This is a genomic window from Mesorhizobium sp. CA6 (assembly GCF_020165035.1).
GTDB lineage: Bacteria > Pseudomonadota > Alphaproteobacteria > Rhizobiales > Rhizobiaceae > Mesorhizobium.
Map to the genome: position 1 here is coordinate 168,177 of NZ_JAIUHI010000012.1, position 49,297 is coordinate 217,473.

General features: G+C 63.0%; 52 protein-coding genes, 1 tRNA gene and 1 pseudogene (1 of these 54 running past the window's edge). 13 read left to right on the plus strand and 41 right to left on the minus strand.

Annotated elements, in window-relative coordinates; all coding sequences use genetic code 11:
• The 4 genes from rpsB to LB526_RS19505 form a co-directional block, all read right to left on the minus strand.
• A protein-coding gene (rpsB, locus tag LB526_RS19490) for a 30S ribosomal protein S2 (RefSeq protein ID WP_095765354.1) crosses the window boundary here: on the minus strand, nucleotides 1-357 show its 5' portion. It extends 423 nt beyond the left edge of the window; the window shows 357 of its 780 coding nt (coding positions 1-357); its start codon is at nucleotides 355-357; its stop codon lies off the left edge, out of view.
• A 175-nt stretch (nucleotides 358-532) separates the two neighbouring features.
• Nucleotides 533-1,144, minus strand: coding sequence for a LysE family translocator (locus tag LB526_RS19495; protein WP_224629296.1), 612 nt, complete (start codon nucleotides 1,142-1,144; stop codon nucleotides 533-535).
• A complete protein-coding gene (locus LB526_RS19500) occupies nucleotides 1,141-1,419 on the minus strand; it encodes a DUF4031 domain-containing protein (RefSeq protein WP_140841277.1) in 279 nt (92 codons plus the stop codon). The genes LB526_RS19495 and LB526_RS19500 overlap by 4 nt, the downstream gene beginning before the upstream one ends.
• Nucleotides 1,420-1,501: 82 nt before the next feature.
• Complete coding sequence (locus tag LB526_RS19505; protein ID WP_224629301.1) at nucleotides 1,502-2,332, minus strand: cell envelope integrity EipB family protein; 831 nt, start codon at nucleotides 2,330-2,332, stop codon at nucleotides 1,502-1,504.
• Nucleotides 2,333-2,471: 139 nt separating this feature from the next.
• On the opposite strand from LB526_RS19505, the gene LB526_RS19510 reads away from it, so the two are divergent.
• The 4 genes from LB526_RS19510 (at nucleotide 2,472) to LB526_RS19525 (ending at nucleotide 5,544) form a co-directional block, all read left to right on the plus strand.
• A complete protein-coding gene (locus tag LB526_RS19510; RefSeq protein ID WP_224629302.1) occupies nucleotides 2,472-2,936 on the plus strand; it encodes a RidA family protein in 465 nt (154 codons plus the stop codon).
• An 8-nt stretch (nucleotides 2,937-2,944) separates the two neighbouring features.
• Nucleotides 2,945-3,673: a glycerophosphodiester phosphodiesterase gene (locus LB526_RS19515; RefSeq protein WP_224629304.1), complete on the plus strand. Its 729-nt coding sequence runs from the start codon at nucleotides 2,945-2,947 to the stop codon at nucleotides 3,671-3,673.
• 55 nt (nucleotides 3,674-3,728) lie between these two features.
• Nucleotides 3,729-4,943, plus strand: a complete 1,215-nt coding sequence (locus tag LB526_RS19520; RefSeq protein ID WP_224629306.1) for a GNAT family N-acetyltransferase — start codon at nucleotides 3,729-3,731, stop codon at nucleotides 4,941-4,943.
• Between the two features lie 172 nt (nucleotides 4,944-5,115).
• Nucleotides 5,116-5,544 (plus strand): HIT family protein, encoded by a 429-nt coding sequence (locus tag LB526_RS19525; protein WP_095765348.1) that lies wholly within the window; start codon nucleotides 5,116-5,118, stop codon nucleotides 5,542-5,544.
• 90 nt (nucleotides 5,545-5,634) lie between these two features.
• Here LB526_RS19525 and clpA read toward each other — a convergent pair whose 3' ends face one another.
• From clpA to LB526_RS19540, 3 genes are all read right to left on the minus strand, one after another.
• Entirely contained in the window at nucleotides 5,635-8,100 is a 2,466-nt protein-coding gene (clpA, locus tag LB526_RS19530) for an ATP-dependent Clp protease ATP-binding subunit ClpA (protein WP_140841263.1), read from the minus strand.
• Between the two features lie 6 nt (nucleotides 8,101-8,106).
• Nucleotides 8,107-8,433, minus strand: a complete 327-nt coding sequence (gene clpS, locus LB526_RS19535) for an ATP-dependent Clp protease adapter ClpS (protein WP_036258315.1) — start codon at nucleotides 8,431-8,433, stop codon at nucleotides 8,107-8,109.
• Between the two features lie 277 nt (nucleotides 8,434-8,710).
• Nucleotides 8,711-9,040 carry a phasin family protein gene (locus tag LB526_RS19540; RefSeq protein WP_095765346.1) on the minus strand — a complete coding sequence of 110 codons (330 nt, stop codon included), beginning with the start codon at nucleotides 9,038-9,040 and terminating at the stop codon, nucleotides 8,711-8,713.
• Between the two features lie 288 nt (nucleotides 9,041-9,328).
• On the opposite strand from LB526_RS19540, the gene LB526_RS19545 reads away from it, so the two are divergent.
• Nucleotides 9,329-10,753: an SPOR domain-containing protein gene (locus tag LB526_RS19545; protein ID WP_224528810.1), complete on the plus strand. Its 1,425-nt coding sequence runs from the start codon at nucleotides 9,329-9,331 to the stop codon at nucleotides 10,751-10,753.
• Between the two features lie 43 nt (nucleotides 10,754-10,796).
• Here the strand turns inward: LB526_RS19545 and LB526_RS19550 are convergent, their stop codons facing one another.
• The 3 genes from LB526_RS19550 to LB526_RS19560 form a co-directional block, all read right to left on the minus strand.
• The gene (locus tag LB526_RS19550) at nucleotides 10,797-11,495 is read right to left on the minus strand and encodes a molecular chaperone DnaJ (protein WP_095765344.1); all 699 of its coding nucleotides are present in this window, start codon (nucleotides 11,493-11,495) and stop codon (nucleotides 10,797-10,799) included.
• A gap of 123 nt (nucleotides 11,496-11,618) precedes the next feature.
• Nucleotides 11,619-12,056 (minus strand): DUF1489 family protein, encoded by a 438-nt coding sequence (locus LB526_RS19555; RefSeq protein ID WP_095765343.1) that lies wholly within the window; start codon nucleotides 12,054-12,056, stop codon nucleotides 11,619-11,621.
• Between the two features lie 84 nt (nucleotides 12,057-12,140).
• A complete protein-coding gene (locus LB526_RS19560; RefSeq protein WP_224528813.1) occupies nucleotides 12,141-13,544 on the minus strand; it encodes an L-serine ammonia-lyase in 1,404 nt (467 codons plus the stop codon).
• A gap of 168 nt (nucleotides 13,545-13,712) precedes the next feature.
• On the opposite strand from LB526_RS19560, the gene LB526_RS19565 reads away from it, so the two are divergent.
• Complete coding sequence (locus LB526_RS19565; RefSeq protein WP_140841255.1) at nucleotides 13,713-14,432, plus strand: DUF599 domain-containing protein; 720 nt, start codon at nucleotides 13,713-13,715, stop codon at nucleotides 14,430-14,432.
• Here LB526_RS19565 and LB526_RS19570 read toward each other — a convergent pair.
• From LB526_RS19570 to LB526_RS19590, 5 genes and pseudogenes are all read right to left on the minus strand, one after another.
• Nucleotides 14,405-15,201 (minus strand): annotated as a pseudogene (locus LB526_RS19570) (YdcF family protein). The gene LB526_RS19565 and the pseudogene LB526_RS19570 sit on opposite strands and share 28 nt — an antisense overlap.
• Nucleotides 15,202-15,231: 30 nt before the next feature.
• Nucleotides 15,232-16,797, minus strand: coding sequence for an amidase (locus LB526_RS19575; RefSeq protein ID WP_224528842.1), 1,566 nt, complete (start codon nucleotides 16,795-16,797; stop codon nucleotides 15,232-15,234).
• Nucleotides 16,797-17,255: a GNAT family N-acetyltransferase gene (locus LB526_RS19580; protein WP_224528845.1), complete on the minus strand. Its 459-nt coding sequence runs from the start codon at nucleotides 17,253-17,255 to the stop codon at nucleotides 16,797-16,799. The genes LB526_RS19575 and LB526_RS19580 overlap by 1 nt, the downstream gene beginning before the upstream one ends.
• Nucleotides 17,256-17,258: 3 nt before the next feature.
• Nucleotides 17,259-17,546, minus strand: coding sequence for an Asp-tRNA(Asn)/Glu-tRNA(Gln) amidotransferase subunit GatC (gene gatC, locus LB526_RS19585; protein ID WP_095765337.1), 288 nt, complete (start codon nucleotides 17,544-17,546; stop codon nucleotides 17,259-17,261).
• A 216-nt stretch (nucleotides 17,547-17,762) separates the two neighbouring features.
• Entirely contained in the window at nucleotides 17,763-18,470 is a 708-nt protein-coding gene (locus LB526_RS19590) for a metal-dependent hydrolase (RefSeq protein WP_224528848.1), read from the minus strand.
• Between the two features lie 116 nt (nucleotides 18,471-18,586).
• Between LB526_RS19590 and ruvX the strand changes: the two genes are divergently transcribed.
• Nucleotides 18,587-19,069 (plus strand): Holliday junction resolvase RuvX, encoded by a 483-nt coding sequence (gene ruvX / locus LB526_RS19595; RefSeq protein ID WP_224528889.1) that lies wholly within the window; start codon nucleotides 18,587-18,589, stop codon nucleotides 19,067-19,069.
• On the opposite strand, the gene LB526_RS19600 is transcribed toward ruvX, so the two are convergent.
• From LB526_RS19600 to LB526_RS19610, 3 genes are all read right to left on the minus strand, one after another.
• A complete protein-coding gene (locus LB526_RS19600; protein WP_140841241.1) occupies nucleotides 19,011-19,352 on the minus strand; it encodes a DUF6105 family protein in 342 nt (113 codons plus the stop codon). The two genes, ruvX and LB526_RS19600, sit on opposite strands and share 59 nt — an antisense overlap.
• Complete coding sequence (locus LB526_RS19605; RefSeq protein WP_224528986.1) at nucleotides 19,352-19,906, minus strand: hypothetical protein; 555 nt, start codon at nucleotides 19,904-19,906, stop codon at nucleotides 19,352-19,354. The genes LB526_RS19600 and LB526_RS19605 overlap by 1 nt, the downstream gene beginning before the upstream one ends.
• Before the next feature lie 329 nt (nucleotides 19,907-20,235).
• Nucleotides 20,236-21,864: a DNA alkylation response protein gene (locus LB526_RS19610; protein ID WP_224544459.1), complete on the minus strand. Its 1,629-nt coding sequence runs from the start codon at nucleotides 21,862-21,864 to the stop codon at nucleotides 20,236-20,238.
• Nucleotides 21,865-22,064: 200 nt separating this feature from the next.
• Between LB526_RS19610 and LB526_RS19615 the strand changes: the two genes are divergently transcribed.
• The 4 genes from LB526_RS19615 (at nucleotide 22,065) to dprA (ending at nucleotide 26,205) form a co-directional block, all read left to right on the plus strand.
• Nucleotides 22,065-23,030, plus strand: a complete 966-nt coding sequence (locus LB526_RS19615; protein WP_224544458.1) for an aspartate carbamoyltransferase catalytic subunit — start codon at nucleotides 22,065-22,067, stop codon at nucleotides 23,028-23,030.
• On the plus strand, nucleotides 23,027-24,313 hold the full coding sequence (locus LB526_RS19620) for a dihydroorotase (protein WP_224544457.1): 1,287 nt from the start codon (nucleotides 23,027-23,029) through the stop codon (nucleotides 24,311-24,313). Before LB526_RS19615 ends, LB526_RS19620 begins: the two co-directional genes overlap by 4 nt.
• A 186-nt stretch (nucleotides 24,314-24,499) precedes the next feature.
• A complete protein-coding gene (plsY, locus tag LB526_RS19625; RefSeq protein WP_224544456.1) occupies nucleotides 24,500-25,081 on the plus strand; it encodes a glycerol-3-phosphate 1-O-acyltransferase PlsY in 582 nt (193 codons plus the stop codon).
• Nucleotides 25,078-26,205 (plus strand): DNA-processing protein DprA, encoded by a 1,128-nt coding sequence (gene dprA, locus LB526_RS19630; RefSeq protein ID WP_224528899.1) that lies wholly within the window; start codon nucleotides 25,078-25,080, stop codon nucleotides 26,203-26,205. The genes plsY and dprA overlap by 4 nt, the downstream gene beginning before the upstream one ends.
• A gap of 32 nt (nucleotides 26,206-26,237) precedes the next feature.
• On the opposite strand, the gene LB526_RS19635 is transcribed toward dprA, so the two are convergent.
• From LB526_RS19635 to LB526_RS19645, 3 genes are all read right to left on the minus strand, one after another.
• On the minus strand, nucleotides 26,238-27,383 hold the full coding sequence (locus LB526_RS19635) for a hypothetical protein (RefSeq protein WP_224629307.1): 1,146 nt from the start codon (nucleotides 27,381-27,383) through the stop codon (nucleotides 26,238-26,240).
• A 98-nt stretch (nucleotides 27,384-27,481) separates the two neighbouring features.
• Nucleotides 27,482-27,688 carry a hypothetical protein gene (locus LB526_RS19640; RefSeq protein WP_224528907.1) on the minus strand — a complete coding sequence of 69 codons (207 nt, stop codon included), beginning with the start codon at nucleotides 27,686-27,688 and terminating at the stop codon, nucleotides 27,482-27,484.
• A 154-nt stretch (nucleotides 27,689-27,842) separates the two neighbouring features.
• A tRNA-Lys gene (locus LB526_RS19645) sits at nucleotides 27,843-27,918 on the minus strand.
• 292 nt (nucleotides 27,919-28,210) lie between these two features.
• Between LB526_RS19645 and LB526_RS19650 the strand changes: the two genes are divergently transcribed.
• Nucleotides 28,211-28,666 (plus strand): BA14K family protein, encoded by a 456-nt coding sequence (locus LB526_RS19650; protein ID WP_224629308.1) that lies wholly within the window; start codon nucleotides 28,211-28,213, stop codon nucleotides 28,664-28,666.
• A gap of 73 nt (nucleotides 28,667-28,739) precedes the next feature.
• Here LB526_RS19650 and glpK read toward each other — a convergent pair whose 3' ends face one another.
• The 16 genes from glpK to LB526_RS19730 all read right to left on the minus strand — a co-directional run bounded on the left by glpK (nucleotide 28,740) and on the right by LB526_RS19730 (nucleotide 45,234).
• Nucleotides 28,740-30,233 carry a glycerol kinase GlpK gene (glpK, locus tag LB526_RS19655; protein ID WP_224629309.1) on the minus strand — a complete coding sequence of 498 codons (1,494 nt, stop codon included), beginning with the start codon at nucleotides 30,231-30,233 and terminating at the stop codon, nucleotides 28,740-28,742.
• A 92-nt stretch (nucleotides 30,234-30,325) separates the two neighbouring features.
• Nucleotides 30,326-32,056: an ABC transporter substrate-binding protein gene (locus LB526_RS19660; protein WP_095765319.1), complete on the minus strand. Its 1,731-nt coding sequence runs from the start codon at nucleotides 32,054-32,056 to the stop codon at nucleotides 30,326-30,328.
• 75 nt (nucleotides 32,057-32,131) lie between these two features.
• Nucleotides 32,132-32,419, minus strand: a complete 288-nt coding sequence (locus LB526_RS19665; protein ID WP_095765318.1) for a DUF2160 domain-containing protein — start codon at nucleotides 32,417-32,419, stop codon at nucleotides 32,132-32,134.
• Between the two features lie 4 nt (nucleotides 32,420-32,423).
• Nucleotides 32,424-33,332, minus strand: a complete 909-nt coding sequence (locus LB526_RS19670) for a carbohydrate ABC transporter permease (protein ID WP_224629310.1) — start codon at nucleotides 33,330-33,332, stop codon at nucleotides 32,424-32,426.
• A gap of 1 nt (nucleotide 33,333) precedes the next feature.
• Complete coding sequence (locus tag LB526_RS19675; protein WP_224629311.1) at nucleotides 33,334-34,200, minus strand: carbohydrate ABC transporter permease; 867 nt, start codon at nucleotides 34,198-34,200, stop codon at nucleotides 33,334-33,336.
• Nucleotides 34,201-35,268, minus strand: a complete 1,068-nt coding sequence (locus LB526_RS19680; RefSeq protein WP_224629312.1) for an ABC transporter ATP-binding protein — start codon at nucleotides 35,266-35,268, stop codon at nucleotides 34,201-34,203.
• A gap of 10 nt (nucleotides 35,269-35,278) precedes the next feature.
• Nucleotides 35,279-36,358 carry an ABC transporter ATP-binding protein gene (locus tag LB526_RS19685; protein WP_140841217.1) on the minus strand — a complete coding sequence of 360 codons (1,080 nt, stop codon included), beginning with the start codon at nucleotides 36,356-36,358 and terminating at the stop codon, nucleotides 35,279-35,281.
• A gap of 39 nt (nucleotides 36,359-36,397) precedes the next feature.
• On the minus strand, nucleotides 36,398-37,924 hold the full coding sequence (glpD, locus tag LB526_RS19690) for a glycerol-3-phosphate dehydrogenase (protein ID WP_224629313.1): 1,527 nt from the start codon (nucleotides 37,922-37,924) through the stop codon (nucleotides 36,398-36,400).
• Between the two features lie 128 nt (nucleotides 37,925-38,052).
• Nucleotides 38,053-38,820, minus strand: coding sequence for a DeoR/GlpR family DNA-binding transcription regulator (locus tag LB526_RS19695; RefSeq protein WP_140545843.1), 768 nt, complete (start codon nucleotides 38,818-38,820; stop codon nucleotides 38,053-38,055).
• Nucleotides 38,821-38,946: 126 nt separating this feature from the next.
• Nucleotides 38,947-40,359, minus strand: coding sequence for a pyridoxal phosphate-dependent decarboxylase family protein (locus LB526_RS19700; protein WP_224629314.1), 1,413 nt, complete (start codon nucleotides 40,357-40,359; stop codon nucleotides 38,947-38,949).
• A 59-nt stretch (nucleotides 40,360-40,418) separates the two neighbouring features.
• Nucleotides 40,419-41,150, minus strand: a complete 732-nt coding sequence (locus tag LB526_RS19705; RefSeq protein WP_224528935.1) for a peptidase — start codon at nucleotides 41,148-41,150, stop codon at nucleotides 40,419-40,421.
• Between the two features lie 32 nt (nucleotides 41,151-41,182).
• The gene (locus LB526_RS19710; RefSeq protein WP_224629318.1) at nucleotides 41,183-41,977 is read right to left on the minus strand and encodes a transglutaminase domain-containing protein; all 795 of its coding nucleotides are present in this window, start codon (nucleotides 41,975-41,977) and stop codon (nucleotides 41,183-41,185) included.
• 20 nt (nucleotides 41,978-41,997) lie between these two features.
• A complete protein-coding gene (locus tag LB526_RS19715) occupies nucleotides 41,998-42,939 on the minus strand; it encodes an alpha-E domain-containing protein (protein WP_095765309.1) in 942 nt (313 codons plus the stop codon).
• 63 nt (nucleotides 42,940-43,002) lie between these two features.
• Entirely contained in the window at nucleotides 43,003-43,362 is a 360-nt protein-coding gene (locus LB526_RS19720; RefSeq protein WP_224629344.1) for a four helix bundle protein, read from the minus strand.
• Between the two features lie 53 nt (nucleotides 43,363-43,415).
• A complete protein-coding gene (locus LB526_RS19725; RefSeq protein WP_224629319.1) occupies nucleotides 43,416-44,828 on the minus strand; it encodes a circularly permuted type 2 ATP-grasp protein in 1,413 nt (470 codons plus the stop codon).
• 169 nt (nucleotides 44,829-44,997) lie between these two features.
• On the minus strand, nucleotides 44,998-45,234 hold the full coding sequence (locus LB526_RS19730; protein ID WP_040995065.1) for an Lrp/AsnC ligand binding domain-containing protein: 237 nt from the start codon (nucleotides 45,232-45,234) through the stop codon (nucleotides 44,998-45,000).
• A 214-nt stretch (nucleotides 45,235-45,448) separates the two neighbouring features.
• On the opposite strand from LB526_RS19730, the gene LB526_RS19735 reads away from it, so the two are divergent.
• Nucleotides 45,449-45,868: a DUF4864 domain-containing protein gene (locus LB526_RS19735; protein WP_224629320.1), complete on the plus strand. Its 420-nt coding sequence runs from the start codon at nucleotides 45,449-45,451 to the stop codon at nucleotides 45,866-45,868.
• A 19-nt stretch (nucleotides 45,869-45,887) separates the two neighbouring features.
• Here LB526_RS19735 and LB526_RS19740 read toward each other — a convergent pair whose 3' ends face one another.
• The 4 genes from LB526_RS19740 to LB526_RS19755 all read right to left on the minus strand — a co-directional run.
• Nucleotides 45,888-47,345 (minus strand): hypothetical protein, encoded by a 1,458-nt coding sequence (locus tag LB526_RS19740; RefSeq protein WP_224528945.1) that lies wholly within the window; start codon nucleotides 47,343-47,345, stop codon nucleotides 45,888-45,890.
• Between the two features lie 92 nt (nucleotides 47,346-47,437).
• Nucleotides 47,438-48,568 (minus strand): tRNA guanosine(34) transglycosylase Tgt, encoded by a 1,131-nt coding sequence (gene tgt / locus LB526_RS19745; protein ID WP_224528948.1) that lies wholly within the window; start codon nucleotides 48,566-48,568, stop codon nucleotides 47,438-47,440.
• Nucleotides 48,561-48,830 (minus strand): hypothetical protein, encoded by a 270-nt coding sequence (locus LB526_RS19750; protein WP_095765303.1) that lies wholly within the window; start codon nucleotides 48,828-48,830, stop codon nucleotides 48,561-48,563. Before LB526_RS19750 ends, tgt begins: the two co-directional genes overlap by 8 nt.
• Nucleotides 48,820-49,297, minus strand: a 478-nt coding sequence (locus tag LB526_RS19755; protein WP_224629321.1) for an S-adenosylmethionine:tRNA ribosyltransferase-isomerase, incomplete at its 5' end; no start/stop codon positions are given. The genes LB526_RS19755 and LB526_RS19750, both read right to left, overlap by 11 nt.

Genomic DNA, 49,297 nt, shown 5'->3' on the forward strand with positions numbered 1-49,297 from the left:
GAGCTTGCGCAGGCGCTGGATCGAGTTCGAGATCGTCTTCCAGTTGGTGAGCATGCCGCCCAGCCAACGCGAGTTGACATAATACTGGGCCGAACGCTGCGCCGCGTCGGCGACGATGTCGGACGCCTGGCGCTTGGTGCCGACGAACAGCACGCGGCCGCCCTTGGCGACGGTGTCGGACACCTGCTTCAGGGCCTGGTGCAGCAGCGGCACCGTCTGCGACAGGTCGATGATGTGGATGTTGTTGCGGGCGCCATAGATATAAGGCGCCATCTTCGGGTTCCAGCGGTGGGTCTGGTGGCCGAAGTGAACACCAGCTTCCAAAAGCTGGCGCATGCTGAAATCTGGCAGAGCCATTCTTTAGTTCCTTTCCGGTTGGCCTCCACGGACACAGGCATTTCGGACTTATGTCCTGACGCCACCGGAGGTCTCAGCCGGATTTCTCCCGGGCAGACACCAAAGTCCGTGTGTGGAATGAGCGCGCATATAGAGGGGAAGCGTCACAAACGCAAGCTGGGTGTCACTTCGCGCATCAACGTGCGGCAATCAGCGCACTGGTACCGATCATCGCGCCGCCAGCGAGCCTGTTCATGAGGCGCATGCGCTTCGGGGTCTTGAACCATCCGGCTGCCCGCCCCGCCATCGCGGCATAGAGACCCATGGTGACGATATTGACGCTGACCACGACAAGGACCACGAGCAGGCCATCGGCGAAGGTCATGGTGTCAAGGTTGAGGATCAGCGGCATGATGGAGGCGTGGAACAGAATGGCCTTCGGATTGCCGAGCGCAATGGACGCGCCGAGAAAGAAGGACCGCGACAGCCGCGCCTGTGTTTGGCGAGAGTCGTCCGGTTTCTGGGCGACCGCCCGCCACATCCTGATGCCGAGAAAGACCAGGTAAGCGGCGCCGGCGTATTTCAGCAAAAGAAAAATCCACTCGAAGGTCTGGGCCAACGCCACCAAACCGAGCAACGCCAGGGTGACCAGGACGGCGTCGCCCGCGGCGACCCCCATGCCGGCTATGAAAGCGCGCAAGAACCCACGCGACAGCCCATTGGTGATGACCGCGAACATCGCCGGTCCAGGCGTGGCGGCGGCCAACGAGATCGCGACGCAATAAGCCAGGAACGCCGTCACCGTCATCGTCTTACCTTCCCGTTCGGAACCCGCACGCGGCGGAAGATCGCCACGATGTCCTCGCGGCTGCATTCGATCGCCCCAAGCCTGACCGCGCGATCACGCTCGAAGCCGGTGATATCGTAATGCGGCGCCGATGTCTTGGGCGGCCCCTGATAGGACGAACGCTTAAGGCCCAGCTCGGCTGCAAAGCGATGGAGTTCGTCGGTATTGTCGGCGAGCAGATGGCACCAGCGGTGGCCGGCCCATTTCCAGATCGCCGCATCGACATAGACTGCCATCAGGCCCACCGCATTCGGTGAGCCTCACGCATGGTATTCGGAGGCCAAGCCTGCAAGCCGGGCCGGCTGCCGTCAGCAATTGCTATTTCGACGCCGGGCAAGGCTTGGTCTGATCGAACAGCGACAGGTTCACCAGCTTGCCGGTCATCGAGAATTCGCCATAGTCCATGACGAGGTCGCGGGTGATGCCGTTCTCGTGCAGCTTGAAGCTGATCCGGTATTCCGGCACCTCTTCGCCTTTGTTGTCGGTATCGTCGAAATAGGCGATGTCGACCGGCCAGTATTTGTCGGTCGCGAGCTTGGCCAGCGCCGGCGCCTCCGGGTCGGATTTCTGGACATCGGTCTTCTTGCCGACGATTACGGTGGTGGTCATCACCTTGTTGGCGTCCTCGGAGCCGTCGAACAGATTGGTCTGGTAGAAATTCTCGCCCTTTTCGGCCTTGCCGATCAGCTCGACCAGATGCTGGGTCGGGAACTGCGTCGCTGCAAGCTCGAGGCTGTTCTTCTCAGGCTTGTCGATCTCGACTTTGAGGCCCTTCTGCTCCCGGGTCGCGATGCCTTTCACTTCCTTGTCGAGGTTCTGGTCGGTGAAGGATTTCGTCACGAACGAAAAAGTTTTGCCTTCTGCATCCTCGAACGTGGTCGTCTGCTGGTCCGTCAGCTTCGTGCCGTCGGCGGTGGCAATCTGAGTGACGAAGCGGAATTTCACCGTATAGCCTTCGCAGGCGGAACCATTGAACTCATAGACCATGCGGCCGGTGATGCCGGTAATGCCTGAGCGGTCGGAGGCCTTGTTGAGCGTGAGATCGTAGACGGCGCGATGCGCCTGCAGCGCGGGCACCGCAAGGGCCGGCGCCATCGGGAGCATCGCCGAGAAACAGGCGGCGGCGAGGAAAAGGCGCGTTGCGCGCATGCGTTGCTCCGATCGTCGCGGCCGCGAGGCAGACCGCAGGGAAAGATGGTCCAGCTTAAAAAAAGTCGTGGCGGAAGCGAGGCAAAAATAGCAATTTCGGCCCGGCCAACGCGGCGTCTTCCAGCAATAGGGAAAACCAATGAGCGAAACAATCGAAAAGCGGCTAAGCGATCTTGGCGTCACCCTCCCGGCCGCCGCCGCGCCCGCCGCCAACTACGTGCCCTATTGCCGCACCGGCAACACGCTGTTCACCGCCGGCCAGTTGCCGCTGAAGGACGGCAAGCTGCAGGCAAGTGGGTTGCTCGGCCGCGACATCGACACCGCTGCAGGCAAGGAAGGCGCGAGATTCTGCGCCATCAACCTCCTGGCGCAGGCCAAGGCCGCGCTGGGCGATCTCGAAAAGGTCCGGCGCCTGGTCAAGATCACCGTCTTCGTCGCCTCCGCGCCGGATTTCGTCGAGCAGCATCTTGTCGCCAACGGCGCCTCCGACTTCCTGGTCGCCGCACTCGGCGAGCGCGGCAAGCATGCCCGCTCCGCCGTCGGCACCGCCTCGCTGCCGCTCAACGCCGCGGTCGAGATCGAAGCGATCTTCGAAGTCGAGTGAGGCTCAACATGACCGATCTGTCCTGGCTGATTGCGCAGCCCGTCGCGCATCGCGGCTTCCACGACATGAACAAGACGCGCTGGGAAAACACGCTGTCGGCTTTCGCCGCGGCGGCCGAGCGCGGCTACGCCATCGAATGCGACGTGCATGTCTCGTCCGACGGCGTCCCGGTCATCATCCATGACGGCGAGCTGAAACGCCTCACCGGCCGGGATGGCTTCGTCTGGCAACGCACCGCGGCCGAACTGGCGACGCTCAAGATCGGCGGCACCAAGGACCACGTGCCGACGCTCGAGGAGGCGCTCGACCTGATCGACGGCCGTGTGCCGCTGGTGGTCGAGCTGAAAGGCGTTCCCGGCCACGATGCGGGGCTGGTGGCCAGCGTCGGCCGGTTGCTCAAGCGCTACAACGGCAAGGTGGCGATCATGTCGTTCGATCACTGGCTGATCCGCGACTTCGCCAAGGACGCCCCGGGCATCCCCGGCGGGCTGACCGCCTATGGCAGGGACAACCAGCTGATCGAGGCGCATTTCGCGATGCTCGCGCACGACCTCGCCTTCACCTCCTACGCTGCCGGCGACCTGCCCAACCCCTTCGTCAGCTTCGTGCGCGAAAAGCTGAAGATGCCGGTCATTACCTGGACCGTGCATGACCAGCCGGCGGTCGACCTCACCTTCAAATATGCCGACCAGATGACCTTCGAGGGTTTCGAGCCCGGCCTGGTGAGAGTTGGCTGAGCCGAGTGCCTCAAACGTGACTTGTAGCAGCCCCTGCGAAGCTTAAATAAGCCCCATGGATCAGGGCGACGAAGAGGATGGACGGGCAGCGAACGCGGATTATGCGATCCGCATCGCGGCGGGTATCGGCGCCTTCACCTGCGAAGAATGGAACGGCTTTGCCGGAACCACGCGCGACGATCAAGAAAACGGCTACAACCCTCTGGTTTCATTCGCTTTTCTAAGCGCTCTGGAAGATTCCGGCTGTGCCGTCCGGCGCACTGGCTGGCAGGGTCATCACTTGCGGCTGGAAACCGCGCAAGGCAGGCTTCTCGGCGCCGTCCCTTGTTACCTCAAATCGCACAGCCAGGGCGAATATGTCTTCGACCACGGCTGGTCGGACGCCTTCGAACGCGCCGGCGGCCGCTATTATCCCAAGTTGCAATGCTCGGTGCCGTTTTCACCAGTCACCGGCCCTCGCCTGCTGGTCGGCAAAGGCGAGAATGAAAGTGCGGTGAAGGCAGGACTGGCGGAAGGCCTGAAGCTGGTGACCGACAAGCTCGGCGTCTCGTCCGCGCATGTCACTTTCGCAACCGAGCCGGATGTGGCGAGCCTGGAGGCGGCGGGCTTCCTGCATCGCACCGACCAGCAGTTCCATTTCTTCAACGAAGGCTTTTCGACCTATGACGACTTCCTCGCCACGCTTGCCTCGCGCAAGCGCAAGGCAATGAAGAAGGAGCGCCGGGAAGCGCTTGCCGACGGCATCTCGATCGACTGGCTGACCGGCAAGGACATCACCGAAAGCGCCTGGGACGATTTCTTCGCCTTCTACATGGATACCGGCGGGAGGAAATGGGGCCGGCCCTACCTCAACCGACAGTTCTTCTCGCTGATCGGGGAGCGCATGGCCGACGACATCCTCCTGGTGATGGCAAAGCGGAACGGCCGCTACATTGCCGGCGCCATCAACTTCGTCGGTTCCGACGCGCTCTACGGACGCAACTGGGGCTGCATCGAGGATCACCCCTTCCTGCATTTCGAGGTCTGCTACCATCAGGCGATCGATTTCGCCATCGAGCGCAAGCTCAAGGTGGTGGAGGCAGGCGCGCAGGGCGAGCACAAGCTGGCGCGCGGCTACCGGCCGGTGACCATGCATTCGGCGCACTACTTCTCGCATCCCGGCTTGCGCAACGCCGTCGCCGACTACCTCAGGCGCGAGCGCCGCGAGGTCGAGCGCATGGGCGAATATCTCGAAGAGCACACGCCCTTCCGCAAGGATCTTGGGGAATAGCCGGCCTCACCGCGCGCCATGCCGCTGCGATGAAAACATGAAAACAGAGACTTAAAGCGCGTCGCCCGAATCCATTCCTTACGACGCGCTTTAGCGATCTCGCCCGAGCGCCTTGCCGCCCGTCGGCGGCTTCGCTACACCGGACGGTGAATACAATTGGGAGTGTCACCCCATGGCCGAAGCCTATGATCCCGGCAATATCTTTGCGAAAATCCTGCGCGGCGAGATTCCGTCGCACCGCGTCTACGAGGACGATGCGGTCGTCGCCTTCATGGATGTGATGCCGCAAGGCATGGGCCACACGCTGGTGATGCCCAAGGCGCCGTCGCGCAACATGCTCGACGCCGATCCGGCAACGCTCGGTCCGCTGTTCGCGGTCGTCCAGAAGGTGGCCGTGGCAGTGAAAAAGGCCTTTGACGCCGACGGCGTCACCCTCATGCAGTTCAACGAACCGGCCTCCGGGCAGACCGTCTATCATCTCCATGTCCACGTCGTGCCACGCTTCGAAGGCGTGCCGTTGAAGCCGCATTCCGGCCAGATGGAGAAACCCGAAGTGCTGGCCGAGCACGCCGGCAAGATCCGCGCGGCGCTGGGAAGCTGACCCAGCCTTCGACCCGGTGACTGCGCGCTGACCGCTCAAAAGAAAAGAGCCCCATTGCCGGGGCTCTTTTGCATTTCAAATGAAGGCCGATCAGCCCTTGCGCGGCAGTTGCGGCACAAGGCTGCGTTTGTTGCCGTCCTTGCCCTTCGGCTCCGGCTTCTGCGCCACGGCCTTCTTGGGCGCCGGCTTCTTGGCCACCGCCTTCTTCGGCTTCGGCGCGTCTTCCGGCTCTTCCTTCTTCGGCTGCACGGGCGACTCGTCGGCGAGCGATTCGAGCTTCAGGCCGGACTCGCCGGTTTCCTTCTTCTCGACAGTGACGCGAACCGTGCCGCCCTTCTTGAGCTTGCCGAACAGCACCTCGTCGGCCAGGGGCTTCTTGATGTGCTCCTGGATGACGCGGCCGAGCGGACGCGCGCCCATGCGCTCGTCATAGCCCTTGTCGGCCAGCCAGGCGATCGCGTCCGGCGACAGGTCGAAGGTGACGCCCCGCTCGGAGAGCTGGGCCTCAAGCTGCATGACGAACTTCTGCACCACCTGATGGATGACCGGCACCGGCAGCGAACCGAACGGGATGATCGCGTCCAGGCGGTTGCGGAACTCCGGCGTGAACAGCCGGTTGATCGCCTCGACGTCGTCGCCCTCGCGCTTGGTCGAGCCGAAGCCGATTGCCGCGCGCTGCGCGTCCGAGGCGCCAGCATTGGTGGTCATGATCAGGATCACGTTGCGGAAGTCGATCTGCTTGCCGTTGTGGTCGGTCAGCTTGCCGTGGTCCATCACCTGCAACAGGATGTTGAACAGGTCCGGATGCGCCTTCTCGACCTCATCGAGCAGCAGCACGCAATGCGGGTGCTGGTCGACGCCGTCGGTGAGCAGGCCGCCCTGGTCGAAGCCGACATAGCCGGGAGGCGCGCCGATCAGCCGCGAGACGGTGTGGCGTTCCATGTATTCCGACATGTCGAAACGGATCAGCTCGACGCCGAGCGAGGCGGCAAGCTGCTTCGCGACTTCCGTCTTGCCGACGCCGGTCGGGCCTGAGAACAGGTAGGAGCCGATCGGCTTCTCCGGTTCGCGCAGGCCGGCGCGCGCCAGCTTGATCGCCGAGGTCAGCGCGGTGATGGCCGTATCCTGGCCGTAGACGACGCGCTTCAGCTCGATATCGAGCCCCTGCAGCACCTTCTCATCATCCGCCGAGACCGTCTTCGGCGGGATGCGCGCCATGGTGGCGATCGTCGCCTCGATCTCCTTGATGCCGATCGTCTTCTTGCGCTTGGCTTCCGGCACCAGCATCTGCGAGGCGCCTGTTTCGTCGATCACGTCGATCGCCTTGTCCGGCAGCTTGCGGTCGTTGATGTAGCGCGCCGACAGCTCGACCGAGGCCTTGATCGCTTCGCTCGTGTAGCGGACCTTGTGGAACTCCTCGAAATAGGGCTTCAGGCCCTTCATGATCTCGATGGCGTCCTCGATGGTCGGCTCGTTGACATCGATCTTCTGGAAGCGCCGCACCAGCGCGCGGTCCTTCTCGAAGAACTGGCGGAACTCCTTGTAGGTGGTCGAGCCGATGCAGCGGATGGCGCCGGACGACAGCGCCGGCTTCAGAAGGTTCGATGCATCCATGGCGCCGCCCGAGGTGGCGCCGGCCCCGATCACCGTATGGATCTCGTCGATGAACAGCACCGCGCCCGGATAGTCCTCGAGCTCCTTGACGACCTGCTTCAGCCGCTCCTCGAAGTCGCCGCGATAGCGGGTGCCGGCCAACAGCGTGCCCATGTCGAGCGCGAAGATGGTGGCGTCCTGCAGCACTTCCGGCACATCGCCTTCGACGATGCGCTTGGCGAGACCTTCGGCGATCGCCGTCTTGCCGACCCCAGGATCGCCGACATAGAGCGGGTTGTTCTTGGAACGGCGGCACAGCACCTGGATGGTGCGGTTGATCTCGCTGTCGCGGCCGATCAGCGGGTCGATCTTGCCGGCGCGCGCCTTGTTGTTGAGGTTGACGCAGTAGGCCGTCAGCGCGTCCTGCTGCTTCTTCTTGCCACCCTCTTCCTGCGGCTCAGCACCGTTCTGGCCGCCCTGCTCGTCCTCGGCGCCGCGCGGCGTGCGCGATTCCGAAGCGCCCGGTCGCTTGGCAATGCCATGCGAGATGTAATTGACCGCGTCGTAGCGGGTCATCTGCTGTTCCTGCAGGAAATAGGCAGCATGGCTCTCGCGCTCGGCGAAGATGGCGACGAGCACGTTGGCGCCGGACACTTCCTCGCGGCCGGACGACTGCACATGGATCACGGCGCGCTGGATGACGCGCTGGAAACCTGCCGTCGGCTTCGAATCCTCGTCATAACCGGTGACGAGGTTGTCGAGCTCGGTGTCGATATAGGTGAGAACCGTATGCTTGAGCTCGTCGAGATCGACGTTGCAGGCGCGCATGACGGCGGCCGCCTCGGTGTCGTCGATCAGGGCGAGCAGCAAATGTTCGAGCGTTGCATACTCATGATGCCGCTCGTTGGCGAATGTCAGCGCCTGATGTAGCGCCTTTTCCAGGCCTTGGGAGAAAGCCGGCATGTTACCTCACTTCTTCTCCATCACGCATTGCAGCGGATGCTGATTCTGTCGGGCGAAATCCATGACCTGGGACACTTTGGTCTCGGCCACCTCGAATGTGTAGATGCCGCACTCGCCCACTCCATGATTGTGAACATGAAGCATGATGCGTGTGGCGGCTTCGCGGTCCTTTTGGAAAAATCGTTCCAGGACGTGAACGACGAACTCCATCGGGGTGTAGTCGTCGTTCAGAATGAGGACCCGGTAGAGACTGGGCTTCTTGGTCTTGGTTTTGGTGCGCGTGATGACAGCGGTGCCGCGACCGGGATCGTTGCGGTCTCCGTCACTTTGCATTCGCACCACGCCTGCCGTGGCAGTCAAACCGATCGTCACGTAGTCCAGCCTTTTCGAATCCTCATGCGAGTTCAACATGTAGGTTCTCGATGGACGATTTTAAGCCCTTCTGTTTAGCTGACAATATGGCTAGGTGGGCAAACCGCAGCGAATTTCTCAATCGTGAATGCGGCAAGGTGCGTCAGGTTGCGATCTCGCATGAAAAAACCCGGCCGCGTTTTCGCGACCGGGTCCTTTTGATTGGCCCGCTGGCCGTGTCCGGTGTGATCGGGCGAAATTACTTCGCCTTGGCGACCACCGATTCGAAGGGCTTGTACGCTTCCTTGGCGAGCTCGGCATAGAGATTGCCGATCTTGCTGGCCTCGGCCACGAAGCTCTCATAGCTCTGCTTGGCGTAATCGGTCTGGATCTCGACGGCCTTCTCGATCGACTTGGCCGCGAACAGCTTCTCGAAGGCGGCGGTGCCGGCTTCGAAGCTCTTCTTGGTGTATTCGCCGGCTTCGGTGGCGATCGCCTGCGCGCCCTTGGTGAGCGAGGCGAAGCTCTTCAGCCCGGTGTCGGCAAATTCCTTGCCGTATTTCGTGAAGTCCTCATAGGTCTGGGTCATTTCATACTTCCCTTTGGTTGAAACGCCCTTTTTGCCCCGGGCGCCCTTGTGCAATGCACCTCAATATATTGTGCGATGCACAAAAGTCAAGAATCCCTTGATATGCAGGGGGTCCAGCGCCGGCAGCCGGTAAAATTCGATTAAAGAGAAGCTCGATTTGCCGAAAAATGGTGAACGCGGCGGTTACCATAAACGGATTGGTAACGCTGGGCGCGATAGCTTGGCTGGAAGTGAGGCCGGCACTCCCTTTGCCGCCTCCGGGGCAACGAAAATTCAGGGTAAGTAACGGTGCGTCAGGCGTTGTCGGGGCTAGTCTCCAAATCTTTCTCCCTCAGGGCAATTATGATCGCCGCGCTCGCGATGACGGTTGTCGTCGCCGACGTAGCGTCAGCAATGGCAGCAAGAGCCTCGGCCATCGTCGTGGACGCCAAGACCGGCAAGGTGCTCTACTCCGCTGACGCCAATGGCCGGCGCTATCCCGCCTCGCTTACCAAGATGATGACGCTCTACCTCACCTTCGAAGCGCTGGCGAAGGGCAGGATCAGCAAGAACACCCCGGTTCCGTTTTCCGCTCATGCCGCCGCCGAGGCGCCGACCAAGCTCGGAGTGCGCGCCGGCGGCTCGGTTCCGGTCGAGACCGCGATCCTGTCGATCGTGACGAAATCAGCCAACGACTCGGCGACCGCGCTTGGCGAGATGCTTGGCGGCAGCGAAGACAATTTCGCCCGCATGATGACGGCCAAGGCGCGCCAGCTAGGCATGAACGGCACCGTCTTCCGCAACGCCAACGGCCTACCCGACCCCGGCCAGTTCACCACGGCTCGCGACATGGCGATGCTGGGCATCGCGCTCCGCGAGCATTATCCGCAATATTACGGTTATTTCTCGCAGCGCTCGTTTCTATATGGCCGTCAGCGCATCAACGGCCATAACCGTCTGCTCGGCCGCATCAAGGGCGTCGACGGCATCAAGACCGGGTACACCCGCGCGTCAGGCTACAACCTCGTCTCCTCCGTTGCCGATGGCGACCGCCGCCTCGTCGCGGTGGTGATGGGTGGCGCTTCCGGCCGCAGCCGCGACAACCAGATGGCCGCGCTGATCAACACCTATCTGCCGCGCGCCTCGACGCGCGGCGGCGGCGATCTCATCGCCAAGGGCAACGACAATCCGATCAAGACCTTGGCCAAGGTCTTTTTGCCCAAGCATGACGCGCCGACTCCGGACGCCAAGCCGGTTACGGATGACGCTGTCGTCGCCTCAGCCGACGATGACGCCCAGGATGACAACCAGCAGGTCGCCGAAGAGACGAAACCGGTGATCCAGATCAAGAAGGTGAAGACGGTTGCCGTGGCCGCGATGGCGCCGCCCGCCAAAACCGAGGAAGCCTCGGCCCAGGTCGTCACCGCTTATGCCGACCCAGCGCCCGCAGCACCGGCGATCGATCCGGTCAAGACATCGTCGGTGCCCTCCGGCTGGGTCGTTCAGGTTGCATCGTCGCCGACGAAAACCGGAGCCCAGGCGCTGCTCGAAAGGACGAGCAAGCAGGCGCCGAGGGTCCTGGCGGACGCATCGGGCTTCACGGTCGCTTTCGACAAGGACGGCACCACCTACTACCGCGCCCGTTTCGGCGGCTTCGGCTCGAAGGACGCCGCCTGGAAGGCCTGCGACGCCCTGAAGCGCAAGAAAATCTCGTGCTACGCCGTCGAGCAATAGGCGGCTGTTGAAATCTCCGGGAAAGTACCCGCGTCGAAGGAGACTAATCGTGATTGGAGAGCAGGACGTCCTTGGCTTCATTGATCCGCGCCGCCAGGACAGACGTGCCGCCGACATCGGCGTTCAGGCGCTGCATCAGGCGGCGGTGCGCCTTGCGGATATCCGCCGCGGCAGCCCCCGCTTCAAGACCAAGGACCTTGTAGGCCTCCTCCTTAGTCATGGAGCCCGCACCTGGCGCAACACCCAGCCCTTCGCCACCGTGCGGCTGCGCGTCCTTGCGCCAGACGGGAAAACGGCCGTCAAGATACGTCTCTAGGAGCTGGCGGCTCTCCATATCCGGGCTGAGCTCGCCATGAAGCTGGCGCAGGTCCGTCAGCCCCATTGCGCCCAGCATCTTGCCTTCATAACGCCCGGCCAGGACGAGCCCCTCGAGCTTGCCGCTGTCGTGGTCGAGGTCCATTTCGAGCGCGGCAGTGCGCACCGTCGAATGTTTGGAAGCGGCGGCGCGCGCCGGAGGCCGCCTCGTGCGTATCCAGCCGACCCAGGCCAGCGCCGCGAGCAAAAGCAGTCCGCCGATAAGGCTGCGGCCGAAGATCAGCATGGGCGCCCCGACCAGTCCCAGAAAAGCCGGTCCAAGCGATCTCAGACTATCGGCCATCCTTGCGGGATCAGCGCGCACAAAGAGCATGGCGGCGCCGAAAAGCACCACAAGCACCGCTGCCAAGGCGAGGATCACACCCATTGATTAGCACCGCCATACGGATGACCGAGCATAACAAATAGGATGGGACCAAGGTCCGGCGCTTGCAAGTCCCACATCGGACGAGCCGAAGGGCCAGCGGTGGGTTTGCCGGCCGGCGCGGCGCTACAGCAGGCCGAGTTCGGCGAGTTCGAGCCTGAGCTTCGGCGGCATTTCGGCGAGTGCCGCCCTGCCCTTGCCGAGATCGGCCGGTGCGTCGGCGGGCTTCAGATAACGCCAGCCCTGGAAGGCGCGGCGCGGCTGCCAGTCGGTGCGCACCACCTCAGGATCGAGCACCAGATGACAACGGCCGATGCCCTCGCCGTCGACGAAGGGCCGGATCTCGGTGATCAGTTGCCGGCACTGCACGCTGCCCTTGATCACCCAATAGAGCGAGCCGCCGTCGGTGATCTCATCGCCGCGCGTCGGCACCATGCGGGTGGTGTGCCAGTGCTCGGCCGGCTCGCCCGCACGGCGCCGCTCGTCGAGGCGGAAGGCGATCCACTCTTCGAGGTCCTCGACGCTGTCGCAACCGACGCACAGTTTGATGAGATTGAGTGACATGCCCCAAGATTTAGCCGCGAGGGTTGACGCGTCAACGCCTTGAGCGACTTCTCCACAGGGCCAGCCTGGGGTCTCGATAAGACCTCAGCACTCCACCACATTGACCGCGAGACCGCCGAGGCTGGTTTCCTTGTATTTCTCGTTCATGTCGAGGCCGGTCTGGCGCATGGTCTCGATCGCGGCGTCGAGCGGCACGAAATGCGTGCCGTCGCCCTTGATGGCCAAGGAGGCCGCCGTCACTGCCTTCACCGCGCCAAGCGCGTTGCGCTCGATGCAGGGCACCTGCACCAGGCCTCCGACAGGATCGCATGTCATACCGAGATGATGCTCGAGCGCGATCTCGGCGGCGTTCTCCACCTGCTCGGGCGTGCCGCCCATGACGGCGCAAAGCCCGGCGGCGGCCATCGCCGAAGCGGAACCCACCTCGCCCTGGCAACCGACCTCGGCGCCCGAGATCGAGGCGTTGGACTTGATGATGCCGCCGACGGCGGCGGCCGTCAGCAGGAAGTCGCGGATGCTCGGCTGGTCGGCTTCGGGATGGAAATGCAGCCAGTAGCGCAGCACTGCCGGCAGCGTGCCGGCAGCGCCATTGGTCGGCGCCGTAACCACGCGACCGCCCGCGGCGTTCTCCTCGTTGACTGCCATGGCGTAGATCGACAGCCAATCATTGGCGAGCAACGGATTTGGCCTGTTCTGCTGCCACTGTTCCTGCAATTTGTCGTGCAGCTGCCGCGCGCGGCGGCGCACCTTCAACCCGCCCGGCATTATGCCGTCCTGCGACAAGCCGCGATCGATGCAGCCCTTCATCGCGCCCCAGATCGCGTCGAGACCTTCGTCGAGCTCCTCGCGCGACATATGCTTTTCCTCGTTGGCGCGCTTCATCTCGGCGATCGAAAGCCCGCTCTTGGCCGCCATAGCCAGCATTTCGGCGGCGTTCTTGAAGGGGTACGGCACGTTCTTGCCTTCGGTCGTCACCGAGCCCTTTGCCTTCATGCGCTGCAGCTCTTCCTCGGAGACGACGAAACCGCCGCCGATCGAATAATAGATGCGTTTGAGCAGCAGCCGGTCGGAAGCATCATAGGCATAGAAGGCCATGCCGTTGGCGTGGCCGGCCAGCGGCGTCTTGCGGTCGAGCACGAGGTCCTTGGCGGGATCGAAGCGATATGTCGGATGCCCGGGCGGCGAAACTCGCTTTTCCGCGCCGATACGGGCGACGATGGCGTCGGCCTCGTCCGGATCGACCGTCTGCGGCGTCTGGCCTGCCAGGCCCAGGATGACGGCGCGGTCCGAGCCGTGGCCGATGCCGGTATAGGCAAGCGAGCCGTGCAGGCTGGCGCCGATGCGGTCAACCTTGACGCCGGCGGGCCGGGGCCAGTCGCCGGCCAGGATCTCGTCGAGGAAGCGGCGCGCGGCCGTCATCGGCCCCATCGTGTGCGAGCTCGATGGGCCGATGCCGATCTTGAACAGGTCGAAAACCGAAAGGAACACTGGGGCGTCGTCTCCTGAGGACCGCTCAAGGCTTACATATAGGAATTCCCGGGATGTTTCCGCTGTTTTGCATGGCGCGGCGCGGCGGCTGCCGACCTTGTTTGGTCCGCCAGCGACATCGCTTGCCGCCTGTCGAAGTGCCGGCACCCCTTGTGTTAAAAGCAATGGATGGGCGATTCACTTCATCTTTCGGCGGCCGATCTGGCGGCGCTGGCTTTCTTCCTGGTCGTCTGGGTTGCGCACACGCTCGCCTCGGACGGCAAGCTGGTCCGTCGCATGTCGCTGACCACGGCGATGAATGCCCAGCGCGAGGCCTGGATGCGCAATATGGCCGAGCGTGAAATCCGCATCGTTGACACCGCCATCATGGGCGGCCTGCAGCAAGGCACCGCCTTCTTCGCTTCTTCTTCTCTGATCGCGCTCGGCGGCTGCTTTGCCCTGCTCGGCGCCTCTGACCGCGTGCTTGAGGTTCTGGCCGACCTGCCCTTCGGCGCGGCCTCGTCGCGCGAAGCCTTCCAGACCAAGGTGTTCGGCCTGGTGCTTGTCCTGGCCTTCGCCTTCTTCAAATTCGGCTGGGCCTACCGCCTGTTCAACTATTGCTCGATCCTGATCGGCGCGGTGCCGACCCCGCATGGCCCGGCTTCGCGCAACCCGGTCAGCGAAACGGCGGTGTGGCGGGCGACGCGCATGAATGTGCTTGCCGGCAAGCACTTCAACTCCGGACTGCGCGCCGTCTTCTTCTCGATCGGCTATCTCGGCTGGTTCGTCGACCCGGTCGTCTTCGTGATATCGACGCTGGTGCTTCTGGCGGTGCTAGTGCGGCGCCAGTTCTTCTCGGCGGCCCGGCAAGCCGTGCTCGGTCAGCCGCCCGGCCCGGGAAAGAACTGATCGATCTTGCCGGACAGCCTGTAGGCGAAAAGCCCGATCCATTCGCGCACTGCGATGGTAGTCGCCTGCACCGAATCGACCGGATTGTCGCGGTAGAAGCCGACGCCTTCCCTGCCCGAGGTGCGATAGTCGACCGGCCACGGAACGGTCGTAAAACCCGCCTTGTCGAACAGCGCCTTGGCGCGCGGCATGTGGAAAGCCGAGGTTACCAACAGCCAGGTCTCGCCCGGCTTCGGCTCGACCAGTTTTCGCGAGAACACCGCATTCTCGTAAGTGTTGCGGGATTTATCCTCTAGGATCAGGCGATCGGCGGAAACGCCTAAGGCGCCGAGCAGCCGCGGCGCCGTGTCGGCGTCGCCCTCGCCGTCGAGAAAAAGCGAGCCGTTGCCGCCCGATACGACGACCTTCGCTTGCGGAAAGCGCCTCGCAAGGATCGCTGTCTCCACCATGCGGTCGCCGCTGCTGTTCAGCTCGTAACCGCCGCGCGCCAGATTGATGGCGCCCTCGAAGCCGCCGCCAAGCACGACGATGCCGTCGACCTTCTCGGGCAATGGCGGCTTGGGGAAGCGTTCTTCGAGCGGATTGAGCATCATCGCGCCGACCGACGTCCAGGCCGAAAGGACCAGGATCGCGATGCCGAGCACACTGCCTGCGGCCGCCAGCCGCCGGCGCCCAAACAGCGCTGCCAGCAGCCGGCAAGCAACAGGAAGATCGCCAGGTTGATCGGTTGGATGAAGAACCAGAGAATCTTGGAAAGATAGTAGAACATGCATCGCCCCTTGTCAGATGAGGGGCGACGCTACCACCACTTCTCCGGCTGGAACCTGCCCGCGGCCTGCTCGATGACGTTGGCCGTCTGGAACAGCGTTTCCTCGTCGAACGGGCGGCCGATCAGCTGCAGGCCGAGCGGCAGGCCCTTGCCGTCGAGGCCGGCCGGCACCGAAATGCCGGGAAGGCCGGCCATGTTCACCGTCACGGTGAAGATGTCATTGAGATACATCTTGACCGGATCGGAGGCCATGTCCTCGTCGGCGATGCCGAAGGCGGCCGACGGCGTCGCCGGCGTCAGGATCACATCGACGCCGGCGGCAAAGACGTTCTCGAAGTCGCGCTTGATCAGCGTGCGCACCTTCTGCGCCTGCAGATAGTAGGCGTCGTAATAGCCCGCCGACAGCACATAGGTGCCGATCATGATGCGCCGCTTGACCTCGCGGCCGAAACCGGCGGCGCGGGTCTTCTCATACATGTCGACGATATCCTTGCCGGGCACGCGCAGGCCGTAGCGCACGCCGTCATAGCGGGCGAGGTTCGACGAAGCTTCGGCGGGCGCCACGATATAGTAGGCGGGCAAGGCATATTTGGTATGCGGCAGGGAGATGTCGACGATCTCGGCGCCGGCGTCCTTCAGCCAGGCAATGCCTTTCTGCCAGAGCGCCTCGATGTCTTCCGGCATGCCGTCGACACGATACTCCTTCGGAATGCCGACCTTCATGCCCTTGATTGGCTTGCCGATCGCCGCCTCATAGTCCGGCACCGGACGGTCGACCGAGGTCGTGTCCTTCGGGTCGACGGAGGCCATCGACTTCAGCAGGATCGCGGCGTCGCGCACATCGCGCGCGATCGGCCCGGCCTGGTCGAGCGAGGAAGCGAAGGCGACGATGCCCCAGCGCGAGCAGCGCCCGTAAGTCGGCTTGATGCCGACCGTGCCGGTCAAGGCGGCTGGCTGGCGGATCGAGCCGCCGGTATCGGTGGCGGTGGCGCCGGCGCAAAGGAAGGCGGCCACCGACGAAGCCGACCCACCCGACGAGCCGCCCGGTACCAGCTGGGCGTTGTCCAAGGTCCGCGCCGTCTTCGTGCCGCCGGCGGACACAAAGCCGCCATCGCCCTGATGCGTCGTCGGCATGACGACCCTATCGACACGCGAGCGTCGCCACGGATTGATCACCGGGCCGTAATAGGAGGTCTCGTTGGACGAGCCCATGGCGAACTCATCCATGTTGAGCTTGCCGAGCATGACGGCGCCGTCGGCCCACAGATTGCTGGTCACGGTCGACTCGTAGCGCGGCTTGAAGCCGTCCAGCACGTGACTGCAGGCCTGGGTGTGGATGCCTTCGGTGGCGAACAGGTCCTTGATGCCGAGCGGAATGCCTTCCAGCGCGCCGCCCTCGCCCGTCGCCAACTTGGCATCGGAAGCCTTGGCCATGTCGCGCGCCTTGTCGGCGGTCACAGTCACATAGGCATTGAGCACGGGATTGGCGCGCTCGATCGCCGCGAGATAGGCCTCGGTGATCTCGGCCGCGGTGATCTCCTTGCCGCGCAGCTTGGCGCGGGCCTCGGAAATGGTGAGATGTGTGAGATCGCTCATCAGGCAAGGCTCTTTTCGTAAAACACCGACCACTCGGAGTCGGGATAATCCAGCACCGGTCCGCAACGCGAGAATCCGGCGCGCTCATAGACGGTCCAGGCGGCGGGGTGCCGATCGCCGGTTTCAAGGACCAAGCGCCTCAGCCCTTCCTGCCGGGCAAGCGCCTCGACACGTGCGACGATCTCGGCGCCGATCTTGCGGCCGCGATGCGAAGGCCGCGTGTACATACGCTTGACCTCGCCGACCGCATCGTCATGGCGCTTGAGCGCGCCGCAGCCGACAGCAAGGCCGTTGTCGCGAGCGATGAACACCGTCGTATCCTCGTCGGCCATCTGCTCGACGGTGAGATGATAGCAGTGCTCGGGCGGCGTCAGTTCGAGCAGCGCGGCGTTGAGTTCGGCGACCAGCGCGCGCACGTCGTCCTGCAAAGGCGTCTCGACGGCGATCTCGACAGCCACGCTCTACTCCACCACCTTCGGAACGAGGAAGAAGTTCTCGTCCGTCGCCGGCGCGTTGGCGACGATGTCGGCGGCCTTGTTGCCGTCGGTGACGGCATCCTGGCGCTTCTTCATCTCCATCGGCGTGACCGAGGTCATCGGCTCGACGCCCGAAACATCGACCTCGTTCAACTGCTCGACGAAGCCGAGAATGGCGTTCAGTTCGCCGGTCATGCGCTCGGCGTCCTCCTCGCTCACCGCTATGCGGGCAAGGTGCGCGACGCGCTTCACGGTCTGAAGATCAACGGACATGTTCTATCGCCTCGGGAAAACCAGTTCGGGCTATAGCGGCGCGGCGCTCAGCGTGCAACACGGATCATGCCGGTTCGATCGCCACGCGGTCGTTCCCCGGGCGCTTACGCGGCAATGCCACGCCCTCGCAGTGATAGTGGCTGCCACGGTTTGCCGGCCTGTCTGCAGTGTATCTTTTCCTGGCTCGGGAGCAGAGCTCTTGCGACGCAGAGAAATCTAGATCGTGATCGCCTTGCCGATGTCCGGCAGCGCCACCTTTACGCCCGAGCCTTCCATGCCGGCGACGAACTTGTCGGCGGTCTGGTCGATCATCGAGAAGGTGCCGAAATGGCAGGGAACGACCGTATCGAAGCCGAAGAAGCGGCGGCAGGCAAGGGCCGCCACGGCGCCGCCCATGGTGAAGCGGTCGCCGATCGGGACGATGCCGATCTTCGGTTCGTGCAATTCGTTGATCAGCCCCATGTCGGAGAAGATATCGGTGTCGCCCATATGGTAGAGCGTCTTGTCCTCGGGAAAATGCAGGACAAGCCCGCCCGGATTGCCGAGATAGGTGTTCGTGCCGCCTTCGCCGCCGAAGGAGGACGAGTGCAGCGCCTGGACGAAGGTCGTGGTGAAAGGGCCGCAATCGACGGTGCCGCCAATATTGCCCGGATTGATCTTGTCGCCGCTGACGCCCTGGCCGACGAGGTACATGCAGATCTCGAAATTGGCGACCAGCATGGCGCCGCTTTTCTTCAGCACTTCGACCGCGCCGCTGACATGGTCGTTGTGGCCATGAGTCAGGAGAACATGGGTCACGCCTTCCGCCGGCCCTTCCCAGCCGCCCGTCCACGATGGATTGCCGACCAGATAGGGGTCGATGAGAATGGTGGCGTCCTTGGTCTCGACGCGAAATGCCGAATGCCCGTACCAGGTAAGTTTCATGAGCGCTTTCCTCGATTTCTCCGTTGCCGGAAGATAGAACGCTAGTCGCAAATTGAAAGTGGCGCCCTCCTCCTACACGTCAAAAGGATGTGACGCCTGGATATCAGAGGAAGTCGTTGGGCATTATTTCAATCGAGGAATTGCCGGCGCGGCTTGCCGGCGGCAAGACGCTCGCCGGGCTCGATCTCGGCGACAAGACGATCGGCGTGGCGGTTTCCGATCGCGGGCTTTCCTTCGCCCATCCGCGCCCGGTCATCCTGCGCAAGAAATTTTCGCTGGATGCCGCCCAGCTTCTCGCTCAGCTCCAGAAGGACAATGTCGGCGCCGTCGTACTCGGCCTCCCGGTCAACATGGACGGCTCGGAAGGGCCCCGAGCACAAAAATCCCGCGCCTTCGTCCGCAACATGGCGCCGCTTTCCGACCTGCCCTTCGTGCTGTGGGACGAGCGGCTATCGACGGTTGCGGCCGAACGGACGCTGATCGAGATGGATTTCTCGCGCAAGAAGCGCGCCGGCAAGATCGATTCGGCGGCCGCCGCCTTTATTCTGCAGGGAGCGTTGGACCGGCTTCAGTCGCTTGGCCGAGCCGATCGGGGCTGATATCGCCGTGCCGGCGCTGCCTGATCCATTCGGCGATGTTGCGCCGGCGGCGGAAGGCCCAAAGTCCCATGAGCAGGAAAAAGTCGAAAATGCAGGTCCGCGCCACCATGCCCGGAATGATCGCCGGATCGACGCCGAGCATCTGGCCGTAGAGCTGGAAAGCGAAATCGTGCACCTGTCGGCTCAGCATCGCATAGCCGAAATTCATGTCGTTGGCCGACAGGAAGAACCATCCCCAAAAGATGGCCATCGGAGCAGCCCAGAGCGTGAATATCGTGCGCATCAGCGCCTGCCTCCAGGGTTTTCAGGGCGGCCGGATATGCGGGAAAGAAGCGAGCTGTGCGCGGCTCCTATCGCCATGCGCGAGGCGGCGCGGATATCACCCTCGGGCAAGTGCATTGCTGCAAAGGTGGAGCGGCGTTCAGCCAGCACGGCGATGTAAGAGGCAAGCAGCGCCGTCATCTGGATGGCGACGATCATGAACAGGCCGTTAATGCCTTGAACCACGCCGCCGATGAGGATCAGCGAAAGCAGGAAAGATGCCGAGATGAAGGCGATCCGGGCCACGCTCTCGCCCGCGTCCGGCCTTGCCGCCGCGTTCAGCAGCGTTTCGACGAAGGCCCAACAGAACAACACCGCGACGATCAACAACGCGATCGAAAGCGGCGCCAGCACGGCAACATTTTCAAGCCCGGGAAGCCCGTTGGCCTGGACTGAGAGGCCAAGCACGCCAAGCGCCGTCGCTATGCCGCGGCTGCCGTCCATGCAGATATAGGCAAGCAGGGCGAAAACCACCGCCCAATGCAAGGCCAGAACTGAGCTCAACACGTGCCGCATACGTTTCCCGTTGGCGGAGTTCGGGGAGGTCATGGTTAACCCTTCCCTACTCCAGCAAAGTGGAGAGTGGGCTTTGCATCGGCTCGCCGCAACGGAAACCATTTGTTAAGGTTAACAGCTATCCACAGATCGGCAATCTGCCGTTGATGCATGTCGCCCAGAAGTGCGCAGCGGTTCTGGGATAACGACATTCATCACAACAACGACTTAAGCGCGTCACCCGAATCCGTTTCGGCGCGATGCGCTCTACGGTATGATGTCGAAAAAGCGTGAAGCGGTTTTCGGATGACGTGATGCTCAATCTCTTGGTTTAGAGATTTAGAGGCGGATCAGGTCACCGGTGGATAGAGCGTGTCGATGATCATGCGCGCGTCGTGGCGCGAGTCGAGCATGCCGTAGGTGGTGCGCCACTGGCCGCCGAGCCGCGTTTCGACGAAAGCGTCGGCGATCCGCCCTGCCCCCAGCCTGCGCAGCTCCGCCGCGGCGGCCGAAAGCGCCAGCTGTTCGGTGAGCAGGCGCGCCGAGCCCTGGTCGGTCGCGGCGACCTGCATGGCGGCCTTCAGCACGCCGATGGTGCCCCGTCCGCCGGTGCCGAGATCGCGGTCGATGCCGGTCAGCACCTCCTCGAACAGGCCGGGCGCGCGGCCGAGCACGCGCAGCACGTCGAGCGCCATGACATTGCCAGAGCCCTCCCAGATCGCGTTGACCGGCGCCTCCCGGTAGTAGCGGGCAAGCGGCGCTTCCTCGACATAGCCGTTGCCGCCAAGGCATTCCATCGCCTCGTAAAGCAGCTGCGGCGCAATCTTGCAGACCCAGTATTTGACGACTGGCGTCATGGCGCGGGCAAAGGCCGCCTCGCCGCGATCGCTTGCCGCCTCGTCGAAAGAGCGCGCCAGCCGGAACGACAGCGCCGTGGCCGCGGCGACGTCGAGCGCCATGTCGGCCAGAACCCGCTGCATCAGCGGCTGGTCGATCAGGTTGGAGCCGAACACCTGCCGATGACGCGTGTGATGGACGGCCTCGGAGAGGCCCGCCCGCATCAGCGCCGACGAAGCGACCGCGCAGTCGAGCCTGGTCAGCGTCACCATATCCATGATCGTCTTCACGCCCGCGCCCGGGTCGCCGACCATCTCGCCGATCGCGTTGACAAACTCCACCTCCGACGAGGCGTTCGAGCGGTTGCCGAGCTTGTCCTTCAGCCGCTGGAAGCGGAAGCCGTTGCCGGAACCGTCGCCCAGGATGCGCGGCACGAGGAAACAGGACAGCCCCTCCGGAACCTGTCCGAGCACCAGGAAGGCATCCGACATCGGCGCCGACATGAACCATTTGTGGCCGGTCAACCGGTAAAAACCACTGCCGGTTCGCTCCGCTCTGGTGGTGTTGGCGCGCACATCGGTGCCGCCCTGCTTCTCGGTCATGCCCATGCCGAGCGTCAGCCCGGTCTTCTGCACGGGAGGCTTCTGCGCCTGGTCGTATTTGCGCGTCGTCACGCGCGGCGCCCATTCGCGGAAAAGCTTCGGGCTTGCCATCAAGGCCGCCAGCGAAGCGCTGGTCATGGTAATGGGGCAAAGATGCCCCGTCTCGAGCTCAGCGGTCAGGTAGAAGCGTGCCGCCCTCACCTGATGGCGGCGGCCGATCTCGGCATCGCCGTTTTCCCATACCGAAGAATGCAGGCCGCCGGCGATCGCGCGGCGCATCAAGGCATGATAGGCCGGATGATATTCGACAAGATCGAGGCGGCGGCCCTGGCGGTCATGGGTGCGCAATTTCGGCGTGTCGGTGTTGGCGAGGCGGGCGAGTTCCTGCGCTTCCTGCGTCATCACGAACCGGCCAAGCCCATCGAGATCCTTGCGCACGGGGTCGGAAAAACGCTCGGCCAGCTGGATGAGCAACGGATCGCCCCGCCATGCATTGCCGCCTGCCAATGGCGGCGGCTGGTTGATCACCTCGTCGGTCACGCCCAATCCTTCAGTTGCCCAATCCTTCAGTTGGCCGAGAGGTTCTTACCATTTCCAAGCCCGCGGTCGCGAATCCGAAGCCACTGGGCCTTATAGCCCAAGCCACGGAAGGCGCGCGACGAAAATACCGGGGAGAACGCCCGCGATCCAAAGCTGGCGCTTGCGGCAGGCCGGACCGCACCCTATAGCAGCGCCTTGAGATGACCGACGCTTCGTCCCTGCCGCTCTTCCCCCACCGCCATCTTCTGGGCATCCGCGATCTTTCCCCCGCCGATATCGAGCTGTTGCTTGATCGGGCGGACCAGGCCGTGGCGATCTCGCGGCAATCGGAAAAGAAGACCTCGACGCTGCGCGGCCGCACCCAAATCAACCTGTTCTACGAGGCATCGACCCGCACGCAATCCTCCTTCGAACTCGCCGGCAAGCGTCTCGGAGCCGACGTCATGAACATGTCGGTGGCAAGCTCCTCGGTGAAGAAGGGCGAGACGCTAATCGATACGGCCATAACCCTCAACGCCATGCGCCCCGACATCCTGATCATCCGCCACCAATCGGCTGGCGCAGCTGCCCTGCTCGCCCAGAAGGTCGGCTGCTCGGTGGTCAATGCCGGCGACGGCGCGCACGAGCACCCGACGCAGGCGTTGCTCGACGCGCTGACCATCCGCCGCGCCAAGGGACCGCTGTCGAAGCTGATCGTGGCGATCTGCGGCGACATCCTGCATTCCCGCGTCGCCCGCTCCAACATCATGCTTCTGAACGCGCTTGGCGCGCAGGTGCGCGTCGTCGCGCCCTCGACATTGCTGCCGTCCGGCATCGACAGGATGGGCGTGATCGTGTCGCGCTCGATGGCCGAAGGCCTCAAGGACGCCGACGTGGTCATGATGCTGCGCCTGCAGCGCGAGCGCATGGAAGGCGCTTTCGTGCCGTCGGTCCGCGAATATTTCCGCTATTTCGGCCTTGATGCCGAGAAGCTGAAAGCTGCCAAGGACGATGCGCTTGTCATGCATCCCGGCCCGATGAACCGCGGCGTCGAGATCGCCTCCGAGATCGCCGACGGACCGCAAAGCGTCATCCAGGAACAGGTCGAGATGGGGGTCGCCGTGCGCATGGCGGTGATGGAGGCGCTGCTTGATCCGCGCCGCAACCATGAAGGGCGCGGCGCATGAGCGTGACCGTCTTCAGCAAGGCGCACATTGTCGACCCCTCGCGCGGCGTGGACGAGATCGGCAGCGTCATAGTCGACGGCCGCAAAATCGTCGCTGCCGGGAAAGCCGCGTTGAACCAGGGCGTGCCGGAAGGCGCCGCCGTCGTCGACTGCGCCGGCAAGACGATCATTCCAGGCCTTGTCGACGCGCGCGTCTTCATCGGCGAGCCAGGCGGCGAGCATCGCGAAACCATCGCTTCGGCAAGCGTCGCCGCGGCGGCGGGGGGCGTCACCTCCATCGTCATGATGCCGGACACCGATCCGGTGATCGACAATGTCGCGCTGGTCGAATTCGTGCTGCGCACGGCACGCGACACCGCTAGCGTCAACATCTTCCCGTCGGCAGCGATCACCAAGGGCCTCGAAGGCCGCGAGATGACCGAGTTCGGCCTGCTGCGCGAGGCCGGCGCCGTCGCCTACACCGACGGCCGCCACACGATCGCCAATGCGCTGGTGATGCGCCGCGCGCTGACCTACGCCCGCGATTTCGGCAGCGTCATCGCGCACGAAACGCAAGATGCCAACCTCGCCTCGTCCGGCGTGATGAACGAAGGGCTCTATGCGAGCTGGCTCGGCCTGTCGGGCATTCCGCGTGAGGCGGAGCTGATTCCGCTGGAACGCGACCTGGCTTTGGTCCGGCTGACCGGCGGCGCCTACCACGCGGCAAAAATCTCGTCGGCGATGGCGGCCGGCGCGGTAAACCGTGCCAAGACCGAGGGCGCCAATGTCACAGCCGGCGTCGCTATCCATAATCTGTCGCTCAACGAGAACGATGTCGGCGAATACCGCACCTTCTTCCGGCTGACCCCGCCCCTGCGCGCCGAGGACGACCGGCTGGCGATGATCGAGGCGATCAAGGACGGCACGATCGACATCGTCGTCTCCTCGCACGATCCGCAGGACGTCGACACCAAGCGCCTGCCCTTCGCCGACGCCGCTGCCGGCGCCATCGGGCTGGAGACGTTGCTGGGCGCGGCGCTTCGGCTTTACCACAATGGCGACGTGCCGCTGTTGAGGCTGATCGAGACGCTGTCCACGGCGCCGGCCAGACTGTTCGGCCTGCCGGGCGGCACGCTGAAGCCGGGGGCGCCGGCCGATCTCGCGGTCGTCGATCTGGACGAGCCGTGGATCGTCAGCGAAAGCGGTCTGCGCTCGCGCTCGAAGAACACCTGTTTCGAGGGCGCGCGTCTGCAGGGCACGGTCCTGCAAACGGTGGTGGCGGGCCGCACGGTGTTTTCCGCATAAGCCACCGCATCGCTTAAGCCCTGCTCAGCCTGCCCGGCATAGACTTGCTTGGCGAACCCTCCCGACTCTACCATTATGATAAATTCACGCCCAAGCAGGGCCAGCGCTTGCAAACTATGGTTGCATCGCGCACAGTGTATCAATCATAGGAAGAGCAACCGGGCGGCAGGAAATATGGGGGAAACAATGGGTTACGTGATCGCGCTCGTCTTCGGCTATCTGCTCGGCTCGATCCCGTTCGGGCTCCTGATCACCCGTGCGGCCGGGCTCGGCGACGTGCGCCAGATCGGCTCCGGCAACATCGGCGCGACCAATGTGCTGAGGACGGGTAACAAGGGCCTTGCTGCCGCCACTCTGCTGCTCGATGCGCTGAAAGGCACTGCCGCGGTGCTGATCGCCGGACATTTTTCGCCGGACTTCGGACTGTTGGCCGGTTTCGGTGCCTTTCTCGGCCACCTCTTCCCGGTCTGGCTCGGCTTCAAGGGCGGCAAGGGTGTCGCCACCTATCTCGGCGTGCTGCTTGGCCTTGCCTGGCAAGGCATGCTTGTCTTCGCCGTCGTCTGGCTCGCGATGGCCTTCCTGTTCCGCTATTCCTCGTTGGCGGCATTGGCGGCCGCGGTGGTCGTGCCGATCGCGCTCTATGTCACAAACACACCGCAGATCGCCGGCCTGTTCGCGGCGATGAGCCTGATCGTCATCGTCAAGCATCGAGCAAACATCTCGCGGCTGCTCGCCGGCACCGAGGGCAAGATTGGGGCGAAGGGATGAGCGCCCTGGCTGCCGGCCCGCGTCTCAGCGATCGGCAGCGGCTTGCCTGGCTTCGCCTGATCCGCACGCCCAATGTCGGCCCGGCCTCGTTTCGCGAGCTGATCAACCGCTTCGGCTCGGCCGAAGCCGCGCTTGAAATGCTGCCCGAATTGATGATCTCCGGCGGCGCCAATCGCATCGTCCGCATCCCCTCCATCGCCGAGGCCGAAGCCGAGCTGGAGGCCGCGCGGCGCGCCGGCGCCCGCTTCGTCGGCGTCGGCGAGGCCGATTATCCGCCCCTGCTGAAGACTCTCGACAACCCGCCGCCGTTGCTGGCGGTAAAAGGCGAAGGCGCGGTCTTCCGCTTGCCGGCGGTGGCGATTGTCGGCGCTCGCAATGCCTCGCTGGCCGGCATCAAGATGGCGCGCATGCTGGCGGCCGATCTCGGCCGAGACGGCTACGCCATCGTTTCCGGCCTGGCGCGCGGCATCGACACGGCCGCGCACAAAGGCAGCGTTTCGACCGGCACAGTCGGCGTGCTGGCCGGCGGGCTCGATGTCCCCTACCCGCCCGAGAATGCCGGCCTTTGCGATGAGATCGCCGATCGCGGCGGCGCCATTGTTTCCGAGATGCCCTTCGGGTGGCAGCCGCGCTCCCAGGATTTCCCACGCCGCAACCGCCTGGTCGCAGGGATGGCGCTTGGACTGGTGGTGGTTGAGGCGGCGCAGCGCTCCGGCTCACTGATCAGCGCGCGCCTTGCCAACGAAATGGGCCGGCTGGTCTTCGCCGTGCCGGGCTCGCCGCTCGATCCGCGCGCTGCCGGCTGCAACGCGCTGCTCAAGGACGGCGTCACGCTGGTCACTGAAGCCGCCGATATCCTTAGCGCGCTGGCGCCGCTTGCCGGCGCCCGGCTTCCAAGAACCGCCCCACTTGCCGAGGCGCCCGACATATCAGCCATGCCGCCGCCAGGCGAAAACGACCGCGCCGATGTGCTGGAAGCGCTCGGGCCTACGCCGATCGCGGTGGACGACATTATCCGCCACACCGGCATGAGTGCAGCGCAGATATCGATGGTGCTGCTTGAACTCGACCTTGCGGGACGACTTGAGCGTCACGCCGGCGGGAATGTGTCGCTGATCGCGTGACCTGCGGGCTTCAGTTCCGGGTTTGGATCCTCCTATCGGAACAAATATTTCGACACTTCCGGATTGCCGCGGCGCCACATCACATTGTCGAGGAAATAGTGGTGCACGTTGATGAAGATCAGCACGATGAAGAAGAACAGCGACGAACCGAGCACCTGCACGTCGTAGGGAACCAGGGCGGTCAGCACGAACGGGATCAGCCAGAAGCCGAGATAGCCGAGCGCCCCACCCCCGATGATGAATCCCAGCACCCGCAACCTATAGCGGGGCCCGAGCACAGATAGCATCTTCGGCTCCGGATCCCGCGCGGCATCCGAGACATCACGCTCGACATTGGTTTGATAGCGCCACACCACGGCCAGATATTGCAGCGAGTGCAGCGCCGGCACCACGAGCAGCCAGAGCGGGTTAATCCTGGCGATCAGGATCCAGAGATAGAGCGAGGCGACATAGGCCACGATGCCGTTGTAAGGCAGTCCCCCGCCATTCCTTCGCCAGCGGCTGACCAGCATGAAAAGCGTGGCCGCCGTCGATCCAACGGCCGCCAGCACGGCGATGTCGATAACCCAGGACGGCGCCGCGAAGGTGTAATATTGAAGGCCGTAATATTGCCCCTGCGTCACGGCCGTATTCGTCTGCAGCCAGGCCAGGATCCACACCGCATAGCTGTTGACGAGCAGCACCTTCTTGTCCCGGTCGTCGAAGAATTTGCGCTTCAGGACGGCGTCGACCATCAGCATGCCGTAGCCTTGCTTGACGTAGTGCCAGCCGACGAAGAAGAACATTGCGTTGGCCGCAAAGCCGAGCAGCCGCGTGTTCGACGTCGCCGCGCCATAGGCGAAGAACAGGGTCATGACCACTGGCACGATGACGCCGGCGAAAATGTAGCGGAGCTGCAGGCTTCTGTCGTAGCCCTCGCCACGCGCCTTGCGGCCGAAATTGCGGTAGAAAATCTGGTAGGAGTGGGCGAAATGCGGATAGTTCACCAGATAGGCCACGACGACCATCGTCGCGGCCAATGAGCCTTCATACTCGCGCGGCACCAGGAACAGCAGTGGCAGGATCAGAAACGCGCTGCCGCCGAGCATCAGGAAATCGGCGACCGGGCCGAAAAGATATCTGCCCGGCGGCGTCGCCGCCTTGGGCGCCTGTGAATCAACCGAAAGGTCAAGTGCCATCCTGGAGCCTCCCTCGGAGGCGCCGAGTTTAACCACGACCCCATCCAGGGACAAGGCAACGCGGCAGGATCTCTCTTGCCTTCGGGCAAGTCACCCCGTCACGCTGAGGCGTTCGAAGCGATCTTCATTAGCCGCTTTCTGGCCTCCGCCACTCGCTTCTTCTCCGACCTTATGCGGTCGCACAGCGCGAGATTGATCCCGACGCCACATTCTTCATCCAGCATTTCTTTTGCATGATTGAGCGAAGTTTCTGCGCGCTTGACGCGCAGCCTGGCCCTGGCCAGTTCCAAGTTCAGTACGTCCACTGTATCCGCATCCCAGATTGCGGTCCCTTCAACAGGGAAACAGCCGCGCGCAAGCTTTTGTTCCGATTGCCGGAGACAAATGTGCTGCTTCGATCGCCCCGGACATGGAAGCGCCCGTAGGTCGGATCTCGCATCTATTTGGATGTTAAAGTTTTGGTGAGCGCGATGGGATTCGAACCCATGACCTACTGATTAAAAGTCAGTTGCTCTACCGGCTGAGCTACGCGCTCCCGTGGGCTCGGAACGCCGCCCTCGAAATTGCGCGGAACATAGGGAGAGTGCCGCGGCCGGTCAACCGGAAAAAGACGGGCTTCCAAGGCGGGTTTCTTGAACGGATTCGAAGGGGCGCCGAGGGTGAACGGCTTTCGATGCCTGCGCCAATGGCCCGGCTTGGGGCTGCTTCAGAAAGCCCTACAATAACAATGGGCTGAAACAATGGGCTGATGGTGGAACGGGAACCATTGCAATCCGGGTCCGTTTCGCAAAATAGGACGTCCCCACCAACCATCGAGGAGAAGATCAATGAACAAGATCGCATCCGGCCTGTTGGCAGCCGCTCTCTCGGCGTCGTTCGTCGCGGCGGAGATGGTGCCGGTCAACGCTCAGCCAGCTTATGTACCGCAACCCCAGGGCCTGTCGTCGGATCTTCAGACCGTGCAGTATCGGGACTGGAGAAGGCACCGCAGCTTCAACCGCGATTTCTCGCGTCGTGGTGACGCTGTCTACTGGAACGGCCATCGCGGCTATCGTGAGTATCGCCGCGGCTATCGCCGGCATGGCGACTATTGGTTCCCGCTGGCAGCTTTCGCCACCGGCGCGCTGATCACCGGCGCCATCGTTAACAGTGAGAACAACCGCATCTATCGCGGCAACGCGCACGTGCAGTGGTGCTACGACCGCTACCGCTCCTATCGCGCCTCGGACAACACCTTCCAGCCTAACAAAGGCCCGCGTCAGCAGTGCGTTTCGCCCTACTGACGGCCTCCAGTCAGTACCCAGGGCCGTTGACTGAGCCCGTGCCTCGAGAGGCACGGGCTCTCTCGTTCCGATGTTAGCGAGAGCTCAACGTCCTGCGCACCGCGTCGCGCCATCCGGCCAGTTTCGCACCGCGCGTTGCGGCGTCCATCTGCGGCTCGAAGCACCGCTCCAGCGCCCAGCTCTTGGCGAATTCTTTCGCTTTCGGCCAGACACCGGCCTTCGACCCGGCAAGCCAGGCCGCGCCCAGCGCCGTCGTCTCCAGGATCGTCGGACGGTCGACCGGTGCGTCGAGAATGTCGGCGAGCCGCTGCATGGTCCAGTCGGATGCCACCATGCCGCCGTCGACGCGAAGCACCGTCTTGGCCGAGGCGCCTTTCCAGTCCTTGCGCATGGCGTCGAGCAGGTCGCGCGTCTGGAAGGCGACCGATTCCAGTGCCCCGCGGGCGAACTCGGCCGGGCCCGAATTGCGGGTCAACCCGAAGATCGCGCCGCGCGCATCCGCGTCCCAATGCGGCGCGCCGAGGCCGACGAAGGCCGGCACCAGATAGACCTGTTGCGCAGGGTCGGCGGCCGCAGCCAATACTCCGCTCTGCTCGGCCTTGCCGATCACCTTGATGCCGTCGCGCAGCCACTGCACGGCTGCGCCCGCGATGAAGATCGAGCCTTCCAGCGCGTAGGTTGTCTTGCCGTTGAGCCGATAGGCGATGGTGGTCAAAAGCCGGTTCTTCGAACGCACCAGATCGGCGCCGGTGTTGAGCAGCGCGAAGCAGCCGGTGCCGTAGGTGGATTTCATCATGCCGGGCTCGAAGCAGGCCTGGCCGATGGTCGCCGCATGCTGGTCGCCGGCCACCCCGAGGATCCGCATCTCGGCCCCGAAAAGGCTCTTCTCGGTGACGCCGAAATCGTCGGCGCAGTCCTTCACCTGCGGCAGGATCGCGGCCGGAATCTTCAGGATCGAAAGCAGCTCGTCGTCCCAGATATTCTTCTCGATGTTGTAGACCAGCGTGCGCGAGGCATTTGTCGCGTCGGTGGCGTGCATTTGGCCGCCGGTCAGCCGCCAGATGAGAAAGCTGTCGATGGTGCCGGCAAGCAGTTCGCCCCTCTCGGCGCGCCTTCTGGCACCCTTCACCTTGTCCAGCATCCAGGCGATCTTGGTACCGGAGAAATAGGGGTCGAGCAGCAGGCCGGTCTTCTTCGTGAATGTCTTCTCCAGCCCCTGCTTCTTCAGCTTCTGGCAGAGCGGCGCGGTGCGCCTGTCCTGCCAGACGATCGCGTTATGGATCGGCTTGCCGGTCGCCTTGTCCCAGATCACCACGGTCTCACGCTGGTTGGTGATGCCGATCGCGGCCACATCCGATGCCGTGCGGCCGGCGGCCTTCAACGCCGCTTTCACTGTGGCGAGAACGCTTGCCCAGATGTCTTCCGGGTCATGTTCGACCCAGCCGGAAGCCGGATAATGCTGCGCGAATTCCTGCTGGCCGATGCCGGCGACTTTCATCTTGTCGTCGAACAGTATCGCCCTGGTCGAGGTCGTTCCCTGATCGATGGCCAGCACAAAACCGCTCATTCCGCATCCCTCCGCTTCTCATGCAACAGGGGAGACGGCAAAGCCGCCTCCCCTGCACTTCCTACATGGGCAAGCACGCCCGCGTCATGCAGTTACTGCTGCTGCCAGCTCTTCACCAGTTCGTCGTAGTTGATGGTGACCGGCTTTTCCTTTTCGTTCTCGATCTTCAACTGAGGAGCGAGATTGCCTTTCTTGACCGCGTCGGCGTTCCAGTAGGCAAGATCGTGCTCTTCGGCCATCTTCGGGCCGATGTCGCCCTGGACGCCCGACTTCTCGATGCGGCTCATGACCTTTTCCTGCTCGGCGCAGAGCGAGTCCATCGCTTCCTGGGCCGACTTGGCGCCGGAAGAGGCATCGCCGATCGCTTGCCACCAGAGCTGCGCCAGCTTCGGATAATCAGGCACGTTGGTGCCGGTCGGCGACCACTGGACGCGGGCGGGCGAGCGATAGAACTCGATCAGGCCGCCGAGCTTCGGAGCGCGCTCGGTGAAGCTCTTGTCGTGGATCGTGCTCTCGCGGATGAAGGTCAAGCCGACATGGCTCTTCTTCACGTCGACCGTCTTCGAGGTGACGAACTGCGCGTAGAGCCAGGCGGCCTTGGCGCGATCGTCAGGCGTCGACTTCATCAGTGTCCAGGAACCCACGTCCTGGTAACCGAGCTTCATGCCGTCCTTCCAGTAGACGCCGTGCGGCGACGGCGCCATGCGCCACTTCGGCGTGCCGTCGTCGTTCAGCACCGCCTTGGCGCCGGCGTCGACCATCGAAGCGGTGAAGGCGGTGTACCAGAAGATCTGCTGCGCGACCCCGCCCTGCGCCGGCACCGGGCCGGATTCGGAGAAGGTCATGCCCTGGGCTTCCGCCGGAGCGTAGGCCTTCAGCCAGTCGAGATATTTCTGGATCGAGTAGACCGCGGCCGGGCCGTTGGTATCGCCGCCACGCGCCGTGCAGGAGCCGACAGGACGCGATTTCTCGTCGACCTTGATGCCCCATTCGTCGACGGGCAGGCCGTTCGGAATGCCCTTGTCGCCATTGCCGGCCATGGACAGCCAGGCGTCCGTGAACCGCCAGCCGAGCGACGGGTCCTTCTTGCCGTAGTCCATATGGCCGTAGACCTTCTTGCCGTCGATCTCGCGGCCGGTGAAGAACTGGGCGATGTCCTCATAAGCCGACCAGTTGACGGGAACGCCTAGGTCGTAGCCGTATTTGGCCTTGAAGTCGGCTTTGTTCTTCTCGTCGTTGAACCAGTCGTAGCGGAACCAGTAGAGGTTCGCGAACTGCTGGTCGGGGAGCTGATAGAGCTTCTTGTCGGGCGCCGTCGTGAACGAGGTGCCGATGAAGTCCTTCAGGTCGAGGTTCGGATTGGTGACGTCCTTGCCTTCATTCGCCATCCAGTCGGTCAGGTTGCGCACCTGCTGGTAGCGCCAATGCGTGCCGATCAGGTCGGAGTCGTTGACCCAGCCGTCATAGAGGTTCTGGCCGGTCTGCATCTGGGTCTGGATCTTCTCGACGACGTCGCCCTCCTGGATGACGTCATGTGTGACCTTGATGCCGGTGATGGCAGAGAAGGCCGGTGCCAGCACCTGTGACTCGTATTGGTGCGTGGCGATGGTTTCCGAAACGACCTTGATGTCCATGCCGGCGAACGGCTTGGCTGCGTCGATGAACCACTGCATTTCCTTTTCCTGGTCGGCGCGTGAAAGCGTCGACAGGTCGCCTATCTCCTTGTCGAGAAAGGCTTTTGCCTCGTCCATACCGGCATAGGCATGGCCCGCTCCCAGCAAAAGGACAAGGGCTGTCGTCGATGTTAGAAATTGCCGTCGCATGTGTCTCCTCCAGTCTTAAGTTGCAAGTGCGATCCGGGCGGCCGCCAGCACGCGACCGGTCCGACTATTCCCCCTCTATACGTATCGGAACACGCCAACGGCGTAGACCACGGAGAGAGCGAGAGCCCACCACAGGTTGGGTCCAACCAGACCCAGCCAAGCGAGATGGATAAATGCGCTGCCAAGCAGCGACAGGAACAAACGATCGCCGCGCGTCGTCTCGAAGCGCAGCACCCCGATGCGCGGATGACCGCCGGGCGAGGCATATTCCCAGACGCCCATGCCAAAGAGCATCAGCACAATGACAATGAAGAAGGCCGCCGTCGGCCACGTCCACGCCATCCAGGAGAAGTCGAGATTCATGGCTTTAGACCCTCCCCAGGGCAAAGCCCTTGGCGATATAATTTCGCACGAACCAGATAACCAAGGCGCCGGGGATCAGCGTCAGCACGCCGGCGGCGGCGAGCAGACCCCAATCCATGCCGGCGGCAGAGACCGTGCGGGTCATGGTGGCGGCGATCGGCTTCGCGTCCGTCGTGGTCAGCGTGCGCGCGATCAAGAGCTCCACCCACGAGAACATGAAGCAGAAGAAGCAGGCGACGCCGATGCCGCTCGCGATCAGCGGCATGAAAATCTTCAGAAAGAAGCGCGGGAAGGAATAGCCGTCGATATAGGCGGTCTCGTCTATCTCCTTCGGCACGCCGGACATGAAGCCTTCGAGGATCCACACCGCGAGCGGCACGTTGAACAGGCAGTGCGCCAGCGCCACGGCGATATGGGTGTCGATCAGGCCGAACGCCGAATAGAGCTGGAAGAACGGCAGCGCGAACACCGCGGGCGGCGCCATGCGGTTGGTCAAAAGCCAGAAGAACAAATGCTTGTCGCCGAGGAAGCGGTAACGCGAGAAGGCGTAGGCCGCCGGCAGCGCCACCGCCACCGATATCACCATGTTCATCACCACATAGGTGATCGAATTGATGTAGCCCGAATACCACGAAGGGTCGGTGAAGATGGTGCGATAGTTCGCCAGTGTCGGATTATGCGGAAACAGCGTCAGCGACGACACGATCTCCGCATTGGTCTTGAAGCTCATGTTGATGAGCCAGTAGATCGGTAGCAGGATAACGATAATGTAGACCGTCGGCACGATCCACCACCAGCGCGATTCCTCGCCGCGGCGGCGCATCAGCTTCGCCACCTCGTCCTGCGACAGCGTGCTGCCCACTTCGGTGACCGCCGTCTCGCTCACGCGCGTCGTTTCGTTGGCACCCACCATCTCAGCGCTCCGCGTCGTAGTTGGTCATCACGGTGTAGAACACCCATGACAACAACAGGATGATCAGGAAGTAGACCAGCGACATCGCCGCCGCCGGGCCGAGGTCGAACTGGCCGAGCGCCGTCTTGACCAGGTCAATCGATAGAAAGGTGGTCGAATTGCCGGGACCGCCGCCGGTGACGACGAAGGGCTCGGTATAGATCATGAAACTGTCCATGAAGCGCAACAGGACGGCGATCAGCAACACGCGCTGCATCTTGGGCAGCTGGATGTACCGGAACACAGCCCAGCGCGACGCGCCGTCGATCTTGGCCGCCTGGTAGAAGGCGTCGGGAATCGAGACCAAGCCGGCATAGCAAAGCAGCACGACCAGGCTGGTCCAGTGCCAGACATCCATGATGATGACGGTTACCCAGGCATCGATCGGATCCTGGACGTAGTTGTAGTCGATACCGAGCGCATTGATGTAATAGCCGAGCAGGCCGATGTCGTTGCGGCCGAACACCTGCCAGATCGTGCCGACGACGTTCCACGGAATGAGCAGCGGCAGCGCCATCAGCACCAGGCAGACCGGCACGCCCCAGCCCTTCTTCGGCATGTTGAGCGCGATGAAGATGCCGAGCGGCACCTCGATCGCCAGGATGATGAAGGAGAAGATCAGGTTGCGCACCATCGCTTCCCAGAAGCGGTCGGAGTGCAGCAGCTCCTCGAACCATTCGGTGCCGGCCCAGAAGAAGACGTTGTTGCCGAACGTGTCCTGCACCGAATAGTTGACGACCGTCATCAGCGGGATGACGGCCGAGAACGCCACCAGCACCAGCACCGGCAGGACAAGGAACCAGGCCTTGTTGTTCCAGGTCTTGTCCATCTATGCCCCCATCTCGACGCGCCAGGAATCGGCATAGATGTTGATGCCGGCCGGATCGAAGCGGACTTTCGGTTCGGCCGGCACCTCGTCGTCCTCGCCGATCACCGCGGCGATCTCCCTGCCCTCGAGATTGGCGCGAACCACCTTGTGGCGGCCGACGTCCTCGACCTTGCTGACCTGCACCGTCATGCCCTCGCGGCCCAGCCGCACATATTCGGGACGGATGCCGAGCTCGACGGCGCCGGCTTCAGCCTTGGGCACGCCCGGCAATTCAATGCGCTGGGCGCCGAGCTTCGCCGTCCTGCCTTCCAGCGCAACCGGCAGCACGTTCATGCCCGGCGAGCCGATGAAATAGCCGACGAAGGTGTGGCGCGGACGCTCGAAAAGTTCGGCAGGCGTGCCGATCTGCACGATCTCGCCGTCATACATGACCACGACGCGGTCGGCGAAAGTCAGCGCTTCGGTCTGGTCATGCGTGACATAAACCATGGTGTAGCCGAAGCGGCGGTGCAGTTGCTTCAACTGCGAGCGCAGCACCCACTTCATATGCGGGTCGATCACCGTCAGCGGTTCGTCGAACAGAATGGCGTTGACGTCGGAACGCACCAGGCCCCGTCCAAGCGAGATCTTCTGCTTCTGGTCTGCGGTGAGCCGGCGCGCCTTCCTGTTCGCCATCGATGCGAGATCGATCATGTCGAGCGTCTCGCGCACCTTGCGGTCGACATCGGCTTCCGGCACGCGCCGGTTGCGCAGCGGGAAGGCCAGATTGTCGTAGACGGTCATGGTGTCGTAAATGACCGGGAACTGGAACACCTGCGCGATATTGCGCTCCTGCGTCGACAGCCTGGTCACGTCCCGGCCATTGAACAGCAACTTGCCATGCGAGGGGTGCAGCAGTCCCGAAATGATGTTGAGCAAGGTGGTCTTGCCGCAGCCCGAAGGCCCGAGCAGCGCGTAGGCGCCGCCATCCTCGAAAGTGTGGTGCACTTCCTTCAGAGCGAAGTCGGAATCCTTCTGCGGGTTGGGCAGGTAGGAATGGCGGATGTGGTTGACCTCGATGCGCGCCATCGTTTTCTCCTCAGGCCGCCAGCTTCGACGCCGTCACGGCGCGGCCGTTATGGTCGAACACCATGATGTGGCGCGGGTCGATGAACACCTCGACCTCGTCGTCCGTCTCGAAATCGAGAATACCATGCGCAAGCATCACCCAGCGCGCATCGGCGAAATCGAGATGGACGAAGCTTTCCGAGCCGGTGATCTCCGTGATGGTGACCTTGGCCCGCACCGGCACGGCGCCGGCGTTCGGCCGCTCCAGCGACAAATGATGCGGCTGGAAGCCGATCGTGTAGCTGGCGTCCGCAATGCCGGCGAGTTCCGTCGGCACCGGCAGCTTGACGCCGCCTTCGAGCAGGAAATCCGACCCCTTCTTGGAGAGCACGATGGTGTTGAGCGGCGGATCGGCGAAGGTCCGCGCCGTCACCAGGTCGATGGGCTTGCGGAATACTTCGACCGTCGGGCCAAATTGCGTGACGCGGCCTTCCGAGAGCGTAGCCGTATTGCCGCCGAGGAGCAGCGCCTCGTGCGGCTCGGTCGTCGCATAAACGAAGATCGTGCCGGCTGCGGCGAAGATCTTCGGCAATTCGGCCCGCAATTCCTCGCGCAGCTTGTAATCGAGATTGGCCAAAGGCTCGTCGAGCAACACCAGACTGGCATTCTTGACGATGGCGCGGGCAAGCGCGGTGCGTTGCTGCTGGCCGCCGGACAGGCTGAGCGGCGTACGGTCGAGATAAGGCGTGAGCTTCAAGAGAGCCGCGGCGTTGCGCACCTCCTTGTCGATCATGGCCTGCTCGACGCCGGCGACCCGCAGCGGCGAGGCGATGTTCTCGTAGACGGTCATCGCCGGATAGTTGATGAACTGCTGGTAGACCATGGCGACGTTGCGCTTCTGCACCTTCTGTCCGGTGACGTCCTTGCCATCGAACCAGACCGAGCCGGAAGTCGGCGCGTCGAGGCCAGCCATCAGCCGCATCAGGCTGGTCTTGCCGGAGAGCGTCGGCCCAAGCAGGACATTCAGCGAGCCGTGCTGAAGCGTCAGCGACACGTCGCGGATGTGCTCCTGCGCGCCGACGGTCTTCGTCACGTTCCTCAATTCCAGCATCACGCCTCCTCCCAGGCCTTACGCATCAGCGGCCGATCCTTATTCCGCCGCCGCGACATGGCGGCTGCTCAGTCCGCGCATGAATTCTTCCAATGCCGCCGTCTGCTCGCGGCTGAAATGCAGGCCGCGCTTGGTGCGGCGCCACAACACGTCCTCGGCGGTGACCGCCCATTCATTTTCGGCCAGATAGCGAACTTCCGCCTCGAAAAGGTCGGCGCCGAAATTGCGGCCGAGATCGGCATTCGACTTGGCGAGCCCGAGCAGCCTTTCCGCCCGCGTGCCGTAGAGCCGGGTGAAGCGGCGCGCCAGCCGCTGGTCGAGGAACGGATAGGCGCTCTTCAGCCTGGCAACCTGGGCATCGAAGCCGGTCGCGGCGAAATCGCCGCCAGGCAGCGGCGCATCATGCGTCCACGGCCTGCCGCGCTTGCCGAGAAAACCTTCGATCTTCTCCAACATCGATTCCGCCAGCCGGCGGAAGGTGGTGATCTTGCCGCCGAAAGCGTTGAGCAAGGGGGCAGCACCCTCCCCGCCATCGGCCTTCAGCACATAGTCGCGCGTTGCTTCCTGCGCCTTCGAAGCGCCGTCGTCATAGAGCGGGCGCACCGCCGAATAGGTCCAGACGATATCGGACCGCTTCACCGGCTGCGCGAAATATTCGCTTGCCGCAGCGCACAGATAGTCGATCTCGGCGTCGGAGATCTTCACCTCATGCGGATCGCCCGGATAGTCGCGATCGGTGGTGCCGATCAGCGTGAATTCTTCCTCGTAAGGAATGGCGAAGATGATGCGGCCATCCTTGTTCTGGAAGAAATAGGCGCGCGGATCGTCGAACTTCTTTCCGACTACGATATGGCTGCCCTGGACGAGGCGGACATTGTGGACGTCGTTCTGGCCGACGGCAGCCGAGAGCACATGATCGACCCAGGGGCCGGCAGCGTTGACGAGAAGCCGCGCGCGGACCTCTTCGGTATCACCGGTGAGCACATTCTGCACTTTCACGGCCCAAAGCGCACCGTCGCGCCGCGCGCTGACGACTTTTGTGCGGGTGCGGATAATGGCACCCCGGTCGGCGGCGTCACGCGCGTTCAGCGCCACCAGGCGCGCGTCGTTGACCCAACCGTCCGAATACTCGAAAGCCTTGCGGAACAATGGCTTGAGCGGCTTGCCTGCCGGATCGCGGGCCATGTCCAGCGTCTTCGTCGCCGGCAGCAGCTTGCGCCCGCCGATATGATCGTAAAGGAACAATCCCAACCGGATCAGCCAGGCGGGCCTGAGGCCCTTGGCATAGGGCAGCACGAAGCGCATCGGCCAGATGATGTGCGGCGCGTTCTTCCACAGAACCTCGCGCTCCATCAGCGCTTCGCGCACCAGCCGGAATTCATAGAATTCGAGATAACGCAGGCCGCCATGGATGAGCTTGGTCGAACCGGAGGAGGTTCCGCTGGCGAGATCGTTCATTTCGGCAAGGTAAACTGAAAATCCGCGGCCAACGGCGTCGCGGGCTATGCCGCAGCCGTTGATGCCGCCGCCGATGACGAAAATGTCATGGATCGGATATGCGTCCAAAGATTCCTCCAACGATTTCGCATTGCACCATTTTTGTGTTTTACGAAACCGTGACGGAATTATTTCGAACTCAAAGCGAATGTCAAACGAAATATCGCAGTCGGCTGAGCAAGCCGTCGAGGCGTGCCTTATTCGAAAGCTGTCTCGATCAGCCGGACTTCGGTTTCCTCGCAAATCCTGCGAATCGACGGGATCTCGCAACGATCGGTGATGAAGGTATTCACCTGCGAAAGATGGCCAATCCGGACCGGCGCCGTGCGTTCGAATTTCGTCCGGTCGGAGACCAGGATGACGTGGCGGGCATTTGCGATGATGGCCTGCGCAACTTTCACCTCGCGGAAATCGAAGTCGAGCAGCGCGCCGTCATGGTCGATCGCCGAGGCGCCGATGACGGCGTAATCGACCTTGAACTGGCGGATGAAATCGACCGCCGCCTCGCCGACGATGCCGCCGTCGGAACCGCGCACAACGCCGCCGGCGATCACCACCTCGATCGTGGGGTAGATGCGCATCCTATTGGCAACATTGATATTATTGGTGATGACCATAAGCCCGTTATGGTCGAGCAGCGCCTTGCTGACGGCCTCGGTGGTGGTGCCGATATTGATGAACAGCGAGGCATTGTCAGGAATCAGCCGCGCCGCCGCGCTGCCGATCGCCTCCTTCTCGTCGGCGGCAATCTTGCGGCGTGCCTCGTACTCCATGTTCTCGATGCCGGACGGGAACAGCGCACCGCCATGGATACGGGTCAGCAGGCGCTGATCGCACAGATCGTTGAGGTCCTTGCGGATGGTCTGCGGCGTCACGTTGAAATGCGTCGCCAGGTCGTCGACCAGCACCCGGCCATGGTCTTTCGCCCTCTGGATGATCTCGGCATGGCGTGGCGAAAGAAACATTGCGCGTCCTCCATTTTCGTTTTTTCCCGTCTATATCGGAAAACGAAAGTGAAGAAAAGGTATAAGCCGGCTAACGAAAATCACCTGATTAAAAAAGGCAAACCAGTGTGGAACAGATCTGCTGCCTCAGGATACGCGCCGCGCAATCTCGGTTATGACGTCGAACGCCGCATCGACATCTGCCGCCGTCGACTCGAACTGCCCCGCCTGAAAGCGGATCGCCACGCGCCCATCTACCCGCGTTTGAGTCAGGTAAATGCGGCCGTCGGTGTTGATGGCGTCGACGAGGCGGAGGTTGTGCTCGTCAGGGTCGGCGCCTGCCACCGTGCGGTGCCGGAACGAGAACAGCGAAAGCATTGGCTCGCTGACGAGCTCGAAATCCTCTTCCCCGGCAAGGCGCGCGGCAAGCCCTGCGCTCCAGGCGACATGGTTGCGGATCATGGTGCGCAGGCCCTCGAGGCCATGGGCGCGCAGCAGGAACCAAAGTTTCAGGGCGCGGAAGCGGCGGCCGAGTGGCACCGACCATTCCGAATAGTTGATGATGCCGTCATGACCCAGCGTCTTCAGAAACTCCGGCTTGATGGCCAGCGTGCGCACCAGATCTTCCGGCTGGCGCACGAACTGGATCGAGCAATCGAACTGCGCGCCGAGCCACTTGTGCGGATTGAAGACGATGGAATCGGAGCCTTCGACGCCGGCCCAGAAATGCCGGTATTCCGGGCAGATCATCGCCGACCCTGCCCAGGCGGCGTCGACGTGGAGGTAAAGCCCGTGCCGCCGAGCGACCGCGGCCACCGCAGCGATGTCGTCCGTGCCGCCGGTGCTGGTGCCGCCGACGCAGGCGATGATGCCCGCAGGCAGCAGGCCGGCCTTGCGATCGGCAACGATCGCGGCCTCGAGCGCGGCCGTGTCCATGGCGCGAAAACGTCCGGCGACCGGGATGCGGACAAGGTTGTTCTCGCCGATGCCGGAGACCCAGATGGCGCGGTCGATCGAGGTATGGACCTGGTCGGAGGAATAGACGCGTAGCTTCGCCTGCCCGGCCAGCCCCTTTTTGTTGCCCTGCCAGTCGAGCGCCCGCTCGCGCATGGTGAGCACCGCCGCAAGCGTCGCCGAGGAAGCCGAATCCTGGATGACGCCGGAAAAGCCCACGGGCAGGCCGAGCGCCTGGCGCATCCAGTCGACAATGCGCGTTTCGAGTTCGGTCGCCGCCGGCGAGGTCTGCCACAGCATGCATTGCGCGGCCATCGCAGAGACCAGATATTCGGCCACCACCGAAACCGGCGCTGCATTGGCGGGAAAATAGGCGAAGAAGCGCGGATGCTGCCAATGCGTCATGCCCGGCACGATCTTTTCTTCGAAGTCGGCGAAGATCCTGTCCATCGGCTCCGGCATTTCCGGCGGCGACGCCTCGATGCTTCTGAAAATCTCGCCCGGCGCGATCGCCGGCCGCACCGGGCGGTCGCGCAGGTTGGCACGATAGTCGGCGCCCCAGTCGGCGGCGCGCCTCGACCAATCGCGGAATTCGTCGCTGTCCATATTTTCCCTCCCCAGCGGCCGTCGAAGATAGCGGCCGGTCGAACCGCTCTCGCAAAGCCCTATCCCGGAAAGTCCGGCAGATTTGAAAAAGCGATTTTCAGCGCGTTGGACCAGCCGTCCGATATGGTGCGGTAGTAAGGGTCATCATGGCCGATCCGTCGGTTCAGCCCCACCCTAAGCGCATCCTGTTCCAGGAACAGCAGATCGAGCGGCAGCCCGACCGAGAGGTTGGATTTCAGCGTCGAGTCGAACGACACCAGAAGCAGCTTCACCGTTTCGGCCAGGCTCATTGCCCGATCATAGGCACGGATGATGATCGGCTTGCCGTATTTCGTCTCGCCGATCTGGAAGAAAGGCGTGTCGTCGGTCGACTCTATGAAGTTGCCTTCCGGATAGATCATGAACAGTCTGGGCGGGCTGCCCTTGATCTGGCCGCCGAGGATGAAGGAGGCATTGAAGTAGGAATCCGCCTTGTCGCCATTCGGCGAGGCATGCTCTATTACTTCCTTCACTGTATCGCCGACCAGCCGCACCGTCTGGTACATGGAGGGAGTTTCGAGTAGCTTCGGATGACGGTCGCTGACCGCCTTGTTACGCTCGTCGAGCAGGCTGACAACGGCCTGCGTCGTGGCAAGGTTGCCCGCCGACATCAGCACGATGACGCGCTCGCCGGGCTGTTCCCACACATGCATCTTCTTGAAGGTCGAGATCGAATCCATGCCGGCATTGGTGCGCGTGTCCGACATGAACACGAGCCCGCTATCGATCTTGAGGCCGACGCAATAGGTCATGATTGCTCTTCTGCTAGCGATTCCGGCGCAGATTACTGCTCTACCGTAACGGTGACGGCAAGCTTCTCTTGTGCCTGCCCCAGCAGTATCCCCGACACCGGCGAGGCATCGCGATAGTCACGCCCCGTCGCCACCCGCACATAGCGTTCATCGGGAGAGATACCGTTCGCCGGGTCGAAGGCAACCCATCCGAGCCCCACGACATAGGCCTCGGCCCAGGCATGGCTTGCCGCCTGCTCGACGGCCGCATCCATCATCAGGTAGCCGCTGACATAGCGTGCGGGAAAGCCGAGGGCGGCGGCGGCGGCGATGAAGATGTGGGAGTGGTCCTGGCAGACGCCGGACTTCAATGCGAGCGCCTCCTCCGCCGGCGTCACGACGCTGGTCGCGCCCGGCCTGTAGGCGACGCGTTCACCGATAGCGCCCATCAGCCGATGCAGTCGCTCGATCTCGGTGCCCTGGCCCAGCGTGCCGGCCAGTTCACGTATGCCCTCGCCGGCGACGGTGAGCTGCGTCGGCTGTCCGAACAGCCAGAGCGGCGCAAAGCCCTGATGCGGACCCGTCACGCCCGCCGTGTCATGCGTGGTCACGTCTCCGGCTGCCTCGACGGTGATCGAATTCTGGCCGCTCTCGGCGCTCACCAGCCGCGTCTCGTTGCCGAAATGGTCGGTGAAGCGCACCTCCTCGCGCGCGCCTTCGACCTTGACCGCCCAGGAGCCGACGGTCTGCGTGCGCCCGCTGGAAGGCCAAAGGCGCAGCCGCTGCAGCAGATACTGCACCGGCTGATCGTAGCGGTACTCGGTACGATGGGTGATCTTGAGCCGCATAACGCTCGCCTCGGCTGTGCTCAATAGAACCGGTAGTCCTGGGCGATCTCGTCGCCCAGCCTGGTGTTGTCGCGAATGAACTCGGCCAGGAACTCGTGCAGGCCATGATCGAATATGTCCTTGATCGAACCCCTTTTGAGCAGCGCCTGGATCTTCTCGGCCGTGCCATGGCAAGCATGGCGTTCACCGTAATCGTCGGCGAGGAATTTCAAATGCTCGCCGAGGAAGCGGTAGCAGAAAGTCAGCGAGCGCGGCATGCGCACGTTGAGGATCAGATAGTCGGCGATATTCGTCGGCTTGTAGTCGGCTTCATAAACCCAGCGATAGGAACGGTGCGCCGACACCGAGCGCAGGATCGATTCCCACTGATAGTTGTCGAGCGTCGAGCCGACCCAGGACAGCGACGGCAGCAGCACATAATATTTCACGTCGAGGATGCGCGCCGTGTTGTCGGCGCGTTCGACATAGGTGCCGAGCTGCGAGAAATCGAAAATCTCGTTGCGCAGCATGGTGCCGTAGAATGAACCGCGGATCAGCGCCGTCTCGCGCTTGATTGCATCGAGCACCGTCGGCAGGTCGCGTTCGTCGATCGGCCTTGCCAGCATGCGCTTCAGCGACATCCATGCTTCGTTGATGCTTTCCCAGGTCTCGCGGGTCAGCGCCGTGCGCACCATGCGGGCATTGTTGCGCGCCGTCTCGATCGACGACATCGTGCTCGACGGGTTCGAGGTGTCGCGCAGCAAGAAGTCCGAGACGTTGGCGGCGGTATAGTCCTGGTACTTCTGGCTGAAGGCGATGTCCGAGCCGGCGCTGAGCAGGACCGAGTTCCATTCCTCCGAAGCGCTCTGGGTGCGCGTCAACGCCATGCGTAGGCCGGCATCGACCAGGCGCGCCATGTTTTCGGCCCGCTCGATATAGCGGTTCATCCAGTAGAGACCGTTTGCGGTGCGGCCCAAAAGCATATCAGCTTGCTCCGGTGTCGAGCGAATAGCGAATAGCGAGTAGCGAATAGGGAGAAAAAGACTTCATGACTTTTGCTGCAGGCTCCGGATCATCGAACGTAGCATCTTTCCTATTTCGTCAGTTTGGCCAAGCAAGCTGGCGACCTTCGCTTCGACCATCAGCCCAACCTCTCCGCACAGGATGAGATGTGTCTCCAACTCTTTCGGAGAGCCCTGCGCTACCCGAAGAAATTGAATGAACGCTCCCGTATTTTCTCTTCCGTGACCTTCCGCAACATTCGCTGCGATGGAAGCCGCCGAGCGTCTTATCTGAGAGGTTATTCCGTACGCTTCGCTGTTTGGAAAAGCTTTCGTGGCCGAATAGCAATCCACGGCCAACCTCAAAGCCGCCTTCCAAACAATCAGATCTCTGTAGGAATTGATTGCCGTCGTATCCCCCTTTTCCCTACTCGCTATTCGCTACTCTCTATTCGCTCTTAATCATCCAGCACCCACGTATCCTTCGTCCCGCCCCCCTGTGAGGAATTGACCACCAAGGACCCCTCCTTGAGCGCGACGCGCGTCAAGCCGCCGGGCACGATCTGGATACGATCCGAAACCAGCACGTACGGCCGAAGATCGACATGGCGCGGCGACAGGCCCTTTTCGGTCAGGATCGGGCAGGTCGACAGCGCCAGCGTCGGCTGGGCGATATAGTTCGAGGGCTTCGCCTGCAGCTTCTTGGCGAACGCCTCACATTCCTTCTTGGTCGCCGCCGGGCCGACCAGCATGCCGTAGCCGCCAGAGCCGTGCACTTCCTTGATCACGAGCTCGTGGATGTGCTCGAGCACATATTTGAGGCTGTCCGGTTCCGAGCAGCGCCAGGTCGGGATGTTGCCGAGGATCGCCTTGCGGCCGGTGTAGAACTCGACGATCTCCGGCATGTAGGAATAGATCGCCTTGTCGTCGGCGATGCCGGTTCCCGGCGCGTTGGCGATGGTGATGTTGCCTGCGCGATAGACATCCATGATGCCGGGCACGCCGAGCGCAGAATCCGGCCGGAAGGTCAGCGGATCGAGGAAGTTGTCGTCGACGCGCCGGTAGAGCACGTCGATCTGCTTGTAGCCTTCGGTCGTGCGCATCGCCACATGGCCGTCGACGACACGCAGGTCCTGCCCTTCGACGAGTTGCACGCCCATCTGGTCGGCAAGGAACGCATGCTCGAAATAGGCCGAGTTGTACGAACCCGGCGTCAGCACCGCGATCGTTGGCGCGCCCTTGCTGCTTTGCGGCCGCACCGCGGCCAGCGACTGGCGCAGGAGTTGTGGGTAGTTCTCGACCGGCCGAACCTTGATCTTCTGGAACAGCTCCGGAAAGAGCTGCATCATCGTCTCGCGGTTCTCCAGCATGTAGGAGACGCCCGACGGCGTGCGGGCATTGTCCTCCAGCACGTAGAACTCGTTCTCCGAGATGCGGACGATATCGACGCCGATAATGTGGGTGTAGACGCCGGCCGGCGGCCTGACCCCGATCATCTCGGGCAGGAAGGCCTCATTCCTGGCGATCAGATCCTTGGGTACCCGCCCGGCGCGCAGGATCTCCTGGCGATGATAGATGTCGTCGAGAAAGGCGTTCAGCGCCTGCACGCGCTGCTCGATGCCTTGCGTCAGCCGGCGCCATTCGTGGCCGGAGAGGATGCGCGGGACGATGTCGAAAGGGATCAGCCGCTCGGAAGCTTCCTGCTCGCCATAGACGGCAAAGGTAATGCCGGTCTTGCGGAAGACGCGCTCGGCATCCTGCATTTTCTGGGTAAGCCTGGCTGGGTCCTGCTCCTTCAGCCAGCGATCGTAAGCCTCATAAGGTCTTCTCAGTCCGGAAACTTCCGGAAGCATTTCGTCAAACGCTGCCAATCGCGTACTCCCCTCTGAGACCATTTCACTGGCCTCGCCGGAGAAAATCAAGCGCAATCGGTAATTTAGGAAGCCGCGATGGCCACTCTATGCAAATTGCCCAAAATCAAGGCACGGACAGCAAGGCTGGGTCAGCTCCTGCTTCCCGGCGGGGCACAGACAGGCCCGGTCAGAACGCCCGGAAGGTCACAATGGTGAAGGTGTCCTTGATTCCAGGCAGAATCTGCACCCGCTCGTTGACGAAATGGCCGACGTCTTCCTCGTCGTCGATATAGAATTTGGCAAGCAGGTCGTAATTGCCCGCGGTCGAGTAGATCTCGGAGGCGATCTCGGCATCGGCGAGCGCGCTGGCGACCTCATAGGATTTGCCCAGGTCGCACTTGATCTGCACGAAAAATGCCTTCATTGCCCGGTCCTGCCAGCCTGCTTCATGAATAAGCGGCCCTTGTGGCAGACTGCTGCCCGGCTTTCAAGCTTCCCGCGCCGCGCACCTCGAAGAGTACCTGATCCCGCTTCCCGACGCTGAAATGGTGAAATCTTCGCATCCCGGTGAAACCACGCCATGGCGCGATGCGTATGTTAGATTGCATTCGCCAAAGCGAATTCCGGGGAGGCAGGCCATGCGCCGCGCTTTGTTCGCAGTTGCTCTTGTTCCGATGTTGATAGCCTCGCTTGCTTTCGCCGGCGACGCCGAGATCAAGGCCGCGCAGACGGTCATCGACAGCCAGTTGAAGGCCTTCGTCGCCGATGACGGCGCCACCGCCTACAGCTTCGCCGCGCCGAACGTGAAGCAGATCTTTCCGACCGTCGACACCTTCATGAACATGGTGACGAATGGCTACGCGCCGGTGCGCAAGCCCCGATCCTATTCCTTCGGCAAGGTCGAGCAGACCGGACCCGGCTCGATCATCCAGCAGGTGCTGATCATCGGGCCCGACGGCAAGGATTATGAGGCGGTCTATACGCTGCAGCAACAAGCGGACGGCAGCTTCAAGATCACCGGCTGCAGCCTGCGCGCCTCGACTTCGGTCAGTACCTGAGCCCGACCGGCATGACCGCTCAATCTCGGCGGCTATACAGTGTCCAGCCCATACCGGAGAGGCCCCAGAAGGTCGAGGCTCCGGCTCGTTCGTAGGCAAGCGCGCAATCGAAATCCACGCGCTCCGGCTGTTTTTGGGTATCGCCTTCGAGAATCAGCCAGTCCGCGCGTCCGGCGCAAATCTTGTCCTGGGTGACGAGCGATGCCTGGCGGCCGATGCGCGCAGCGAAATAATCGACCACCATGCCGGTGCGGAAATCGGCGTTGGTGGCATATGTGGCGGCGCCGCTCTTTGTCATCTCGTCCACCATCCCGGAATAGGAACCGCGCCCATGCTCATAGAAATGGGCCAGCAACGCCGCGTTGCCGCCGGCCACAAGAACGAGCATCCCGGCGGCAAAAAGCCTTCTCTTACCGCCGGCGTCGAAGCCGCGTCCGATCAAGTCTCCGGCCCAAAGCAGCAACAAGGTTCCGCTGACAATGAAATAGCGCGGGAATTCAACATTCGGCAGATGCGCCGCCGCCATTATGGCGGGCAGCCCGACGACGCCGATGGCATAAAGGCTGGCCCGGCGATCGCGCGAGACGCCTGCATGTGCCAAGACCAGGATGCAGGTCACCGCGACCCACGTCCAGTCGCCGATCCAGTCCGGCAGGCCGAAAAGATAGCGGATCATTCCGCCATAACCGGCGGCGAATTTCTCGAGCGAGAAAGAGGAAAAACCGCCGATATTGAAGCTGAACCATCGTGCGCCTACAAGCATTGCCGCGGCAAGCGGAAGCACGGCAAGGAAAGCAGGCAGAAAGGCCTGGACGACCTCCTTGTTGACGACAATCAGACTGCGGCTGCCTCGCCAGCTCAGCCACGCCGTCCAGGCCGTTAGCACCACCACCGTTTCGACCATTGTCAGGTGGGAAAGGAAGCCAAGCAGAATTGCGACAGCAAGAGCGACGCCGTACGCACCCCGCTTGTCGAACCAGCGCTCCAGAAGAGCCACCGCAACGAGTGTGAACAGCGCCAGGCCGGCATAGCCACGTGCCTCCGAGCCGTAGTGAACCATCGGATAGCTCAACGCAAACAGCAGCGCCGACCCAATCATTGCCCAACGTCCGCGCGATATCGCCGCGGCTGCAATGACGGTGCATCCGCTGAGCGTTATTGAGAAGCCGCGCTGGACCAGCGGCGCGGCATCGGGCCCGACGACATACTGGTATATCGAGTTGAGAAAGTGGTTGTTGTCGTGGTTCACACGCCAGAATATCTGGTCGATCGAGGTCAGCGGCTTCAGCAGCGTGATGCTCCAGATCTCGTCGTGCCAGAGATCCCCGCGCGCGCCGAGCAGGCGCAAGATAAGGCCGACAAGCACGACCCCTGAAATTACAAGTAATAGACTGTAACTCCATTGCTGGGTCGCCGCAGAACCTGGCCGGTAAAAATTAGCGCTTGCTGCTTTATGGTCGACGATCGACGCGTCCATCTTTACCAAAGTCGTGCCGCCCCTTGCCTCGATATGGCAAGGCATACTTACTCTTGATCTGATTTATGAAAGGTTTTCCGACGGCTTCCTGATCAAAGGACCGGGATATCGCCCCGCGCCCAGCCTTCGGTAATCGCGGCGGCGCGCGCTTCGAAAGCCTGCGTCTCGATGGCTGTTCGGACGTCCTGCATCAGCCTCTGATAATAAGACAGGTTGTTCCAGGTGAGCAGCATGGCGCCGAGCGCTTCCTGCGAGCGCACCAGGTGATGCAGGTAGGCGCGCGAATAATCGCGCGCGGCCGGGCAGTCGCTTTCCTCGTCGAGCGGGCGCGGATCGTCGGCATGGCGGGCGTTCCTGAGATTGACCTTGCCGCGGCGCGTGTAGGCAAGGCCATGGCGGCCGGCGCGGGTCGGCATCACGCAGTCGAACATGTCGATGCCGCGCGCCACCGATTTCAGGATATCGTCCGGCGTGCCGACGCCCATCAGGTAGCGCGGTCTGTCGGCCGGCAGCTCCGGGCAAGTGATGTCGAGCATCTCCAGCATCACCGGCTGCGGCTCGCCGACCGCGAGCCCGCCAACCGCATAGCCTTTCAGATCCATCGCTTTCAGCGCCTGGGCGGAGCGCACGCGCAAGGCTGCGCTGTCGCCGCCCTGGACGATGCCGAACATCGCCTTGCCCGGCTGGTCGCCGAACGCCGCCTTGCAGCGCTCCGCCCAGCGCAGCGACAATTCCATGGCGCGCTCGATCTCCTCGGGCTTGGCCGGCAGCGCCGTGCATTCGTCGAGCTGCATCTGGATGTCGGAATCGAGCAGTCCCTGGATTTCGATCGATCGCTCCGGCGACATCTCGTAGGGCGCGCCGTCGATATGCGAGCGGAAGGTGACACCCTGTTCGGTCAGCTTCCTGAGCTTCGACAGCGACATGACCTGAAAGCCGCCGCTGTCGGTCAGGATCGGATGCGGCCACCGCGCGAACTCATGCAGGCCGCCGAGCCGGGCCACGCGCTCGGCGCCTGGTCGCAGCATCAGATGGTAGGTGTTGCCGAGGATGATGTCGGCGCCGACCCCGCGCACCTGGTCCATATACATGGTCTTGACGGTGCCGCCGGTGCCGACCGGCATGAAGGCCGGCGTGCGGATCTCGCCGCGCGGCATTGAGACCAGGCCGCGCCGCGCCTTGCCATCGGTGGCAAGCACCTGAAATGAAAAAGTGTCAGCCATTGAATTCCTTGTCGTGCTCCGGCGCGCCGGGCGCCTGCTCGTCGAGCGACTGCCGATAGCGGATGCAGCCGCGCATGAATTTCGGCCATGGCGGCACGGCGATCGCCGGCTCGGTCCTTTCCGGCAAAAGCTCCCAGAGGTCAGGATGATGCCAGCACAGATCATGCCCTGTCGCGTCGCGATGCGCGCGAATGCCGGCGCGCAGTTTCTTCACCTGCGCGATCAGCGTATCGCGGTCCATGCTGTCGAGGTCATCGTCCATTGCTCGTCTCCGTACGAAAAAGCAGGCTTGCGTCTCCATAGGAGTAGAACCTGTAGCGGTTCTCGATGGCATGCCCATAGGCCGAGCGCATCGCCTCCAGCCCGCTGAAGGCCGAGACCAGCATGAACAGCGTCGAGCGCGGCAGATGGAAATTGGTTATCAGTATATCGGCCGTACGGAAGCGATAGCCGGGCGTGATGAAGATGTCGGTTGGTCCGGACCAGGGCTCGATCCTGCCGTCGTCGCGCGCCGCGCTCTCCAAGAGCCGCAGCGATGTCGTGCCGACGCAGATGATCCGGCCTCCCCGCGCCTTGGCCGCGTTGAGCGCCGCCGCCGTCTCCGGGCTTACCGAGCCGGTCTCGGCATGCATCTTGTGGTCGGTCGTGTCGTCGGCCTTCACCGGTAAAAAGGTGCCGGCGCCGACATGCAGCGTGACGAAGCGGCGCTCGATGCCCTTGGCGTCGAGC

Coding starts and splice junctions, on each gene's coding strand:
- LB526_RS19620 (WP_224544457.1), top strand. CDS start 23,027: ATGAGCGTGACCGTCTTCAGCAAGGCGCACATTGTCGACCCCTCGCGC.
- tgt (WP_224528948.1), bottom strand. CDS start 48,568: ATGGCTGACACTTTTTCATTTCAGGTGCTTGCCACCGATGGCAAGGCG.
- LB526_RS19660 (WP_095765319.1), bottom strand. CDS start 32,056: ATGCGACGGCAATTTCTAACATCGACGACAGCCCTTGTCCTTTTGCTG.
- LB526_RS19600 (WP_140841241.1), bottom strand. CDS start 19,352: ATGCGCACGATATTCACGCTCTGGGCTGCTCCGATGGCCATCTTTTGG.
- LB526_RS19510 (WP_224629302.1), top strand. CDS start 2,472: ATGAGCGAAACAATCGAAAAGCGGCTAAGCGATCTTGGCGTCACCCTC.
- LB526_RS19615 (WP_224544458.1), top strand. CDS start 22,065: ATGACCGACGCTTCGTCCCTGCCGCTCTTCCCCCACCGCCATCTTCTG.
- LB526_RS19750 (WP_095765303.1), bottom strand. CDS start 48,830: ATGGACGATGACCTCGACAGCATGGACCGCGATACGCTGATCGCGCAG.
- LB526_RS19540 (WP_095765346.1), bottom strand. CDS start 9,040: ATGACCCAGACCTATGAGGACTTCACGAAATACGGCAAGGAATTTGCC.
- LB526_RS19575 (WP_224528842.1), bottom strand. CDS start 16,797: ATGAGCGATCTCACACATCTCACCATTTCCGAGGCCCGCGCCAAGCTG.
- gatC (WP_095765337.1), bottom strand. CDS start 17,546: ATGTCCGTTGATCTTCAGACCGTGAAGCGCGTCGCGCACCTTGCCCGC.
- LB526_RS19505 (WP_224629301.1), bottom strand. CDS start 2,332: ATGCGCGCAACGCGCCTTTTCCTCGCCGCCGCCTGTTTCTCGGCGATG.
- LB526_RS19685 (WP_140841217.1), bottom strand. CDS start 36,358: ATGCTGGAATTGAGGAACGTGACGAAGACCGTCGGCGCGCAGGAGCAC.
- LB526_RS19635 (WP_224629307.1), bottom strand. CDS start 27,383: ATGGCACTTGACCTTTCGGTTGATTCACAGGCGCCCAAGGCGGCGACG.
- LB526_RS19740 (WP_224528945.1), bottom strand. CDS start 47,345: ATGGACGCGTCGATCGTCGACCATAAAGCAGCAAGCGCTAATTTTTAC.
- dprA (WP_224528899.1), top strand. CDS start 25,078: ATGAGCGCCCTGGCTGCCGGCCCGCGTCTCAGCGATCGGCAGCGGCTT.
- LB526_RS19520 (WP_224629306.1), top strand. CDS start 3,729: ATGGATCAGGGCGACGAAGAGGATGGACGGGCAGCGAACGCGGATTAT.
- clpS (WP_036258315.1), bottom strand. CDS start 8,433: ATGCAAAGTGACGGAGACCGCAACGATCCCGGTCGCGGCACCGCTGTC.
- LB526_RS19675 (WP_224629311.1), bottom strand. CDS start 34,200: ATGGACAAGACCTGGAACAACAAGGCCTGGTTCCTTGTCCTGCCGGTG.
- LB526_RS19550 (WP_095765344.1), bottom strand. CDS start 11,495: ATGGGTGTGATCCTCGCCTTGGCAGCGGTGCTTGTGGTGCTTTTCGGC.
- glpK (WP_224629309.1), bottom strand. CDS start 30,233: ATGAGCGGTTTTGTGCTGGCCATCGATCAGGGAACGACCTCGACCAGG.
- LB526_RS19665 (WP_095765318.1), bottom strand. CDS start 32,419: ATGAATCTCGACTTCTCCTGGATGGCGTGGACGTGGCCGACGGCGGCC.
- plsY (WP_224544456.1), top strand. CDS start 24,500: ATGGGTTACGTGATCGCGCTCGTCTTCGGCTATCTGCTCGGCTCGATC.
- LB526_RS19695 (WP_140545843.1), bottom strand. CDS start 38,820: ATGTTTCTTTCGCCACGCCATGCCGAGATCATCCAGAGGGCGAAAGAC.
- LB526_RS19670 (WP_224629310.1), bottom strand. CDS start 33,332: ATGGTGGGTGCCAACGAAACGACGCGCGTGAGCGAGACGGCGGTCACC.
- LB526_RS19565 (WP_140841255.1), top strand. CDS start 13,713: ATGGGCGATTCACTTCATCTTTCGGCGGCCGATCTGGCGGCGCTGGCT.
- LB526_RS19700 (WP_224629314.1), bottom strand. CDS start 40,359: ATGGACAGCGACGAATTCCGCGATTGGTCGAGGCGCGCCGCCGACTGG.
- LB526_RS19680 (WP_224629312.1), bottom strand. CDS start 35,268: ATGGCGCGCATCGAGGTCAACCACATCCGCCATTCCTACCTGCCCAAC.
- LB526_RS19710 (WP_224629318.1), bottom strand. CDS start 41,977: ATGCGGCTCAAGATCACCCATCGTACCGAGTACCGCTACGATCAGCCG.
- LB526_RS19555 (WP_095765343.1), bottom strand. CDS start 12,056: ATGTCACTCAATCTCATCAAACTGTGCGTCGGTTGCGACAGCGTCGAG.
- clpA (WP_140841263.1), bottom strand. CDS start 8,100: ATGCCGGCTTTCTCCCAAGGCCTGGAAAAGGCGCTACATCAGGCGCTG.
- LB526_RS19590 (WP_224528848.1), bottom strand. CDS start 18,470: ATGAAACTTACCTGGTACGGGCATTCGGCATTTCGCGTCGAGACCAAG.
- LB526_RS19500 (WP_140841277.1), bottom strand. CDS start 1,419: ATGGCAGTCTATGTCGATGCGGCGATCTGGAAATGGGCCGGCCACCGC.
- LB526_RS19605 (WP_224528986.1), bottom strand. CDS start 19,906: ATGCGGCACGTGTTGAGCTCAGTTCTGGCCTTGCATTGGGCGGTGGTT.
- LB526_RS19735 (WP_224629320.1), top strand. CDS start 45,449: ATGCGCCGCGCTTTGTTCGCAGTTGCTCTTGTTCCGATGTTGATAGCC.
- LB526_RS19515 (WP_224629304.1), top strand. CDS start 2,945: ATGACCGATCTGTCCTGGCTGATTGCGCAGCCCGTCGCGCATCGCGGC.
- LB526_RS19650 (WP_224629308.1), top strand. CDS start 28,211: ATGAACAAGATCGCATCCGGCCTGTTGGCAGCCGCTCTCTCGGCGTCG.
- LB526_RS19715 (WP_095765309.1), bottom strand. CDS start 42,939: ATGCTTTTGGGCCGCACCGCAAACGGTCTCTACTGGATGAACCGCTAT.
- LB526_RS19730 (WP_040995065.1), bottom strand. CDS start 45,234: ATGAAGGCATTTTTCGTGCAGATCAAGTGCGACCTGGGCAAATCCTAT.
- LB526_RS19705 (WP_224528935.1), bottom strand. CDS start 41,150: ATGACCTATTGCGTCGGCCTCAAGATCGATAGCGGGCTCGTGTTCATG.
- LB526_RS19525 (WP_095765348.1), top strand. CDS start 5,116: ATGGCCGAAGCCTATGATCCCGGCAATATCTTTGCGAAAATCCTGCGC.
- LB526_RS19495 (WP_224629296.1), bottom strand. CDS start 1,144: ATGACGGTGACGGCGTTCCTGGCTTATTGCGTCGCGATCTCGTTGGCC.